Below are 54546 nucleotides of genomic sequence, written 5' to 3'. Positions count from 1 at the left end.
CTGAATTTATGCGGTCTTTCAAACGGTCCCATATCACCTCGTTTGCGGCGTAACCGTCGGCGCACTGATTTTCTGGGGTTCCGTCGTTGTCGCAGACCAGCCGCAGGACGTTCAGTTGCATTGCCAGCGGACAGTTGACGATGGCATCCAACTGGGCAAGTTGCTCTGGCGTTAAGGCGGAGATGTCTGTGGCCTTCATGATGTTGGATTGATCCAGCACCCGCATCCATTTCGGGCGCACAGCATTTGCCATTTGCTGATTGCCGTAGACGGAATAGTGGATCGCATTGTGAAAATACGGCTCGGCGCGGGCGATGCCATCAAACTCGCCGGACCCAAGCGTGATTTGCGCAAGATCGTTCCAGAGTTTGTAAGCCGTTGGCACGGCTTTGAGCGTTGCGTGCAGGCGCTGGATCAGATCGGCTTTTTCGGTCGTGGTGATCGGACGCGCCGCATAAGCCTCGGCTTCATCAAGGGTATAGACATAGCGGTGCAGCAGATCGGGATTCAGCGGGTCTTTCACCAAAGCATCTTGCAAGAGAGGAACCTCGCGCAGAAGTGCGGTGGAAAACTCGGGGTAGGTCGCCTGCATGGCATCGACCCGCGCAAGACTCATGCGGATGTCATCCAGTTTGCGCGCTTCTTCCGGGTTCAGGTCGCGCTGGGCTTTCAGGGCTTCCAGTCCTGAAACCACCTCTTCCGGGGTGGACGGACCATACATCATGTCATTGTAGCGGGCGTAGTCGAGGATAGGGTTCGGCATGAACAACAAGAGCTGATGTGCCGCTGCGCGCTGATCGCCATACCAGAAATTCGCGTAGTAGACGGCGTCGATGCGGCAAACTTCGGGGGTGTAATCGGGCACATCGGTGATTTTGGGCGCATAGCGGTCGCACAACAGATTGACCTGCTCGGGGCGACCGCCCCATTGCGGGGCCAGCGACAGCATAGCGCGCATCAGGCTGCCGCGATTGGGCTGGCTTGTCATGATCCGCTCTAACTCAATCGGAATCACCGCCTTGTTGCCGAGCGTGGTCGTCAGGCGGAGCATTCCGTCAGACGCCGGGATAAGATCGGGTGCAAGCTGGGCGGCGCGCTGGAACAGCTTGAAGGCCTGCATGTGGCGGCTCGACATGCCTTTCAAGGCTTCGGTCGTGGTCCGGTTGACGGTATTTTCGCCGCGCCATGCCCAACCCCAGACATAGAGGTTCCAACCCAAGGCATTGAGCGCGCGCGGATTGTCGGGATCGGCTGCGACCCAATCTTCGGCAAAGCGCTGGATTGCGGGATCGTAGAGTGCGAACACGTTGTAAAGCTCACGCTCGTCGTCTGGCGTGTGGGCGGCGGTGTATTCGGTGTGGGCGGCGATCAGGGCGGCGTCGGTCGCGGTGAAATCGCGGGCCAGCACAAGGCCGCGCAGATCATCAAAGCTGATCGCAGCGTCGGCGGGGCTGGCCAGCAGGCCAAGCAAGAGCAGAAGCTTACGCATCGGGCGCCGGGGCGTGAGATAGTTGCGGGGCGGGGGCGCAATGCGGCAGAACCGGATGCAGCAGGTCTGGGACCACAGGTTTGCCATCTGCGCAGAGGATTGGCTCGGATGAAGCCGTGCTTTGCGGCAGCGCCAAGGCGGGCAGTGGCACTAGCAAAAGAAGAACACGCAGCATCGGCGCCTCACAGGGTAAATACCCCCGCAAGTTGCGCAGTTAATGTGGCGCGGATTTGGCAGCTTCGCGGCGTTTGTGGGCGCGGTAGAGCAGCGGGGCCATGACGTGATCGTAAATCGCGCAGGCAATGGGGTGGATCAGCGGCAGTGCTGTCATTTTGCCGAACCAACGCCAGCGTGGCAGTTTGGCCCAGATCACCTGAAACGCCGGAATACCGGACAGGATTTTGCTGTCGTGCAAGACATGCAGGCGTTTGGCAGCGGCGTCGGGGGCGATGCCCCAAGCGGCTGCCTGCGTCAGATCATCAAAGCGCAGGGGGATGTCCTGCGCGAGTGCCGTCTTGCGGTAGCTGTTGATCTCGAACCGGCAGACCGGACAGGTTTCGTTGTAAAGGATGCGGGTCTCATCACTCATGCCGGGACAATAGCGCGCGGATGCTGGCTTGGCGATGTGGCGTGGCGTCTCAGGCGTGCAGCGGCGACAGCCCGTCTTCGCACAGGATGTAATCCATCGGGATATCATGCGGTTGCGGGAAGATCGTCGGTAGATGGGCAGCGGCAAGACCGATGCCGATGGCGATGGGCGATGGGGTAACGGCAGCAAGGGTGCGGTCAAAATAGCCGCCGCCATAACCCAGACGAAAGCCCGCACTATCCCAGCCGACGAGTGGTGACAGGGTGATATGTGGCGTAATCTCGGGGCCAGTGGCGGGCACCGGAATGTTCCAGAAACCGCGCTCCATCGCGGCCTCGGGTGTCCAGGGCCGGAACGCGAGCGGGGCTTTGGGCTGTAATATCACCGGCAGGGCAGCGGTGGCTCCGCGCGGCGCAAGGCTGGCAAGCCAGAAGCGCAGATCAAGTTCGGCCTTGATCGGCCACCAAGCCGAGATGATCAGGCCATTCAGGTTGGGAAAACGGCGGGCAAGCAGGGTATCGAGATGGCCGGCGATGGCCTGCGCTGCGGATTGCCGAGTGGCCACAGGCAAGGCGGCACGTTCGGCCAGCAGGCGGAGACGTTCGGCCTTGCGCCAGCGGGCAACATCGGTGGCTTGCTGCGGATCAAGCGGTTCGGCAGCGTTTTCATGCGCGAAACACACGGGCGAGGCGAAGGGTCTGTCGGTCATGGCTGTGCCCCGGTCAGGCGGGCGAGGGCGATCTGCGCCTCTGCCAGAATTTCGGCGATACGGGTGGCGGCGCTGGGCAGGGTGGTGATCAGGGAGGCACTTTCTCCGGCATAGTTTGGCATGGCTTCCAGATTTCCGGTGGTGATGCGCAGCGGGCTGTCGGTGCTGAAGCGCGGCAGCGGGCGGTCGCCTTCGTGGGCGATGATCTCGCGTGGCAGGTGGTCGGGGTGGTGGCCCAGCAGCCTGTGACCAAGGCTGTCGGTGACAGAATTGCGGATGACCCGGACCGGAGCATGTGGCGGCCAGTTCAGCGCAAACACATCGGTGTAGACGGTGTCTTCGGCGCAGGCGGTCAGCACGCGGGCCTTATGGTCGGCATGGGCAAAGGATTCCTCGGTGGCCAGAAAAGCGGTGCCGCAGTGTATTGCTTGTGCCCCCAAGGCGCGGGCGGCGATCAGGCTGGCCCCTGTCGCAAAGCCGCCCGAGGCAGCGATGGGCAGGTTGCAAGCGCGGGCGACCTGCTCGACCAGAATCAGGGCGGCGGCGGTGCCGTGAACATGCCCCCCGGCCTCGACGCCTTGGACGATCAATACATCGGCTCCGGCGGCCTCGGCCTCAAGCGCTGCGGCTAGCGATCCGACCTGATGCAGCACAAGGCAACCGGCGGTCTTCGCGCGCTTTATGGCTGCGGCGACGGGGTGCCAGAAGAAACATAGCGCGGGCACTTGCTTGGCAAAGCACATCGCGAGTTCGGCATCGAGCAAGGTGGGATCGGTGGCGGCGGGGATCAGATTGACGGCGAAGGCGCGGCTGGTTTGGGCGCGCACCGCGTCAATCTCTTGTGCGATCAACTCTGGCGGTTCGCGGACCATGCCAAGGATGCCGTAGCCGCCCGCATTTGCGATGGCGGCGACAAGCTCGGATCGTGCGACGCCGCCCATACCAGCCAGCAGGATCGGGTGATCACATCCCAACAGATCGCAGAGAGGTGTGCGCAGATTCTGGTGCAGATTTAATGGGTTATCCATGCATCACCTTCCGTCTCGCCGGATTTTGGTCGCACCCGGACGGGCGAGCCGACGTCAAGGCGGCATCGCAGTCACTCTGTGGTTGAGAGAAGGCTGATCCTGTGCCGCGGGAATGTAAATGTCACGTTATCGACGCGCAGAATGGTTTCCGACATTGAAAGCACTGACGGGGGCGGGAACCTGCGCTGCGCTGCGGCGGAAGCGGTGTCTTGTGGCGGTGATCTTGCGCTTGTAGGACTTGGGATATGATCAAAAGAATGTCCTACATCTCACATGCCCGCGCGACACTGGCTTTGGGCCTGCCGCTGGTGGGCAGCCACCTGGCGCAGATGGCGCTGCATGTCACCGATACCGTGCTGCTGGGCTGGTATGGGGTGAATGAACTTGCCGCGGTGGTGCTGGCGACCTCGATGTTTTTCGTGGTGTTCATTCTGGGCGCGGGCTTTGCGCAGGCTGTGCTGCCGATGGTGGCCACAGCGGTGGGGCGTGGGGATGAGGCGCAGGTGCGGCGCGATACCCGCATGGGGATGTGGCTGTCGATTGGCTTCGGGCTGCTGAGCTATCCGATTTTCTGGTGGTCCGAGGCGTTGCTGCTGGCCTTGGGGCAGCGGCCCGAGGTTTCGGCACTGGGGCAGGATTTCTTGCGCATTGCGGGCTGGGGGATGATCCCGGCGCTGTTGGTGATGGTGCTGAAGAATTATCTGGCGGCGCTAGAGCGGACTCAGGTGGTGCTGTGGGTGACGCTGGCGGCGGTTGGGGTCAACCTTGTGTTGGCCTATGCGCTGATCTTTGGCCACTGGGGCGCGCCGGAACTGGGCGTGCGCGGTGCGGCGATTGCTTCGGTTGCGGTGCAGACGCTGACCTTTGTGCTGCTGGCGATCTATGCGGGCTGGTTGCCTGCCTTGCGGCATTTCCATCTGTTTCAGCGGTTCTGGCGGCCGGATTGGCCAGCCCTGCATCAGGTGTTTCGCCTTGGCTGGCCGATTGGCGTGACCTCGCTTGCGGAAAGCGGATTGTTTCAGGCCACCGCGCTGATGATGGGATGGATCGGCACGATTGAACTCGCGGCGCATGGTATCACCATGGAGGTGGCGGCGCTGTCGTTCATGGTGCATCTGGGCCTGTCGAATGCGGCCACAGTGCGCGCGGGGCGGGCGGATGGCGCGGGGGACCGCCAAGGCGTGCGCGATGCGGCGGTGACGGCGATTGCGCTGTCGGTCGGGTTTGGCGCGGTGATGGTGGTGCTGTTCCTCAGCTTGCCGGTGCCGATCATCTCGCTGTTTCTGGATGAGAGCAAACCGCAAAGCGCCGAGATCATCGCCTTTGGTGTCACCCTGCTTGCGATGGCGGCGCTGTTCCAGATGGCCGATGCGATGCAGGTGATGGCGCTGGGCTTGCTGCGCGCGATCAAGGATACGCGCGTGCCAATGATCGCGGCGGCGATCAGTTATTGGGGCATTGGCATTCCATCGGGGTATTTCCTGGCGTTTCATGCCGGTTTGGGCGGGATCGGTCTGTGGCTGGGGCTGGTGATTGGGCTGGTGTTTGCCGCCGTGACGATGATGTGGCGGTTCTGGCATCGGGTGCGCTGAACGGGCTTCACATTGGCACAAATACTCCCGCCGGAGGCATCCGGCATTGGCCAAAGGAGCCTCCGGCGGGGAAATTTAGAAACAGGTGAAATACGGCGCTAGGCCCGCATCGGCGCGGTTATTCCGCCGCCTCGCCTTTCATCAACCGCTCGGCTTTTTTGCGCACCAACACGCTGCGCAGATCATGCATCGCCAGCAGCAAAAGGTCGGTCACTTCCTCAAGTTGCGCGTCGGTGGCCTTGGATTGCGCCCACTGCGTCGTCAGGTTCATGTGGTCTACCGCGCGTAGAATGTCATCGACATCGCGGGCGGCCAAAGTGGCTTGCCGCTTCGCAACCCATTGGCCGATCACCTTGATTTCTTCCTGCGTCAGCTTGTGATCACCATGCGGCTTGATATTGCCATTCTTGACGTTCACCAGTGCGATTTCGTCCATATCAATCCGGCGCTGGCGGTTTTCGGTATCGACGCGGAACACGGCGGCACCGTTGTCGCGGATACGGAAATAAAATTCAGGCAGATCGGCTGACATTCAGGCGGCCCCGCCTGAATCAATTTCGCCTGCGTCAATGTTGTCGATCACCCGCAAAAGCGAGCCATCCTCATCGACCAACGCAAACATCCGTGGGGCCTGTCCTGGCTTGAAAATGCCGGTCAGGCGGGGGATGGATTTCTCATCCTGCGGCAGCCCGACCTGTTGCCACTGGGCCAGAAGCCCGGCCATATCATCGACGCGCGCGCAGGCAGAGAACCAGCTTGTGCGCTTGTCAATTTCGGGGTGCGGGAAGAACTCCAGCACGAGATCTCCACGCCGCAGGATCATCCAGCCGTCACCGCGAAACGCGCGCGCAAAGCCGAGGCGGGCATAAAACGCCTCGGTTGCTGCGAAATCACGGCTGGGCAGATTGGCGGTGATCCGGTCGGCCATGGTGTCCTTTAGCTTAGCGACGCACAGAAGTTCTGGATGCGGGTGCAGGCCTCAACCAGAGTCTCGTCGGCGGTAGCGTAGCTGACGCGGAAGTTTGGCGAAAGCCCGAAGGCCGCGCCAAACACCACGGCGACGCCGGTTTCTTCCAGCAAAGCGGTGGCGAACACCTCGTCATCGGTGATTTTCGTGCCTGCGGCGCTGGTTTTGCCGATGCAGCCGGAAATGTCGGGATAGACGTAGAAGGCACCTTCTGGTTTCGGGCAGGTGATACCTTGGGCGGCGTTCAGCATCGAGACCACAAGATCGCGGCGGCGTTGGAAGATCTTGCGGTTGGGCGCAAGGAAGTCTTGCGGGCCGGTCAAAGCTTCAAGTGCGGCATACTGGCTGACCGAGCAGGGGTTCGAGGTGCTTTGGCTTTGGATCGTGCCCATCGCCTTAATCAGCGCCACCGGGCCTGCGGCATAGCCAATGCGCCAGCCCGTCATGGCGTAGGATTTTGACACGCCGTTGCAGGTCAGGGTGCGGTCGTAGAGCTTCGGTTCGATCTGCGCAGGGCTGGTGAACTCGAAATCGTCGAACACCAGATGTTCATACATATCATCCGACATGATCCAGACATGCGGATGTTTCAGCAGCACATCGCATAGCGCGCGCAACTCGGCGCGGGTATAGCCAGCGCCGGTTGGGTTCGAGGGCGAGTTGAAGATGAACCACTTGGTTTTAGGAGTGATTGCGGCATCAAGCTGCGCCGGGGTCAGTTTGAAATCGGTTTCGATGGTGGCCACGACAGGCACCGGCGTGCCGCCTGCCAGCAGGACCATATCCGGGTAGCTGACCCAATAGGGCGCCGGGATGATCACTTCATCGCCGGGATTACAGGTCGCCATCAGCGCATTATACAGCGTCTGCTTGCCGCCGGTGCCGACGGTGATCTGGTTTGGGGCATAGGTCAGGCCGTTTTCGCGCGCGAATTTCTCGCAGATGGCTTTCTTCAGCTCGGGGATGCCATCGACCGCGGTGTAGCGGGTTTTGCCTGCGTCAATCGCGCGCTTTGCGGCGTTGCGGATGTTCTCCGGCGTGTCAAAATCCGGCTCTCCAGCGCCAAGGCCGATGACATCGCGGCCAGCCGCTTTCAGTTCCTGCGCCTTGGTGGTGACGGCGATGGTGGGCGAAGGTTTGACGCGGGCGAGGGTATCGGACAGGAAGGCCATTCGGCGGGCTCCGGCTATGGGTTGGGCGGTTGGTTTGTAATTTGCGGTTGTTTGGCATAGGTTTGCCGCGCAAGCAATCAAGCGATATCAGAATAAGGAGAGGCAAGATGGCAGAAATCACCAGCGAAACATGGTTAGAGGACGATGTGGCAACCTTTGGCGACCGGCTGGAAGCGGCGCGGCTGGCAGCGGGTTTTGGTGTCGAGGATCTGGCGCAGCGGCTGGGTGTGCGTGACAGCACGATTGTCGCATGGGAGGCTGACGCCTGGGAGCCGCGTGGCAACCGTTTGCAGATGCTGGCGGGGATGTTGAACGTGTCGTTGACGTGGTTGATGACAGGTAAGGGGCCGGGATTGGGTGCGCCCGGGGATGCGTCGGCGTTGCCCTATGGCGCGCGGATGGCGCTGGCCGAAATCGCGCAATTGCGCGAACAGATGCAGGTTCTGGGGCGCGATCTGCAGCGCGCCGAGCAAAACCTGGCATCGCAATTGCGTGAGATGGCAGCATGATCGAGACACAAGAAGCCCGACTGAAACGGATGGCGATGCGCAGTTGGCGGCGCGGCATGAAAGAGATGGACCTGATCCTTGGACCCTATGCCGATGCGCATCTGGCGAAAATGTCGGAAGAACGGCTGGTGGTTTTCGACAAGCTGCTGCATGAAAACGATCAGGATCTGCTGCCATGGGTGCTGGGGCAATCGCCTGCACCGGATTATCTGGCTGATTTGATTGGTGAAATCGGATCACATGCACGCGGGCGGATGGCGGCGGGGTAATTTGCGCCAAAATCGTGGCGAGTTTACGATATGTTTTTGTTTTGTGTCGATTCTAGCCGCAGTTGCCATCGCTCGCGGAGTTAAGAGATGACATTGCATGACCCCCTGCTTGACGGCTCGCAAAAGCTGTTGATGGCGGGATATCTGGATAATCTGGCTTTACTGGAACGGCTGCATCGATTGCTGCTGGATGTGATCAAGGATGAGTTTGAACGCGTGGCGATCCTTGAGATCAACTCGGTGCAGGCGCTGCTGCTGTTCAACATCGGCGAGAACGAGGTAACGGCGGGCGAGTTGAAATCGCGCGGCTACTATCAGGGCTCGAACGTGTCGTATAACCTGAAAAAGCTGGTGGAATTGGGCTATATGCACCATCAGCGATCGGAAATTGACCGCCGCTCGGTGCGGGTGCGGTTGACCGAAAAGGGCCGCAAGGTGCGCGGGATGCTGACCGATCTGTTCCAGCGCCACGCTGAAGGTTTGGCCAAACGCGGCATGGTGGATGCCAGCAACATGGAAAACATGAACCAGTCGCTGAAGCGGATGGAGCGGTATTGGACCGAACAGATTCGCTATATCTACTGACGTTCGTGGTTAATACGTTGCTGGTTCGCGCCTTAGCGCCAGAACCGCGCATAGGTGGCAAATCGGCCCTGCAGCTTGGCCAGAAGGCGCAAGGGCAGCCCGGTTGCGGCTTCGGTGCCCGTGGCGAGACGGTGTAGCACGGTTTCGGGTGGGCAGGGTTTGCGGCTGACAGGATCGTAGTAGCGCGGATAGGCGATCAGGACGGCGTGCGCCAAAGCCAGCAGCGACGGGCGCGGCAGGGGATGGCCGTCAGGGGCCTGTTTGCGGCGCAAAGGGACGGGGCCGAGGTCTTGCGTCAAGCCCCACCCGGCATAGAACGGCGCGCCGAGGCAGATGACCCGCTTGCCACGCAGCAAAGCCTCAAATCCCAACAGCGATGTCATGGTAACGACGGTGTCACAAACCTCGATCAGTTGGATCGGATCGGCGTGATGCGCGACAACATCGGCCAATCCCTGCAGCACATGATCGGGGATTGCACCGGGGCGCAGGCCTGCTTCGACATCGGGATGCGGCTTGTAGATCAGCGTGGCGTCGGGATAGGCCGAGCGTGCGGCTTGCAGCAGCGCCATATTGGTGCAGATCGCTCCCGCGCCGAGGCGTATGGAGGCATCATCTTCGACCTGGCCGGGAACCAACACGCGGGGGCCGTCGGGCAATTCCGGCAGTCGGCCCGAGAGGTTGTATTTTGACAGACGGGCGGCGATCAGGCTCGCCACCAGCTTTTCAGCGCGCCGTTGGGCGTCGGGCGGCAGTGGCGTTTGGATCAATCGCTCAAGACGGCTTTCGCGGGTAGGATCGTAGTAAATCCCCAGATCATCCGTGACCAAAGACAGCGGCGGCACCAGTTCTGCCCCAAGCCCGCGCGAGCGCAGAAAGCCATCTTCAACCCGGCGAATAGTCAGATCTTCGGGCATATGTTCGGGTGTCTTGCCGGCCCACATCAGCAAACCGCGTCGCTTTGTGCAGGCGGTGCTGACGGCCTGCGGCAGATTATCCCGAAAGATCAAAGGCTTTTCGCGGCCAAACACCGCCTGCAGTCGCCCGCGCTTCCACACCCGCATCCCCATGGCCACGTGCCCGAACCGATCTTCGCGAAAGGCGCGTGTCTCGGCCTCAAGCTGATCAACGGCCTCTTCAAAGCTGCACAGGCGATTGCGGCAGGGATCGACCCACGTCGGCGCGAGGATCATGGCGGCGGCGAAAAGCTGTGCTTTGGTTAAAGTGCGCCGCCTGCGGTCGACCGGAAACGCATCCAAGGTCAGACCCCAACCGGCATAGAACGGCTGGCCAAAGATGCGGGGGCGGTGGCCAGCCAGAATGGCCTCGAAACCCATTTGCGATGAGACGGTGTAGACCGCAATCGCGCCTTGCAGCAGGGCCCAGGGCGAGACTGGGGCGCTCAGCATACTGACGCGATCCGATTGGTCGTTCGGGGTAAAGTGGCCACGCCGCAAGCCCAGCTGAGTCTCGGGGTGGGTCTTGATGACGATGCGCGCGGTGGGATGTTCGGCCTGTGCCGTGGCCAGCATTTCGGCAAAACGTGCGGCGCTGGCCCCGGAATGGCGGATAGAGGCATCTCCTGCCGTCTGATCTAGCACCAGCACATATCCGGGGGCAGGCATAGGAGCGGTGTTCAGGTGAAGGTTGTATTTTGACAAGTCGAGCGACTGAATCCGAGAAATTCCGTCGCGCGCGCGCATCAAAAGGTTCGAATCGTCCAAGGGATGAGTTGCAAGAATCCTTTCGAGTGAGGAAGGTGCGGCGCTGTCGAAATGCATGCCAAGCCCGTCAATCAGTAACCCCAAGGCCGCATCGCCCATACGACCGGGGCGCACCGAACGCAGAAAGGCATCCTCGATCCGCACCAGTGGCACGTTGTAGCGCGCGGCAATCGCCTCGCCGCGCCGCGCGTAGGGCGAGCGGCCCCAGACCACCACGCCATCTTCCGGTCCGGGCAGGCCAAGGCGCAATTCGTGTCCGGCAAGGGCCAGCATTCGGCGCAGATGCGGTTGGCGCAGAAACCCGGCGTTGTAGTAAAAAAGCCGCCGGGGAATCGTCCCGGCGGCTTGGTTATCAGGTTTGGGGCCGGTCAAATCCGCCTCATTGCCCCGTGGTGGCAATGTTGTTGGCCGCATTGGTCGAACCCGAGATCGCCGACAAGGTTTTCTGCCACTGCACGAACGGCGCTTCGGTGACATAGACGGTGTCGCCATCGCGGATCAGGAAGTCACGCGCCTCAAACATCCCCGTCGGCTGTGTCAAATCAAGCACATAGACCATGCGCTGATCGCCCTTCAGGTCGCGGCGGCCCAACACGGCATTGGCAACCTCGGCAGGTTCATTGCGGAACACGAACACGCCGGTTGGGTCGGCGGTGCCGGTGTTCAGGCCGCCAACCGTGGCCAAAGCCTCAATCGCCGACAGGGTTTGCGTTTCGAACGGAACCTTGGTTTGCGACCCGGTGGCCCCCATGGCGACGAAGGAACGGGTGTCTTTTTCCACCGTGATCTTGTCACCCGGCCGCAGGGCGATGTCCAACGCCGGGTTGGAATACAGGTCTTCCAACCAGATCGAGCCGGTTTTACCGCCGCGCGTGACACGCACGATAGCCACAGCCGGTTCGATCGTGACGCCGCCCGCTTTCGACAGCATGGCCGACAGGGTGCGAGTGGGGCGTTCAATCGGGAACACGCCGTTGGCCCCGGCAAAACCGGAGACCGACACGGTCGAACCATCGCCCGCCAGACGCTGAACCGAGATTTGCGGATCGGGCGTTTGGGTGTCGAGTTTCTTGGTGATGATGTTGCGCAGGCCATCGGGCGATTGGCCCGCCGCCTTGATCTTGCCAGCATAGGGCACAAAGATATAGCCCGCGCCATCGACCTGAATTTCGGTCAATGCCGACACGCGCTGACCGGTGTTGCCGAGCAGCGGATCATCCTTGACGTTTTCATAGATCGTCAGCCCCAACACATCGCCGGGCGAGATCACATCAGATCCGACCACCCCCGCGTTGCGGAATGCCGAGCTGAACCCAAGTGCCGGCGTCACCGCGGTGGCGCGCGTGACCCGAGAGTTCACCGTGACGATAAAGGCGTCGCCCTGCTTCAGGACCGAGCCCTTGAAGATTTCTGCCTTGTTGGGCCCCGAGCGCGGCAGGCCACAGGCCCCAACCGCACTGACAAGTGCCACAAGGGCAAGGGCCTTCGCCCCCCTTGATCCGGTAATTTTCACTGCCCGGGCTCCTTTAACTGGATTTGCCTCAAGTTTTGCCTGTAAACCTACAGAAAGACGAAACAAAATGCCAGTCTTGGTTTTATTGTTCACTTTACGACGTGCAACTGTTGCCGTGGTGCCGCTTTGCCAGAGGTGAGCGCATCGTAAGGATCTTCTGCTTGCAGCATCATATCTACCACCTGTCGTAGCAATTCACGCCGCCCACGCGAACTGTAGAAGCCGCCGGGCACTTGGCTGGTTTCCAGCAGATAATGGCGATAATCGCGATAAGCGCGGCTGTCGGGGCGTGTGGGCAGAGTGAAGAAGTCTTTCAGGCTTTGGGTCGAGACGAATTCCGGCTTGGCATAGACCGCAGCGCCAAAGGTTTTCAGCGGCAGACCGCGCCAAAGCACCTGCTGTGCTGCGGTGGAGTTGACCGTCACGGCAGAGCGGGCGTGGTTCAACAGCGCTGCCAATTTGCCGCCCCTCACGAAATGCACCCGCGACGAAACGCCGTGCTGTGCTGCCAGACGTTTGATTTCACGCGCTACCGGCACACGACCGTCTTCAAGCGGGTGCGCTTTAAAAACGATGTGATGATGCGGGGCTGCCCCCTTGGCAAAGCCTTCCAGCACGACGGCCAGAAACTCTGTCATGGTCTTGAAGGGTGAGTGCATTTGGAAACTCGCGTCATGTTCCAGTTGCAGCAGCACCAGATGATAGGGAAATCCGCCATGCTTGATGCGCAGGGTGGCGGCAATACGCTCCCACCGATGCACGGGCAGCAGGACAAGGCGTTTGACATAAAGCCAGAATTCCTGCCCCACACTTAGGGCGCGATGCGGTCTAAAATTGCGATAATCCCAGAATCCGCTCATTACGAACCAATGATAAAGCGCGCCCCAAAACATGTGTTGGCGCATGTCGCCCCAGCGCGCCGGTGCATCGGGAAGCTGCATGTCCAGCGCTTGCAGCGCCTTTTGCATCTGGGGCACCGACATCTGCATCAGGCGCGAATTGCCGTTTGAGCCGCCACGTTCGTAACTGATCCAATAGGGCCGCAGATAGCCTTCCTCGAACACATGCACAGTGATGCCCGCCGCACGGGCGGCAGCAACGGCGGTGGCGTGGATCGGGCGAGTGTCGCCATACAGCACGATATCGGTGATTTGCTTTTGCTCGATCACCGTCCGAAACGCCAAGGGCCAGTCTTGCAAGGTGCCTTTGAACGGAATGTAGCTGGCCTCGGTCGGCCAGAACGCCCGATCGCCGCGATTGAAGCCGACACGCCAGACTTCTGCGCCCGCCGCAGACAACATTTTGCCCAAGCGATGAAAAAACGGGCCATGCGGGCCCTGCAAAAACAAAAAGCGGCGATCTTGACCTGAACCTGACATTATACTCGCATGTTTTCTCGTCTGAATGCGCCAGAAACACCCTGCAAGAAAAGGGGAAACATCGGCTTGGCGCAGCTTAACACCAGAACAGCGGCGAATTTGAGGCGATTGCACTAGCCCCGTGCAGCAAGTAGCTTTGCCGCGAAACACAGGGGGTGAGCCATGTTTACCGGAATTGTTACCGACATGGGCGAAGTGCTGGAACTGGAGCAGCGCGGCGATCTGCGGGCGCGGATTGGCACGGTTTACGATGTTGCCCATGTCGATATTGGCGCCTCGATTGCCTGCGAAGGCGTTTGCCTGACCGTGATCGCGCTGGGCACCAGCCCGCGCAACTGGTTTGATGTGCAGATTTCGGCGGAATCGGTATCAAAAACCAATCTCGCGGGCTGGAAGGTTGGCAAGCGGCTGAACCTTGAGCGAGCGCTAAAGGTGGGCGACGAATTGGGTGGGCATATCGTCTCGGGCCATGTTGACGGTGTGGCCGAGGTGGTGCGGATTGTGCCCGAGGGTGAATCCGTGCGGGTGACGTTTCGTGCGCCAGAGGCTTTGGCGAAATTCATCGCCTCGAAAGGCTCGGTTGCGCTGAACGGCACGTCTTTGACGGTGAATGAGGTTGATGGTTGCGACTTTGGCATCAATTTCATCCCGCATACGCAGGCGGTGACGACTTGGGGAGAGGTCAAGCTGGGCGACAAAGTGAACCTCGAAGTTGATACCATGGCCCGCTATGTCGCCCGGCTGCGCGAGTGGGAATGAGCCAGATCGGCCATAACGGCGGGCCTTCGGTGCAGCCGGGGGTGGCTTGGCGGGCGCATTGCTGGCGTGCGGCACGCGCGCGGCTTTTGCCCACGCTGCCGATTGAGGTGGTGCGGCTGCGGGTGAAGCGGGCGCGCGATTTGGGGCTGGATTACAGGACCTATGCCTCGGTGCGGGCGGCGACGGGGCATGATCTGATCGCGTTTCTGTTTTCCTCCAACGCTTTGCGGCTGACGCGCGGACAGACAGTGCTGCCGCAGGATCGGATCGAAAAGCTGGACGCGATGAATTGCACGCGGATCGCGCTGGCGGTGGCTCCGCTGTCGCCGCAAGCCATCATCGTGAACCCGCAAATCGATGCGGCCCATCCAGCGCCATTTGCCTTGGCGAAATTTGCCGAAGCGCGCGCGGTGATCCGCGTGGCTTTGGGCAAGGTGCCGGGGGACCGGGTGCTGTTGGTGGGCGATATGGCGTTGGAACGCGATTGGTGTGCTGCTGGCCGTTTGGCGGGCTATCTGCCTGCCGAGCGATTTTTTCCGAACCCCTGAGATCCCCAAGCCCCAAGGTTTCGCACAGGTTCTGTTCGGCAAACCGCCGCTGCGCGGCTCTGGCTTTTGCAGCCCTTTGGCGGTATGCGGAACCAGAGAGTTGCAGGAACCCAGATCATGACCACACGCACCGAATATTCAGACGCGATTTCTTCGGTTGAGGAGATTATCGAAGACGCCCGCAATGGCCGGATGTTCATTCTGGTCGATCACGAAGACCGCGAGAATGAAGGCGATCTGGTGATCCCGGCGGAAATGGCCACGCCCGAGGCGGTGAATTTCATGGCGACGCATGGCCGCGGGCTGATCTGTCTGACTATGACCGGCGCGCGGATTGATGCGCTGGGCCTGCCGTTGATGGCCTCGCGCAATTCCAGTCGGCATGAGACAGCGTTCACGGTCTCGATTGAGGCGCGTGAAGGTGTGGAAACCGGGATTTCAGCCAAGGATCGCGCGATCACCATTGCGGTGGCGATTGATCCGAAAACTGTGCCGACCGATCTTGCGACGCCCGGGCATGTTTTCCCGCTGCGCGCCCGTGATGGCGGCGTGCTGGTGCGCGCTGGGCATACCGAGGCTGCGACGGATATCTCGCGACTTGCCGGGCTGAATCCTTCGGGTGTGATCTGTGAGATCATGAAGGATGACGGCACCATGGCGCGTTTGCCCGATCTGGTGGCCTTTGCGCAGAAGCACAGTCTGAAAATCGGCACGATTTCTGATTTGATCGCCTATCGGCGGCGGCATGACAATCTGATCAAGGAACGCTCGGTCAAGCGGGTGCATTCGCTGCACGGCGGCGATTGGTTGATGCGGATTTTCGCGGATGAAACCCATGGGGACGAGCATATTGTGCTGACCAAGGGTGATCTGTCCGGCGATGCGCCGGTTCTGACGCGGGTGCATACGCTGAACGCCTTGGAGGATGTGCTGGGCATCGGCGACGATCACGTTGGCGATTTGCAAGGCGCGATGCGGGTGATTGCCGCCGAAGGTCGCGGCGCGATTGTGCTGCTGCGCGACACCTCGATGAAGGTAGAGCCGGGTGAAGCCTCGCCGCAGACCCTGCGGCAGTATGGTTTGGGCGCGCAGATTCTTTCGGCGCTGGGGCTTAGCGCGATTACCCTGGTGACGAACTCCAAGGCTCCGAAAGTGGTGGGTCTGGATGCCTATGGGTTGTCGATTGTCGGCACCCGCGCGATTACGGAGTAGATCATGGCTGCCAATGAAACCCATTACACGCTTCCGCTGCCGACGTTTAAGGCTCCGGTCAAACTGCTGATCGTGGTGGCACCTTATTATAAGGACATCACCGATCAGTTGGTGGCAGGCGCGCAGGGCGTGGCTGCGGCGTGCGGGGCAACCGCCGAGATCATCGAAGTGCCGGGGGCTTTGGAAGTGCCAACGGCGATTGCCTTGGCGGAACGCATGGCAAAATTTGATGGCTATGTCGCGTTGGGCTGTGTGATCCGGGGCGAAACCACGCATTACGATACGGTCTGCAATGACAGTAGCCGTGCGATCACCATGCTGGGCCTGCAAGGCGCTGCGATTGGCAACGGCATCCTGACGGTGGAAAACCGCGCCCAGGCCGAGGTGCGTGCCGAGGTCTCGGGGCAAAACAAAGGCGGCGGGGCAGCGGCTGCGGCCTTGCACCTGATCGCCTTATCGCGCAAATGGGCGACCGACACCAAGGGGATCGGTTTTCGACCATGACTAAGCCTGACAAGAAGCAGATGAAATCAGCCGCCCGGCTTTATGCCGTGCAGGCGTTGTTTCAGATGGAGGCCTCGGGGCAGACTGTTGAGTCGATCCGACGCGAGTTTGAAACCCATCGCTTCGGGGCGATTTATGACGGCGATGAAATGGCCGAGGGCGATGTGGATCATTTCCGCGCCGTCGTCGACCATGCGGTGAACTATCAGGCGATGATCGACCAGATGACCGACCGGGCTTTGGTGGCGAAATGGCCGATTGATCGGATTGATCCAGTGATCCGCGCCTTGTTCCGCGCGGCTGGAGCCGAGTTGACCCAGATGGTGACGCCGCCGAAGGTGGCGATCAACGAATATGTCGATGTGGCGAAGGCGTTTTTCCCCGAGGGCAAGGAATCCAAATTCGTCAACGCGGTGCTGGACCATATGGCGCGCGAGGCCAAGCCCGAGGCGTTCTGATCGGGCTGCCCAAGGTTTTTGATCATCGGCCTCCAAGGATACCGCTGCGCGATACGTCAAAGCATTGTGGTTTGTGAAAGGATGGTCGGATGAAACATATCTGGATGGCGGCGCTGATGTTGGCGGCTTGCGTGGAAACCGGCAAGGCAAACACCGAATGGGTGCTTGCATCCATCGACGGCGCGGCGGTGGATTATACCGCGACGCTGAGCTTGGCCGAACAGGGCCGCGTCACCGGGCAAGCCCCTTGCAACCGCTATTTTGCCGATGTGACGCGCCAAGGCGATACGTTCAGACTTGGCATGATTGGTGCCACGCGCATGGCCTGTTTGCAGATCAAGGGCGAGGCCGCGTATTTTCAGGCCCTGCAAGGCATCGACCGGGCGTCCGAAACCCCAGAGCAGTTGACACTGTCCGGCGCGGGGCGCGAGATGGTGTTTGTGCCTGCCGCGCAATAGGCCGTGAAGGCGCATCGTGGCCGCAAAACCTGTGGTTGGCTTTAATCTCGGCGGTCACGATCAACACCGCGGGCAAATCCGCTTGCACAGCGCATTTCGCCGCTGATCACGGCCTGTGGCTGGCAATATTGCGGCAAATACGCAACAGTGGCTTGGTTCCGCCGAAATGTCGTCGACCAGAAAGTCCCGGATATTCGGCGCTTGGCCCAGTTCACCCCGCCGCTGTTGCTGGTTCCTTCACAATTTTGACATATCGGGATTGTTACAGGATTTGCGCAGAAATTTGCCTGATTTTTGAGGGTTTCGGCGGAAATATGATGTGATTTCATTTGGTTGGTATCCACCCTTGATTGGAACCGCTTGATGCAACATCTGCCTCCCAGACGCCGGAAACATTCGGCGCAGGGATAGATGTTGAAAGGACCGATCATGAAGAACGTAACTCGTATCGCGGCAGTATCCGCATTCGCTCTGGCTGTAGGGTCGCTGCCTGCTGTGGCACAGACCACGCTGCTGGGGTCGTCTGCGGTGGACGATCAAATTGATGACCTGACCATTAAGGCCAATCGCGACATGGCGCGCGGCAATGATGAGCTGCGGTTTGGCAACCCCGACGCACGTCAGGGCATGTCAGGCTCGGCATCGTTGGGTTACAGCGGCAAAACCGGCAACAACGAATCGCAAGATTTCTCGGCCGGTGCACGTCTGCGCTATGCGCAGGGCCCCATGGTCCAAACCCTCAGCTTCCTTCTGGACTATTCGGAACAGGACAACGTGAAGGAAAAAGAGGATATCTCGGCGGTCTATGACGCCAACTACTACTTCAACGACCGTTTTTACGGCTTTGTTCTGGGCCGTGTGAACACCAACGGCTTGGCCAATGTGGCAACCGTGGATAACGACCCCGCAACGTCGATTGCAAAGGATGCGTTCCTTGGTTTCGGTCCGGGTTATCGCATCGTGAACACCGATACGGTCGCTTGGCGGATGCAGGCGGGTGTGGGTATCAGCTACCTTGAGTTCGGTGACGACAACAGCACCACCGAAACCGCAGGCATCGTGTCGTCGCGCTTCTTCTACAAGATCAGCGACACCGTGTTCGCCAGCATGGACACCGATATCGTGAAATCGGACACCGCGCTGCGCATCGGCAACGATCTCGGCGTGAACTTCAAGGTCACGGACGCGTTCTCGACCCGCGTCAGCTATCTGACCGAGTACAACGACAGCCGCGCGATCCGTTCGGATAACAAACTGGGCGTTTCGCTGGTTTACGGCTTCTGATCAAAGCCTAAAATGCGGAAAAGGGGACAGCACGCTGTCCCCTTTTTCATGCGCTGGAGTAGGTGGCGGGCCCGCAGCGGCCGTGACGGCGTGAATTTCCCGAGAGCCTGAGTGTTCAGGTTGGTCGCCAGGTAGCAAGACCAGGATCTTGCCAGAGCCAGCTCCCTCGGAGATGCTTATCGGCCACTGGAAAAGGGCCATTCACGAGAAGAGCAGAACCCGCCAAGGCTGAATGTAGGCGCGGCGAGTGTTGATAGCAAGGGGCGCAGGATGGCGCGGCAAGGGGCTTGCCGAGTGTTCACCTTTAGTTCATATTTTTGGTATGGAAACGGAAGCCCTCTTACCCCCAATGCCGGGACAACGCCTCGCCCGCGGTGTCTGCCGCGCCCTGCGGCAGCTTGATTTCGTCACGGTTGAGGAATTGGTGCCCACCCCCGGTTTGCGCGTCGATGTGATGGCCTTGGGGCCTAAGGGCGAAATCTGGATCATCGAATGCAAATCCAGCCGCGCCGACTATATGACCGATCAGAAATGGCGCGGTTATCTGGAATGGTGTGATCGGTTTTTCTGGGCCGTTGATGGCGATTTTCCAATTCCGCTGCTGCCCGAGGCTTCGGGTGTGATCATCGCCGATGCCTATGACGCGGCGATTTTGCGGATGGGGCCGGACACGCCTTTGGCGCCTTCGCGGCGCAAGGTCATGCTGCAGAAGTTCGCGCGTCACGCCGCCTTGCGGCTGCAAGGCCTGCGTGATCCAAATTTCAACGCTTTTTCTTTGGTTTAGCGCCACCCGCAATCGCCCGCGCAGCCTCGGCGGCAGACAGCAATTCCTCGGCGATTTCCTCGGCTTCATCAGCGTCGAAATCGAGTGGAAGCTCGATGCCGCCATCGGCTTCGATATAGATTCGCACCATGCCCAATTCGGTCGGACCGATCTGGATATTGGCAGCGATGTCGCTTTGCTTGTCGATCCCCATGGTAGGCTCCTTTTTCTTTGCCATGGCGTAACAACAGGCGTAATCTTTGGCAATCCTGCCCTTGCAATCCCGCGAACTGGGCGTTAAATCCCCGCTTGCGTGCCGCCTTAGCTCAGTTGGTTAGAGCACTAGATTGTGGATCTAGGGGTCCCCCGTTCGAGCCGGGGAGGTGGTACCACCCTTCACCTTTCGTTGATTTGGCGACCCGAACACAGCGTGCAGTGGGCCTTGGCCTTGCCAGCCCGGGGTTGTATGGTCGGCCTTCCCAGTGAAGGACCAAGCCATGACCGCAGACGCAAATCGCCGTATCCCCCTTGTAATCGCAGCAGAAATTGGCGCGACTGCGGCGCAGGTGGCCTCGGCGATCATGCTGCTGGACGAAGGCGCGACGGTGCCCTTCATCGCGCGTTACCGCAAAGAGGTGACGGGGGGCTTGGACGACACCCAGTTACGCAATCTGGCCGAACGTCTGGTCTATCTGCGCGAGTTTGAAGCGCGTCGGCTGGCGATTCTGGGATCAATTTCCGATCAGGGTGAGCTGACCGATGCGCTGTCGGCAGCCTTGGCCAAGGCCACCACCAAGGCCGAACTGGAAGACATTTATCTGCCCTACAAACCCAAACGCCGCACACGCGCGATGATTGCGCGGGAAAATGGCTTGGGGCCCTTGGCCGAGGCGATTCTGTCGGATCGTGCGGCCGACCCGGCGCTGCTTGCGAAGGGTTACGTCAGCGAGGCCGTGCTCGATGCAAAATCTGCCCTCGAAGGCGCGCGCGACATTATCGCCGAAGGCTTGTCCGAGGATGCAACCCTACTGGGCCGCCTGCGCGGGCACATGAAGCAGGTTGGGCGGCTGTCTGCCAAGGCTGTGCCGGGGAAAGAGGCAGAGGGCGCCAAATTCTCCGACTATTTCGCGCATGACGAGCCTTGGCATAGCGCGCCTAGCCACCGGGTGCTGGCGATGCTGCGCGGCCAGAACGAGGGATTTCTGACTGTTGACCTCGCGATTGATGCCGATGCGCCCAAGGGTGACAGCCCTGCCGAACGCGCCTGTGCGGCGTCGCTGAACGTCTCGGGCCGTGGCTTGGGCGATGCCTGGTTGCGCGAAGCGGCCGCCTGGGCGTGGCGCGTCAAGCTGAAAACCTCGCTGACGCTTGATCTGATGACAGAGCTGCGCGAGAGGGCAGAGGCGGAGGCGATTGCGGTTTTTGCGCGCAATCTCAAAGATTTGCTGCTGGCAGCCCCGGCGGGCGGCAAAGCCACAATGGGCCTTGATCCGGGTATTCGGACAGGTGTGAAAGTCGCGGTCGTCGATGCCACAGGCAAGGTTCTGGCCACTGACACCGTTTACCCGTTCCAGCCAAAGAACGACCTGCGCGGCGCGCAGGTGGCGCTGGCACAACTGATCGCCAAGCACGGCGTCAAGCTGATCTCGATTGGCAACGGCACCGCCAGCCGCGAGACTGAAAAGATGGTGGCCGATTTGCTGGCGGTTTTGCCGGGAGCGGAAAAGCCGGTGAAGGTCATCGTGTCCGAGGCCGGGGCCTCGGTTTATTCGGCCAGCGAACTGGCGGCGAAAGAGTTTCCTGGGCTGGATGTCTCGCTGCGTGGCGCTGTTTCGATCGCGCGGCGGCTGCAAGACCCCCTGGCTGAACTGGTCAAGATCGAGCCGAAGGCGATTGGCGTCGGCCAATATCAGCACGACGTCGACCAGCACCGCTTGGGCCGCAGCCTCGAGGCTGTGGTGGAAGACGCGGTGAACGCGGTTGGGGTTGATCTGAACACCGCCTCGGCCCCGCTGCTGGCGCGCGTTTCAGGTGTCGGCCCCGGTTTGGCCGAAGCGATTGTAAGCCACCGTGATGCCAATGGCCCGTTCGCGACCCGGCGCGAGTTGCTGAAAGTCGCCCGTCTGGGGCCGAAAGCCTTTGAACAGGCGGCAGGCTTCTTGCGGATCTCCGGTGGCAAAGAGCCGCTGGACGCAAGCTCGGTGCACCCGGAAGCCTATGATGTGGCACGCAAAATCATCGCCGCCTGCGGGCGTGATATTCGCGCGCTGATGGCCGACCCGGCGGCGCTGAAAGGGTTGGACCCCCGCAGCTTTGTCGATGCCAAATTCGGTTTGCCAACGGTGAAAGATATTCTGGCCGAGTTGGAAAAGCCCGGTCGTGATCCACGCCCCAGCTTCAAGACGGCAACGTTTGCCGATGGGGTCGAGGATATCAAAGACCTCAAACCCGGCATGATGCTGGAAGGCACCGTCACCAACGTGGCGGCCTTTGGCGCGTTTGTGGATATTGGCGTGCATCAGGATGGTCTGGTGCATGTCAGCCAACTGGCCGACAAATTCGTCAAAGACCCGCATGAGGTGGTCAAGGCCGGCGATGTTGTAAAGGTGCGGGTAGTCGAGGTTGATGTTGCCCGCAAGCGCATCGGCCTGACGATGAAATCTGACAGCAGCGAAGCGCGTGCGCAGGTGCGTGAGCGTCAGAATGATCGCCCCTCTCAACCGCCGCGCGGCAAGCCTTTGCCCGCATCCGCCGGATCGGCAACCAGTTCCAGCGCCTTTGCCGATGCATTGAAGGGGAAGTTCAACAGCCGTTAGCGCAGGCCAAGACCGGCTTTCATCAGCGTTTTGCGCACAGGGGCCACTGAATAGAACGCGTTTAGTGCCCCTGCGCGCAGATCGCGCAAGAGTTGCCCCTCAACCATCGAGGCACGGTTCAGCGCATCAATGCCTGTCACCCTTGTCTGGACCTCGAAATGTCGGCGCCGGTTGTAGGTGGCCAGCATCGCCGCGTTGCCAATATTGGCCGGGTCAGCCTGCGCCACTTCCAGCAGCACGGCAAGATCGGCCAGACTCATATTCAAACCCTGCGCCCCAATCGGCGGCACCACATGCGCCGCCTCGGCAATCAGCGCCACACGTTCGGCTGACATTCGCGCGGCAATCTGGCTGATGATCGGCCAAACCGTGCGGCGCGACACCAGTGTAAGCGGCCCCAGAATCTGACACGAGCGTGCGTTGATCGCGGCCTCAAAATCCTCGGCTGGCATGGCGGCCAGTCGCTGCGCCTCGAGCCCAGCCTCCATCCACACCACCGCCGAGCAGGGCAGGCCATCGCGGTCGGGCAGCGGGACCAACGTAAACGGACCGCCACTGCGGTGAATTTCCGTAGAGACGTTTTCGTGCGGAATTGGATGCGTGACCATGAACGCCAGCGCCTTTTGGCCGTAGCGCGTGGTTTTGACATCAATTCCAACGGCTTGCCGGATGATAGAGCCGCGCCCGTCCGCAGCGATCACCAGTTTCGCCGTCACTTTGCGCCCATCCGACAGTGTCACCAAAGCCTCTGACTCGCGGGTGAACACAGCGCGTGTCGCCACGCCGGGCAAGAAGGTGACATTCGGCAGTTCGGTCAGACGCGCCAACATTTCGCGCCGCAGCAGCCAGTTTGGCAGGTTCCAACCAAACGGCGAGTCTGACAGATCGGCGGCGTTGAAGTCTTTGATAATGCGCGGTTTCGCCACTTCGCCACCCGCGTCGATGATCCGCATGATCTGCAAGGGAGCCGCAAAAGTCTGCAGGCGTTGCCACAAACCAGCGGCGGCCAGCACCGGGACTGAGGGCTGCAAGAAGGCCGTCGTGCGCAGATCGGCGTTGTCGTCGTCTGCCTTGGTGACAGGGGGTGTCGGGTCTGCGCAGATCACCGAAAAGCCGGCACTGCCGAAAGCGGCAGCCGCGGTCAGCCCCGCCACGCCACCGCCAGAGATGAAAACATCGGTCGAAATTCGTGTCATGCCGCCCCCGGGGTGTCACTCAGCTTACCGCGTGAAAGAGTGCAAAGCGAAGCGGCAAAGCGTCTCAATTTACGGAATGGTGATCCATACCAGCAAAGCAAACATCACCGGCACGAAGGCGACACAGGTAAGAACCAGTGCAGCAACACCCCATGTCTTGATTGCCAGAACCATCAGCGTGACAAGTATGGTCAGAACATAGAAGACGAGATTTATGTCGCGGCCAATGTCACGCGCGATGTGTCCTAGAACGGGGATGCGGATGCTTGCGGCCATCTGAACCTCTTGCTTTGTGAGTCACAGATATGCCTTTGCGCGTATCCCTGCGACGCGGTGCAATGTCGCAGCATTTGCCGGGCCGATTGACGCGAGAAACCCTTAAGACAATTGCGCCAGAAATGCAGCCAGATCATCCGTGTGGTGCTGAATATGGCGGGCCTTCAAAGTCTTGGGGGCCACATGCACCGTTTTCATCCCCATGGCGTGCGGTGCCATCAGGTTGCGCGGATCGTCTTCGAACATCGCCGCGGTTTTCGGGTTGATGTTGTCTTGCGCAAAAATCGATTCAAACGCGGCCTGTTCGGGTTTGGGGCGGAAGCCCGCATGTTCAACCCCATAAACCGCGTCAAACAACCCGATCAGGCCGCGGGCCTCAAGCACGCGATGTGCGTAAGGCGCGCAGGCATTGGTGTAGACGATGCGGCGGCCGGGTAGGGCGCGGATGCGGGCCGCCAGTTCGGCATCGGTGGGAAGCACAGTGAAATCAATGTCATGCACATCCTCCAGATACGGAGCCGGGTCTATGTCATGCTCGCGCATCAACCCGGCCAAAGTGGTGCCATAACGGTCCCAATAGTGTTGGCGCAGACGGTCGGCCTCGGTTTTGCCGACGCCCAATTTGTTCATCACCCAGGCGGTCATCCGCACTTCGATTTGATCGAAAAGCCGGAATTGCGGCGGATAAAGCGTGTTATCCAGATCAAAGACCCAGGATGTGACGTGTTCGAACTGTTGTTTTACCATATCGCAGAGATAACCTGTCACATCGCCCACAGCAATCGCTTGATCCTGCCGCGCCGACGTTTAGTGTCGCACGACATCAAGGAGCTTGGGCCGTGCAGAAGGACGCTTATACATTAATTCTGGAATCGATTGAGGCCGGTAATCACAAACCGGGTGATCGCTTGGTCGAATCCGAACTGGCCGAGCGTCTTGGCGTTTCTCGCACCCCCGTGCGCGAAGCGCTGCAACGGCTTGAAACCCAAGGCATGTTGACGCGGGACGGCCGCAGTCTGATCGTCGCCTCGTTGGATCACAATCAATTGGCCGAGCTTTATACCGTCCGAACCGAGTTGGAGGGTCTGGCGGCACGTCTGGCGGCGCGGCATGCGTCGGATGAGGAAATTCGCGTATTGCGCGGGATGGTCGAGGATGATCGCGCGCTGTTGGGCGGCGATCCCCGCGCGCTGAGCCGCGCCAACAAGCGGTTTCATCGCCTGATTCACTTGGCCAGCCACAATCGCTTTCTGGTCCAGCAGCTTGATCTGGTGCATCGCTCTATGGCGTTGATGGCGACGACGACATTTGCCGCTGCAGGGCGCGATGAAGTGGCGCTGGCCGAGCATGATCAGATCGTGCGCGCGATTGAGGCACATGATGGCGAGGCTGCCTATCTGGCGCTGAAGTCGCATATCTCGAAGGCGTTCGAGACCCGGTTGCGCGTCGATGCGGGCGAGTTGAAGACGCGCTAAGTCCCAGACATCAAAGGTCGAAATGACCGTGGCTTGTCTTGTCCCAATAGAAGGGCTTCGTCATCAATTCCCATAGCGCCTTGTAAGCCGCGAGGGTGGCCAGCGGGTGATACAATGTCAGCGTCAATGCCCAAAGCGGGTTGAGCCGATGTTTGGTGCGGCGCATCCCGGCAATGTCGAAAATGATCGACAATACCGCCGTTGCTGTCATCAAAACATACAGCAGGTTGAACGCAGCATCCCCAATTGCTTCAGGCAAAGGGTGCCAGAAGCCAAACGGAATCAGCCACAACGACCAGATCAAGGGTGCCAGCAGCGATTGCAGTATCGAGCCCAGAAACTGCACCTGAAAGCCGATGAAGCAGCGCGCGCCAAGCTGGCGCCACAACAGGCGCGGCTGTCGCATATGGGTGATCCAGGTCATCATATAGCCCTTGATCCAGCGCGACCGTTGCTTGACCCAAGGGAACGAGCGGCAGTTTGCCTCTTCAAACGTGGTGGTGTCGATCAACTCTGTTCGATACCCGTGACGGAACAAGCGCAAGCCTAGATCGGCATCTTCGGTGACATTCTGCGCGTCCCAGCCGCCAAGTTCTTCCAAAGCCTTGCGACGAAAGAACAACGTGGTGCCACCCAGCGGAATTGCCATCCCCATACGTTCAATCCCCGGCAGGAACATGCGGAACCACGAGGCGTATTCTATGGTAAAGCAACGCGCCAACCAGTTGCTGCGCGGGTTATAATAATCCAACTGGCCCTGCAGGCATACCACCTCAGGGCCGCGCTGATGAAAGCGGGCGACGATTTTGCGAATCTGATCGGGCTCGGGCGCGTCCTCGGCATCATAGATGCCCACAATCGAGCCGCGGCAGTGATCGAGCGCATAATTCAGGGCGCGCGGCTTGGTCTTGACGGTGCCGTCCGGCACGACGACCACGCGCATCCACCCCGGCAAATTGGCGGTTGTCAGCGCGCTGCGGGTCATCTGATCTTCTTCTTCGACCACCAGCAGGATGTCTAGCAGTGCACGGGGGTAGTCCAACTGATCCAACCGTGCAGTGAGTTTGGCGGCGATGTTGCTTTCACGGTAAAGCGCCACCATCACCGACACCACCGGAAGTTGGGCGATTACGGGCGGTATCTGCGGCTCTGGCCCGGATCGGGCCATCAGGATCAGCGCAATCAACTTCATGATGTTGTGGGAAAACATTGCCAGCAGGGCGATACCGAACACCGCCGTCAATGTCAGCATCGGCTGCAGTATGGCCAGAACCAGCAAAATGGCAGCCAGCATCAGTGCGGGGCGCTGCAGCGTTGTGCTATGATAGGCGCGGCAGCTTTCCGAGGCAGGCACACGGGTTTCAGAGGCATGGGCGAGGCTGGCCCCATGCGTGGCGAGCAGCGCTTTTTCGATATGGGCAAGCGGGGCCACAGCCATTGCGACGGGGCCAAACTGATCTTGCAATCTGCTTCTATGGCGTTGGAACAGATCGGGGTAGGCGGTGACAATCACCGTGGCCTGCCCAACTTTGCGCCAGGGCAGCAAACCGTCTTGCAAGGCTGAAGCGGGATTAACCGCAGCTGTCAGCCGCGGATCGGGTGGCGCCGCTGACAGGTCCACATGCCCAACCCCCCAATGTCGGCCAATCGCATCATACAGCATTTCTGCCGAGGATGCGCCGCGCGCCAGCAGCAGATCCACCAGATGCCGACGCCGATCCGTCTGCTGCGCGATCGCTTGCAGCATCGCGTGCGGTTTAACCACGCCGTCTTGCATCAGCTTTGCTGACAGCGTTTGCAGCGTGGGTTTCGACGCAACGAGACGCGGCGCAACCACACCGGGCAAAAAGCGTTCAATCGGGCGCAGCGGGCTGACAGACATCATCTCTCCGGGCAACCCGCAAAGATTGCGCCGAAGGAGTTAAGGCCTGATTAACAAAAACCTGAATGGGTCGATTTCAGGCGGCGCGGCGGGCGCGGATGGCTTCGGCAAAACGCTCGAACAGATAGTAGCTGTCTTGCGGGCCGGGCGAAGCCTCGGGGTGATACTGCACCGAGAAGATCGGCTTGCCATCCACCGCGATCCCGCAGTTCGAGCCATCAAACAGCGACACATGGGTTTCCGAAACACCCTTCGGCAGCGTCTGGCTGTCTACCGTAAAGCCGTGGTTCATCGAGGTGATCTCGACCTTGCCAGTGGTCACGTCTTTCACCGGATGGTTGGCACCATGGTGGCCGTGGTTCATTTTGACGGTGGTTGCGCCCAAGGCCAATGCAAGCATCTGATGGCCGAGGCAGATCCCGAACAGCGGCAGGTCTTTGGCCAGCACGCCCTGAATCATCGGCACGGCATATTTGCCCGTCGCCGCCGGGTCGCCGGGGCCGTTCGACAGGAACACGCCCTCGGGGTTCAGCGCCAGCACATCCTCGGCCGTGGCGGTTGCGGGCAGAACGGTCACATCACAACCCGCCGAGGCGAGGCAGCGCAGGATGTTGCGCTTGGCGCCATAGTCAATGGCCACAACCCGCAGGCCAGCGCCTTCGCGCTTGGTGTAGCCTTCCGGCCAGGCCCAAAGCTGTTCGTCCCAACGGTAGGATTGCGCACAAGACACGTCTTTCGCCAGATCAAGGCCGACAAGCCCCTTCCAGCCGCGGGCTTTCGCGACCAGTGCGCCAACGTCGAACTTACCCTCGGGATCATGGGCCAAAGCGACATGCGGCGCGCCTTGCTGGCGGATGGCGCGGGTCAGGCGGCGGGTGTCGATGCCACCAATGCCGATGCGGCCCTTTTGTGCCAGCCATGCCTGAAGATCGGAGGTTGCCCGCCAGTTGGAAGGCTCGGTCGGGTCCCATTTTACCACCATGCCTGCTGCAACCGGGGTCGCCGTCTCGTCATCTTCCACGTTCACGCCGGTATTGCCGATATGCGGGAAGGTGAAGGTCACGACCTGGCCTGCATAGGACGGATCGGTCATGATTTCCTGATAGCCGGTCATCGCGGTGTTGAACACCAGTTCCGCCACCGTCTCACCCACCGCGCCAAAGCCGTGGCCGTAGAATACCGAGCCATCAGAAAGCGCGATACAGGCGGTGGGACGAGATTCGGAGGAGGTGGACATGGCGGCGGCTCCCAGCGGCAAAATCTGGCGGACACTAGTTGCAGGGGCGGTCAGGGTCAAGGGTTTGGCGCAAAAGGAATTCGGCGGGAAATCAACGGTTTGCGCATTCAGGGCAGAGTTGCGCCAAATGCGGTGGGCGTGTATGGTCGCGCAGAGTTCAAAGGAGTGCGGAAGATGGAGTTGCGCGAGCGGGTGCAGGCGGCGGTGAAAGAGGCGATGAAGGCCAAGCAGGCTGATCGGCTGTCGACGCTGCGGATGATCTCTTCTGCCATCAAGGATCGTGAGATCGCAGCCCGCGGTGAGGGTGGCGAGGTCGGCGAGAACGACATTCTGGCGCTGCTGGGCAAGATGGTAAAGCAACGTCAGGAATCCGCCAAAGCCTATGCCGCGGGCGCGCGCCCCGAGCTGGAGGCCAAGGAATTGGCCGAAATCGCGGTGATCAACGAATTCCTGCCGCAGCAGGTGACGGGGGCCGAGCTGGACGCAGCCATTGCCGCGGCGGTGGCCGAAGCGGGGGCCACCAGCATCAAGGATATGGGCCGCGTCATGGCTGTCTTGAAAGCCAAATACACCGGCATGATGGATTTCGGGGCTGTTGGCGCGCTGATCAAGCAGAAGCTGGGCTAACGCGGCATCCTGTCCATCGCGATCCGCAGGCGGGTGCGTTGGCCGAGGTTGCTGAGCCGCACGGGGTCGATGCGGGCGCGGATATTTCGGGCCTCAATCGGGTTGCTTACACCGCCCATCAAGCCCTCCATCGCGCGCAGATCGTCGTCGCTGACCCAGCCGTTCATCAGGATTTCCAGCCCGCGCAGGCGGACGGCATCGTTCAGGGCCTGTATCTGCAACGCGTTGTGGTTGCTGACCCAAGCGCGCACCTCGTCATCGTCGTCCATGCCCCATTCGGACGGCTGGGTTTCGTTGGCAAGATCGAGCGCGTTTTGCAGGCTGAGCGTGCCGCCAACTGCGCCCATCAGGTTGGTTTCATAGCCCGGATGCGCCGGGGTCGAGCGCTGGCCGCCGTTCTGGCCAGCGGCGCGACTTTCGGCGGTTTCGGCGTAGCGGTCGTTCAGGCCAAGCACATGGCCGAATTCATGGGCGGCGGTCCAAGTGTAGGCACCGGCCTCGCGGTTGTTCAACTGCATCGGGCGGGCGGAATCACCCATCTTCACGTTCGACGGTGCTGGCATGTTCAAAATCTCGATCTGCAACACCCGACCGGGATCGCCCGAGGCGCGGTGGGTGACGACGATGTTGCAGGAGAAATCCACCGCACCAATGCGCAGGGTCCAGGCGTTGTTGATGGTGTTCTGAATTTGCGTGGCGCGTTGCACGTTGGCTTCGGGCCCCCAAACCTCGGCACGGCCGACGATGCTGAGGGTGGAGCCTGCCAGATCAACGGTGATGCCGGGGGCGGGTTGGAAACGACGGGGAGGCTGTGCCATGGGAAATCCTTGCTGGTGCTAAAAACGCGGTTGAATTTGAGGACGAGAAATGTGGCTTCGGGTGCGGTGATGACGGAATGTCGGGGCGTGCGTGAGGTCTGAAAATTCTTTCCCAGCTGGGATGGACTTGTGTTGAAAGGGCGTTTCTACGCCGTTTTGCACAATATGTTGTGGTTTCAGCGCATTAACCCTGTTTCGCTGCATTCTGAAAACAAGATTGGGTCGGTTTGCGTATCAGAAAACTCCGTTCTTATGGGATGCGGTGCGCCTTGGGTTTGGCACGACAATCAGCCTGTGAAAAATCAAATCGGGTAAGGTCAGTCGTAATAACGTCTTATGCTAGCCGCTCGGTTTGACCGCGCAATGATTCTTGCGCGGCCTTTGATGCGGTGCTGGGGGCGGGCAGGGGATCAGCCGACGGGGGTGCAAATCTCGATCAGCGTGCCTTCCGGCGCGCGCACATAGGCGAGCGTCTGCCCCCACGGCATTTCGGTGATCGGCTTGACCGGTTCTGCCCCGGCCGCAACGGCGCGGGCAAGGGCGGCGGCGACATCATCGGTCTCGAACGCCAGTTCATAGGATGGTTTGGCGGGGGGCGTGGTGGCGACCTCTTTGCCAATGGTGGCCATCAGGGCATGCGAGGAAAACGCAAGCTTGGTGCTGCCGGTCAGCAATTCGCCATAGTCGCCGCCTTCGTGCAGAAAGCCGATCTCAAAGCCGAAGGCGGCTTGGTAGAAGTTCAGCGTATCGGGCACCGAGGCGACATAGAGAATGGTGTAGCGGTAGATCATGGCTGGCCCCTTGGTTGGCAAGGCCCAAGATTGCGGCGCTTAGCGCAGGGCTGCAAGGCGCTTTCGCAGATCAATGTCGAGTGCGACGCGGTCTTCGGGCGGCAGGAAGGCGCCCAGCTCTACCTCGCGGCTGTTGCCGGTCAGGGTCAGATAGTCGGGCACCGGGCCTTTGGTCTTGTGCAGGTTGACGCGGACCCAATGCGGGTTGGCTTTCCAGGTTTGCACCTTGCCGCGGGGGCCGTGGCGGGTGAGGGTGATCTGGGTTTCCGTTAGGGCCAGGTCTTCCAGGATTTCGCCATCCTTGTAGCTGCGGTTCAGCGCCCACCAGATACCCGCGATGGCGGCGATCAGAAATGGCAGCAGGCCCCACAACACCGGCGAGCCGATCAACACCAGCAAGGGCAGGGCGATCAGCGCAGCGGTGCCGCCGATGAACCACACCATGCCGCGCCGGGGGAGTGAGCGGTAGGGCCAAAGGTGCAGGCGTTGGGTGTCATCGCCAGAGGGGGGGAGCCATTCGTAGGGCATGGGAACAACCAGAACAGGGTAGGAAAGCATGGGCGAATGTAGGGTGTTGCCCTGCCAAATCCAGTGAGAAATCGTCACCGCAAAAACAAAAAGCCCCGCATCGCTGCGGGGCTTCTTTCATTTCCATCCGTGGCTTAGTGGCCGCGGTTGTGGTCCCAATCGCTCTGCTTGGGCAGCTGCTCGAACGTGTGCTCAGGCGGCGGGCAGGGCAGGGTCCATTCCAGCGTGTCGGCGTATTCGTTCCAGTAGTTGTTCTCGGTCACGCGTTTGCCCCACAGCAGGCTGTAGAACACCACACCGATGAAGAACACGAACGAGGCGAAGGACAGGAAAGCCCCCATCGACGAGACGTAGTTCCAGTAGGCATAAGCCTCGGGGTAGTCGATGTAGCGGCGCGGCATCCCCTGACGGCCCAGGAAGTGCTGCGGGAAGAAGGTGACGTTCGCACCGATGAACATCATCCAGAAGTGCAGCTTGCCTGCCCATTCCGGGTACTGACGGCCCGACATCTTGCCGAACCAGAAGTAGATGCCGGCGAAGATCCCGAACACAGCGCCCAGCGACATCACGTAGTGGAAGTGCGCGATGACGTAGTAGGTGTCGTGATAGGCGCGGTCCACTGGGGCTTGGCTGAGAACGATCCCGGTCACGCCACCGACGGTGAACAGGAACAGGAAGCCGAACGCCCAGAGCATCGGGGTTTTCATCTCGATCGAGCCGCCCCACATGGTGGCGATCCAACTGAAGATCTTGATGCCGGTCGGCACCGCGATGACCATGGTGGCCAGCATGAAGTAGCTTTGCTGGCTCAGCGACATACCGACGGTGTACATGTGGTGCGCCCACACGACAAAGCCCAGCACGCCGATGGCGACCATTGCGTAAACCATCGGCAGGTAACCGAAGATCGGTTTGCGCGAGAAGGTCGAGATCACCTGGCTGATGATACCGAAGGCCGGGATCACGATGATATACACTTCCGGGTGGCCGAAGAACCACAGGATGTGTTGATACAGGATCGGGTCGCCTCCGCCCGAGGGATCAAAGAACGTGGTCCCGAAGTTGCGGTCGGTCAGCAGCATGGTGATCGCACCGGCCAGAACCGGCAAGCTCAGCAGGATCAGCCAGGCGGTGACGAAGATCGACCAGCCGAACAGCGGCACTTTGTGCAGGGTCATGCCCGGCGTGCGCATGTTCAGGAAGGTGGTGATCATGTTGATCGCACCGAGGATGGACGAGGCACCCGACAAGTGGACTGCGAAAATCGCGAGGTCCATCGAATAGCCGCTCTCACGCGTCGACAGCGGCGGGTAAAGCACCCAGCCCACGCCTGCGCCCAACTGGTCTTCACCACCCGGCGCGAACAGCGATGCCACGGCCAGCGAGGTGCCCGCCACATACATCCAGTAAGACAGGTTGTTCATCCGCGGGAACGCCATATCCGGCGCGCCGATCTGCAGCGGCATGAAGTAGTTGCCGAAACCGCCGAACAGCGCCGGAATCACCACGAAGAACATCATCAGGATGCCGTGCGCGGTGACGGTCGCGTTCCAGACGTGGCCGTTGGGGGTACATTCACGGGCGGCGTCTGCGACAAAGCGCATCCCCTCCATGCACATGTACTGCACACCCGGCTCCATCAGCTCAAGCCGCATGTAAACCGTGAAAATCACCGAAATCAGGCCAACGAGGCCCGAGGTGAACAGATAGAGGATCCCGATATCCTTATGGTTCGTTGACATGAACCAGCGGGTGAAGAACCCGCGCGTCTCATGGTCGTGGCCATGGATGGCTGCGTCGGCCATTGGCGTCTCCCGTTGTCGTTGCATTCTTGCCCGCGCATGGGATGACCATGCCGGATTACAAGACGTATCTAGATTGAGCCTTGGGGCAGGGCAATGTCAGAGTTTGATCTGTATCAAGAAAATCTTGCAGCTGCGTGTATTTCGACGCGGCGGGGATCAGCCTTCTGCCCAATAGTGGCTTTGGTGGGCGGCGTGCTTTGCCAGATCACATTCTGGCAGGCCAGAGGTGCGGCACAGACCTTGGTCCTATCCTGTGCGCCGAGATGGCCAGACTTCGGGCCCTGTGTTGTCAATGCTTTACGCGGCTAGCTGTGGCTATGGAAGCTGACGTTTTGTGGCTTCGCAAACCTTTGAAAGGATATTGCGTGAAACTGTTGTCTCTGGCGGCCGCCGCCATCCTGCTGAGCCTGTCTGTCACACCGCTGACAGGTGTCGCGCAGGCCAAAGCCATCGCCGCCCCAGTCGATATGTCGCAGCCCGACTTTGGGCGTAAAAGCGGGCGTTGTCCGGGCGGTGAGATTCGCTTCTTTGTGCCGGGATGCAGTGGCGTCTGAACATTGCGATAGGGCGCGGCGCGGGGGGCGGCGGGGGGCTGTGCCCCCCGGCTTTTTGCAGGGCGCTGTCAGTCGAAGGCGCGCGGAAAGCAGCGGATCAACGCCGCGTCGAGATCGGCCATTGTGACCGGCAGCCCCAGATCGACCAGGCTTGTCACGCCATGATCGGTGATGCCGCAGGGCACAATGCCGGAAAAATGCGACAGGTCCGGCTCGACATTGATCGAGATGCCGTGAAATGACACCCAGCGGCGCAGCTTGACCCCGATCGCGGCGATCTTGTCTTCGCGCGGGGTGCCATCGGCGTTGGCGGGCAGATCGGGCCGCACGACCCATACCCCGACCCGGCCTGCGCGCCGTTCGCCCTTGACGTTGAACTCGGCCAGCGTGGCGATCACCCAGTTTTCCAAGGCGCAGACAAATTTGCGCACATCGCGGCCACGCTGGTTCAGATCAAGCATGGCATAGGCCACGCGCTGGCCGGGGCCGTGATAGGTATATTGGCCACCGCGCCCTGCGTCGAACACGGGGAATCGATGCGGGTCGGTCAGATCGTCGATCTTGGCCGAGGTGCCGGCGGTATAAAGCGGGGGATGCTCAAGCAGCCAGATCGCCTCGGGCGCTTGGCCGGCTGCAATCGCGGCGGCGCGGGCTTCCATCGCGGCCAAGGTTTCGGCATAGGGCGCAAGGCCCGCAATATGCTGCCAGTCAACCTTGGTCATCGCCGCGCTCCTGTCTCGTTCCGCCGTTCCTTGCGCAGAAATGGCCCGCGCGCCCTGCGATTGCAACGGTGAACGGGCGAATGGCGCGCCAAGCGCGGCATCCATGCAGAATCCCCCTTTTCATCCCTGCGCCTTGCCGCTAAACAGCCGCCATCCCGAGGCCCTGTCGTGCGGATGTGGCGGAATTGGTAGACGCGCAGCGTTGAGGTCGCTGTTCTTTAATCGGAGTGAAAGTTCGAGTCTTTTCATCCGCACCACTGGACCTCGGGTTGGTTAGAGCAGCGCTCGCCAACCCGTTTTCATTTTCAACTTAGCCTAAATAATCGGCAGCGTGTCGCATTTGTCCGCAGAGGGGCGATTCCGCGCAAGCATGGCAGAATCAGTTAGCGCCCAACATTGGATAGATTCCTGTGCTGAAAATCTGTTTCCTCGCACCAGTGCCAGCCGATCCGACTGCCACAAGCTTCATCAACTGCCGTTCTAAGCAGCAAACAGGGCGCAAAATGCCCGATTGAACCGGTTTGCCCGTGCAACCTTCCGGCATCGCAATCGGGAATTGCCTTCTGCTAGGCCCTTGCCGTAAGCGTATAGCACAAGCGCAGGAAAACTGCCGGACACATGGGGAGATTGGCGTGGTTGCAACCAGCCCGAACGACGCTTTCGTCGCTTTTGAGCACGTTCAGAAAAGCTATGACGGCGTGTCATTGGTCGTTAAAGACCTGAACCTGTCGATTGGTAAAGGTGAGTTTCTGACCATGCTGGGGCCGTCGGGCTCGGGCAAGACCACCTGCCTGATGATGCTGGCAGGGTTTGAAACTGCGACGCATGGCCGGATCATGCTGGACGGCACCAACATCAACGAAGTGCCGCCGCACAAGCGTGGCATCGGCATGGTGTTTCAGAATTACGCGCTGTTCCCGCATATGACGGTGGGCGAAAACCTGTCGTTCCCGCTGGAAGTGCGCGGCATGGCCAAGTCTGAGCGTGAGGCCAAGGTCAAGCGCGCGCTGGACATGGTGCAGATGTATAGCTTCATCAATCGCCGCCCCGCGCAGCTTTCGGGCGGTCAGCAGCAGCGGATCGCTTTGGCGCGGGCGTTGGTGTTTGATCCGTCACTGGTGTTGATGGATGAGCCGTTGGGTGCGCTGGACAAGCAGTTGCGCGAGCATATGCAGTTTGAAATCAAGCATTTGCACGAAAGCCTTGGCATCACCGTGGTCTATGTGACGCATGATCAGGGCGAAGCCTTGACGATGAGCGACCGCGTGGCGGTGTTCAACGATGGCCGCATCCAGCAGCTTGCCAGCCCGTCTGATCTGTATGAGCGCCCTGACAACAGTTTCGTGGCGCAGTTCATCGGCGAGAACAACAAGCTGCCCGGCACGATTGAAGAATTGAACGGCGACAAGGCTTTGGTGCGTCTGGCGACGGGCGAGCTGATTGACGCGACCGCCGTCAACATCAAGGAAAAGGGCCAGAAAACCTTGGTCTCGATCCGGCCCGAGCGGGTGGAATTCAAGCCCGAGATGATGCCCGCGGGTGCCCATACCATCGACGCCGAGGTGATCGAGGTGATTTACATGGGCGATATCCTGCGCGCAGTATTGCGGGTTGCGGGATCGGATGATTTCGTGATGAAAATGCGCAATACCCTGTCGCAGACTCGTCTGACAGCAGGGCAAAAGATCAAGGTTGGCTGGCATCCGCAGGATGCCCGTGCGCTTGATCCAATGTGATCCCCCGCAAAGGGGCCGGCTGCAGGGACGCAGCCACTTAACAAACGTCCTTATCCAACCTGGGAGACCTCGATGAAGAAACTTCTCGTTCTGTCCACCGCGCTGACCAGCCTTGCATTTGCCGCGCAGGCCGATGTGACGGTGATGTCGTGGGGTGGCGCTTACGGTGCTGCGCAAACCGAAGCACACGTCAAGCCGTTCACCGCGAAAACCGGCATCGCAGCCACGATGACCGACAGCGACAACCCCGCCACCCCGATCAAAGCCATGGTCGAGGCTGGCAACGTCACCGTTGACGTGGCTTCCGTGGAATATGCCGACGCCATCCGTCTGTGCGACGAAGGCGTGCTGGAGCCGATCGACCCGGCAGCTTTGCCTGCTGGCGCTGATGGCACCCCGGTTGCAGACGATTTCCTGCCCGGCGCTTTGACCGATTGCGGCGTGTCCACCGATATCTGGGCAACCGTTTTCGCCTATGACACCACCAAGTTCCCCGAAGGCCCGAAAACCGCGGCTGACTTCTTCGATCTGACCAAGTTCCCCGGCAAGCGCGGCCTGCACAAGGGCGCCAAAGCCGTTCTGGAATTTGCGCTGATGGCGGATGGCGTGGCACCTGCTGACGTTTATACCACCTTGGGCACCCCTGAAGGTGTGGACCGTGCGTTTGCCAAGCTCGACACCATCAAAAAAGACGTGGTGTGGTGGGAAGCTGGCGCGCAGCCGCCGCAACTGTTGGCTGACGGCGAAGTCGCGATGACGAGCGCCTACAATGGCCGGATTTTCAACGCCGCTATCGGCGAGGGCAAGCCGTTCCAGATCGTCTGGGATGCGCAAATCTTCGAAAACGAAATGTATGTGATCCCGAAGGGCGCACCGAACAAGGACGAGGCGTTGCAGTTCATCGCCTATGCCACCTCGACCGAAGGTATGCAGGCGCAAGCCACGCAGATCTCGTATGGCCCGGCCCGTCACTCGGCCAACGCCACGCCGATCATGTATAAGGATGGCAAGACCCTGATGGGTCCGAACGTGCCGACCGCACCGGAAAACATGGCGAACGCGCTGCCGTCGTCGTTTGAATTCTGGGTCGACCATGACGCAGAGCTGAACGACCGCTTCAACGCATGGCTTGCGGCAAACTGATCTGATCTCCGGGCGCGGTGTTGCGCCGCGCCCGGTTTTCCCCGCTTTTTCCCTTCCCGCTTGGTCCTGACAGCCCGACGGCTGCGCGACTGCAAGGATGACTCATGGTTGATCTGACCTCTGCCCCTGACCTGCTGCGCACCGCAGACGGACGGCCCTTGAAATCCGCGCTGGCGGCAGCGCAACGCAAAGCCAAATGGCGCGCGTTCTTTCTGGTGTTGCCGCTGCTGGCGTTCGTGGTGCTGACCTTCATCGTGCCGATCCTGAAAATGTTGGAACGCTCGGTCAATCATGATGGCTTTTCCGCCAATGCGCCGGCGATGGTGGCATGGTTCAACGCGAACCCGGCGAGTGGCGATATTCCAGAGGAGGCTTATGCCGCTTTGGTCACAGACCTGAAGCAGATGCAAAAGGACAAGACCGCAGGGGCTGCGGGCACGCGGATCAACTACACCGTTCCCGGCACGATTTCGGTGTTCAAATCTGCTGCACGCGCTGCCGAAAAGATGACACCGCCCTACAAGGATGCGTTGATCGCCAGCAACAAGATGTGGGCCGATCCGCTGGTCTGGGTGGCGATGCGCAATGCGTCATCCGCCTACACCTCTGATTTCTATATGGTTTCGGCGGATATGCAGCGCGACGCCAATGGCGATATGGTGCGGGTTGAGGAAAACCAGCGCATCTATGTCTATCTGTTCCTGAAAACCTTCGCGCTGTCGATCGTGATCACCGTGGCCTGTCTGCTGCTGGCCTTTCCGATCGCGCATCTGCTGGCGGTGCTGCCGATGGCGAAGTCGAACCTGCTGATGATCCTGGTGCTGTTGCCGTTCTGGACATCGCTGCTGGTGCGGACAAGTTCGTGGATCGCCATTCTGCAAGAGCAGGGCATCATCAACGATCTGATGGTCTGGATCGGGGCGTTCAGCGAGGATGGCCGCATCCGCATGATCTATAACCAGACCGGCACGATCATCGTGATGACGCATATTCTGCTGCCGTTCATGGTGCTGCCACTCTATTCGGTGATGCGGGTGATCCCGCCCAGCTATGCCCGTGCCGCCCGTTCGCTGGGCGCGACAAGCTGGACCACGTTCCGCCGCATCTATCTGCCGCAAACCCTGCCGGGCATCGCTGCTGGGTCACTGTTGGTGTTCATTCTGGCGGTTGGCTACTACATCACCCCGGCCTTGGTCGGTGGCGCTGATGGGCAACTGATCTCGAACCTGATCAGCTTTCACATGAACAAGGCCAACTGGTCGATGGCGGCTGCCTTGGCGGCGATCCTGCTGGCCGCCGTGCTGATCCTGTATTGGCTTTATGATCGCCTAATTGGCATCGACCGTCTGAAACTCGGCTGAGGAGACACACATGGCCCTTCCCGTCTATGCCTCACCGCTGGAGCGCGTCTGGTATTACACCTTCCGCGTGTTGTGCGCGCTGATCTTCCTGTTTCTGGTCGCCCCGATCCTGATCGTCATTCCGCTGTCGTTCAACGTCGAGCCGTATTTCTCGTTCACCCACAAGATGTTGGCGCTGGACCCGTCGGGCTATTCCTTGCGCTGGTATGACACGCTGCTGACCCTGGGCGTAAACGCCCCGGACGACGCCGTGCGCGACAGCACTTGGTGGGGCCAGGTGTGGGAGCAAGCGACGTGGGTCAAGGCCGCGAAGAACTCGCTGTGGATCGGCATGTGGGCGACGATTTTGGCCACCGTGCTGGGCACCACCGCAGCGCTTGGGCTGTCGCGGCCCGAGATGCCCTATCGCCGCCTGATCATGGCGCTGCTGATCTCGCCGATGATCGTGCCGATCATCATCATCGGCACCGGGTTGTTCTTCTTCTACTCCAGCGCCTGCGTGTCGCCGGAGAGCTGGTTGGGCTGGGCCTTGTCGCCGGTGCTGTCGTCGAAAGGCTGCCTTGCCAACTCGCATCTTGGCATCATTCTGGCGCATGCCACCTTGGGCATCCCGTTTGTGATCATCACCGTTACCGCCACCCTGTCTGGCTTTGACCAATCGCTGATCCGTGCCAGTGCCAGCCTTGGTGCCAATCCGCGCACGACGTTTTTCAAGGTGATCATGCCGCTGATCCTGCCGGGCGTGATTTCGGGTGCGCTGTTTGCGTTCGTCACCTCGTTTGACGAAGTGGTTGCCGTGCTGTTCATCGCAGGCCCGGAACAGCAAACGATCCCGCGCCAGATGTGGAACGGTATCCGCGAAGCGATCAGCCCGGCGATCCTTGCCGTCGCGACCATCCTCGTGATCGTCTCGATTGCCATGCTGGCCACGGTTGAACTTCTGCGCCGCCGTTCGGAACGGCTGCGTGGCGTGACACCGCACTAGGAAGAGATCATGGCCAACAGCTACGACACCGGACGCCTTAATCTGCCCTTCGTCGGGATTTCGACCTTCGGCAAACGACCTTACGTTGAGGATTGGAGCAAGATCGACGCCGATGTGGCCGTGATGGGTGCGCCGTTTGACTTTGGCACCCAGTTTCGGGCGGGGGCGCGGTTTGGCCCGCGCTCGGTGCGCGAGGCGTCGACGCTGTTCAGCTTTGGCCATGCCGGGGCCTATGATCACGAGGATGACTGCACCTATCTGCCATCCTCGGTGCGGATCGTGGATATTGGCGATGCCGATATCATCCACACCGACACCGCGCGCAGCCATGCCAATATCAAGACCGGCGTGCAGGCGATGCTGGCAGCGGGGGCCTTGCCGGTGGTGATCGGCGGTGATCACTCGGTGAATATCCCGTGTATTGAGGCGTTTGAGGGGCAGGGAGATATCCATATCCTACAAATCGACGCTCACTTGGATTTCGTCGATGAGCGCCACGGCGTGCGGGTGGGGCATGGATCACCGATGCGGCGGGCGGCAGAGAAGCCTTGGGTCAAGGGGCTGACGCAAGTGGGAATCCGCAACGTGTCTTCTACCGCGCGCGAGGGGTATGAGGCTGCGCGTGCGATGGGGTCTGATATTCTGTCGGTGCGGCAGATGCGTGAACTTGGCGCGCAGGGCGTGATTGCGCGTATTCCAAAGGGCGCGCGGGTTTATGTGACGCTGGATATTGACGGCTTTTGCCCCTCGATTGCGCCGGGCACTGGCACGCCCAGCCATGGCGGGTTTCTCTATTACGAAGTGCTGGAGATGTTGCAGGAAGTGGCGAAGAACCACGAGGTTGTCGGCATGGATCTGGTCGAGGTCGCGCCGGATTACGACCCGACGCAATCCACCAGCATTCTGGCGGCGCAGATCTTGCTGAACTTCCTCGGCTTTATCTTCCATGCCCGCGCGGGCCAGTAGGCTGCGCTATGGCAGGATGTGCAGCCAGCCCCACGAGGTGAAGATCGACAGCCCGGTCGCCACCAGCACTGCCGTGGCGCTGATGCGTTTGCCGACGCCATACATGTTGGCGAACATATAGGCATTGACCCCCGGCGCCATCGCCGAGGTGACCGTGACCGAGCGTAAGCCGTTGGCATCCAAGCCAAAACCCCATCGCCCAAGGCTGTAGGCAATGCCGGGATGCAGCAGCAGCGAGGCAAAGCAGACCACGGCGATCAGCGCCTTGTCACCCGCCGGATGATAGCGCAGCAGCACACCGCCCAAGCCGAACAGGGCGGCGGGCAGGCCGGATTTCGCCATCATCTCGACCGCCGCCATCAGGAAGCCCGGCTGCGGCACGCCGCTGAGGTTCACGGCGAAGCCGATCATCAGGCCCACCACCAAGGGCTGGGTGAACACGCCGCGCAGCACCTGCCGGGCCAGATCGGCGTGGCTGCGGCTTTCCGCCTCGCGCGAGCGTGCCCATTCCATGAACACGATGCCAAAGGTATAGATCAGCGGCGCATGGATCGAGATGATCGCGAAATTCCCCGCCAGCGCCGCCGTGCCATAGGCGCGCTCGGTGATCGGCACGCCCAAGAGCAGAGAGTTGGAAAACGTGCAGGCAAAGCCGATCGCCACCGCATCGGTCAAGGGCCGCCCAAAGCCAAACCGCGCCACGCAAAAGCCAAAGGCGTAGCAGACCGCTGCCCCGGTGTAGAACGAGATCAGCAGGCCGGGCGCAAAGGCGGTGGCCAGATCAAGGTTGGCAACGTTCTTGAACAGCAGCACCGGCAGCGCGAAACTTTGGGCATAGCGCATCACGCCATCCACCGCCGTATCGCTGAACAGTTTTGCCCTTGCGGCCGCGTAGCCAAAGCCGATCAGCAGGAACACCGGCAGAATAACGTCGAGCAAGGCGCTCAAGCGACGTTCTCCAGCGTCAGCACCATGCCGTCAAAAGCAGGCACCACGTCTTTGGGCAACTCGCGCAGCAGCGTGTCGTAATCCATATCCAGATGCATATTGGTGATCACCGCTTGTGCAGGCCGCGCGCGGTTGATCCAATCGAGCGTCAGCGCCAGATGGGCGTGGGTTGGATGCGGCTTGCGGCGCAAGGCGTCGATGATCCAGCAATCGAGGCCATCAAGCTGCGGCCAGACCGCCTCGGGGATTGCGACCACATCGGGGATATAGGCGAGATTGCCGATGCGGAACCCCAAAGCCTCCATCGAGCCGTGATCGACCAGCATCGGGGTAAAGCGGAGCGGGCCTGCCGGGCCATCCACCTCGAACGGCACGTGTGCGATGCTGCGCAGATCCAGGATCGGCGGATAGGGCGAGCCTTCGGGTTGCACAAAGGCATAGGCAAAACGGGCCAGCAGCGCCTCTTGTGTCGGATGGTCGGCCCAGACGGTCAGGCGGCGGCGCATGTTGAACACGATCTGGCGCAGATCGTCGATGCCGTGGGTGTGATCGGCGTGCGAATGGGTGAACACCACACCGTCAAGTTCGCCGACGCCCGCATCCAGCAGTTGCTCGCGCATATCGGGCGAGGTGTCGATCAGCACGCGCGTCACCGCATCCCCCGCCAGCCGTTCAACCATCAGCGAGCAGCGGCGGCGGCGGTTCTTGCGGTTTGTCGGGTCGCAATCGCCCCAATCGCCACCCAGACGCGGCACGCCGCCTGACGAGCCGCAGCCCAGAATGGTAAAGCGCAACGTTGCCATTATGCGGCCACCTTGCGGGCGGCGCGGGTGAACAGGCGGTCAAAATTGGCAGTGGTGGCGGCGGCAAATTCGGCCTCGGTCACGCCAAAGATGCCCGCGCCGATCTTGGCAGTGAAGGCGGTATAGGCAGGCTCATTCCGCCTGCCGCGATGCGGTGGCGGGGCCAGATAGGGGCTGTCGGTCTCCAGCAAGATCCGGTCCAGCGGCGCGCGCGAAAAGATGTCGCGCAATTCCTGCGATTTCGGGAAGGTGGCGACGCCGGACATCGAGAGATAAAACCCCATCTCGAGTGCCGCGCGGCCCAAAGCCTCACCCGAGGAAAAGCAGTGCATGACGCAAGAATAGCTTTTGCGGGCCATGCCTTCGGCCAGGATGCGCGCCATATCATCATCCGCTGCGCGGGCGTGGATGATCAGCGGCAAGCCGGTTTCCTGTGCGGCCTCGATATGGATGCGCAGGGATTTCTTTTGAATTTCAGCGGACTCAGCCGTGTAGTGATAGTCCAGCCCGGTCTCGCCAATGCCGACAAACTTCGGGTCGGCTGCCAGCGCCACCAGATCGGCGACCGAAACCGGAGGATGTTCGGCGGCACTCATCGGATGGATGCCTGCTGCGTAGAACACTGATGGATAGGCTGCCACAATGGCGCGGACCTGGGGCAGGTTGTGCAGCTTGGTGCAGATTGTCACCATGCGGCTGACGCCTGCGGCATGGGCGCGGGCGATGACCTCGGGCAGATCGGTGAAATCGGGGAAGTCCAGATGGCAATGGCTGTCAACAATCTCAAAAGCCATCGCGCACCTCTAGGCCAGCTCTGCCGCCGTCTCGTTTATATGCAGAACCATATCCATCAGAAGGGCGGCAGGGTCAAGGTTCACCGCCTTGCCACGCCGTGCCCGCAGGCCCAGGTGTTGCGCGGCATCGGCCCAGACCCGCGCATGTGCGGGCGTGGGGGACAGACGCGCGATCAGATCGCCTTCGCCGCGTGCGGCTTCGGGCGGCAGATATTGCAGCGTGCCCGCGCGGGCGAGGCGGGCGAGGAATAGGTCGAGCAGGGTGACGATCAGTTCAAACTGCGCCTCGGCGCCTTTGCCAGCCCCCGCCTCGGCCAGCGCTTGCGCGCGGGGGCGATCCAGCCGGGGCAGGGTGCCGAACAGCCGGATCAAGCTTTCATACAGTTTCAGCCCGTCGAGGTTGGTCATCCGAAATGCCTCACCCACCGAACCGCCTGCCAGTTCGGCCAGTGCGATGCGATCTTCGGGGGCGACTTCGCCGCCTGCCTGTGTCAGCGCATCCGACAGATCCTCGGGGTTCAGCGGGGCAAGGCGCAATTCGCGACAACGCGAGCGTATGGTGGGCAAAAGTTTCGCGGGTTGGTGCGAGATCATCAGGATCGTGACCCGCGGCGGGGGTTCTTCCAGCAGTTTCAGCAGCGCATTGGCGGCGGCGACGTTCATGTCATCAATGGAATCGATGATCGCCACCCGGCGACCGCCGTCGGCTGCGGATAGGGCGAAGAAGCTTTTCATCTTGCGCACTTCTTCCACCGAAATCACCGTCTGCAACTTGTCGCGCTTTTCATTGGGCGCGCGGCGCAACAGGAACATCCGCCCCTCGGTCAGCGCGGCCAGCCGGTGTGACACTGGATGGCTGTCGGGAATGTCGAGACTGTCGGGCGGGGGGGCTGCAAACATGCCGCCGTCATCCTCGGGCGTCGCCAGCAGAAACCGCGCGATGCGCCAAGCCAGCGTGGCCTTGCCCACGCCGCGCGGGCCGGTGATCAGCCAGCCGTGGTGCAGCCTTGTGCCGTTGAACGCTTGCAGGAAGGTGGCCTCGGCCTGCGCTTGCCCGATCAGCCGCGCGGTGTGGCGCGGGTGCGGGGCACCTTCGATTGCGTCGGGTTCTGGCAGATCGTCTGTCATAGCCGTGCCAGCACGGCGGCCAGAACATCTGCCGCTACGGCATCGGGCGTGCGCGCGCCGTCGATCACGCGAAACCGCGCCGGATGCGCGGCGGACAGCGCCAGAAAGCCATCGCGGGCCTTTTCCTGCACGCCCAGCCCCATGCCCTCGAACCGCATTTCTTTTCCCGCCCGCGCGACGGCGCGTGCAAGTCCTTCGGCGGGATCAATGTCGATCAGCACGGTCAGATCGGGTTCCACGCCGATCATCAGCGCGTGGAGCCGGTCCACCGTGTCGCGCAGATCGCCGCGTGTCAGGCCTTGGTAGATGCGGGTACTATCGGCAAAACGATCCGAAATCACCACTTCTCCGCGCGCCAGTGCCGGGCGGATGGTCTTTTCCAGATGGTCGCGCCGCGCGGCGGTGAACAGCAGAAGCTCGGTCTCGGTGGACCAGCGGTCTGCGTCGCCTTCCAGCACCAGACGGCGAATTTCCTCGGCCCCGGCGCTGCCGCCCGGCTCGCGGGTGTGGCAGACCGTGAGGCCACGCGCGCGCAGGGACTCGGCCAGCAGGCGCGCCTGCGTAGATTTGCCCGACCCGTCGATGCCTTCAAACGAGATGAAAATGCCCGGCATTCAGCTAGCGGGCGTGCCGATGTATTCCGCGCGCAGCTTCAGCGCCGCCGTGGTCAGGCGCTTCATGAAGCCGCCTTTCGCCACATCGGCTTCGGCCAGCAGGGCCACGCGATGCTCGGGCAGGCCCGGCACGGTGATTACCAGTTGCGCCACTTCGGCACCCTTGGCAATCGGGGCTTCCAGCGGGCCGGTGTAGACCACTTGCGCCTGCAAACCATCCTGCGCCAGTGCCGGGATCAGCAGCTTCACATCCTGTGCAGGCACCAGCCCCACCGTATCGGCATCGCCCATGAACACCGCCGCCTGCGCCACTTGTGCCCCGGCTTTCACCACGGTTTTCAGCGCAAACTGCCGGAACGCCCAAGTCGCAATCCGCTCGGCTTCCTCGGCGCGCTCGGTGTCCGAGGTCATGCCCGAGATCGCGAACACAATGCGGCGCTCGCCCTGCTTGACCGAGCCGACCATGCCATAGCCCGCCTCTTGGGTGTGGCCGGTTTTCAAACCATCCGCGCCAATGTTCAACGCAAGCAAGGGGTTGCGGTTGTGGGCATTGGCAGGCGCGCGGTTTTTGTAGTTGAATTCGGTCTGGCCGAACACCGGATACAGATCGGGGAATTCTTCGATCAGCCGCACCGACAGCAGGCCCAGATCCTTCATGCTCATGCGTTGACCCGGATCAGGCCAGCCGCTTGCATTGGCAAAGGTCGATTCCGTCAGCCCCAAGGCACGGGCGCGTTCCGTCATCTGTTCGGCGAAGGCGGCTTCGGTGCCTGCCAAGCCTTCGGCCACCACCACGCAGGCATCATTGCCCGAGTTGATGATCATGCCGTGGATCAGCTCTTGCACCGTGGGCCGGTCGCCTTGTTGCAGATACATGGTCGAGCCACCGGCTTCGGTGAAGCTGACCGCATGGGCCGACACCGCAAAAGTGGTGTCCATGGTCACGCGGCCATCCTTCAGCGCCTCAAACAGCATGTTGACCGTCATCAGCTTGGACATCGACGCAGGCGGCAGCGAGGCTTCGCCGTTCTTGTCCATGAGCACGGTATGGGTGGTGACGTCATAGACCCATGCCGCCGTCGCACGGGTTTCGAATGCATGGCCCGGAAGGCAGGCGATCAGAAACAGGGCGGCTGCGGAAAAGAAACGCAAGATCATTCGGTTAGCCTTTCAGGAAATAGGCGTCCTTGAATCCCGCCTGCTTGATTTTACCCATCAGGGCCTTGTCGCCGCGCGCGGTCACACTCCAGAAGCTTTTGCCTTGGGCGGATTCGCTGCGGATATCGGCGGTGATGCCTGCGGCTTTCAACTGATCCGCCGCGCGCTTGGCGTTGGCCTCGACCGAGAAGATGCCGACCTGGATCAGACCGCCCTTGCCACTGGCCGCCGGAGCCTTTGGTGCAGCCGGGGCGGGGGCGGGCGCTGCGGTTGCGGGCTTGCCGCTGGCGGGCACGGTTGCAATCGGCGGGGCCGTAGGTTTGCCGCCTTTCGCAGGCTTGGTCGGGGCTGCTGCGCCGGGGATCGGGTCCAGCGTTTCGGTGGCAACGGTTTCGGGCGCATCCAGAATGGGTTTGGTGGCATCTGGCGCGGATTTGGCGGCTTCTTCGCGCCGCAGTGCCGTGACCGAGACTTTGCCGGGTTCACCCGCGAGCAGGCCCAAAGCCGCTGCCGCATCGGATGAGATTTGAAGTTTCGGCCCCGGATTGTCCAACTCGCGCCGGAACAGCGCGCCGATCACGAATTTGCCGTTGGCGGTGTTGCGCAAAATCACCCGCTCGGGGTCTTTGGCATCCGGCGAAGCCACCCAAACGCCACCCAGCGAGGGGCGGCCATCCCAAAGCGCCTGATCGGTGGTCTGGAAAATCGAGGGGTCTTCGACATCGCGGTCAACCAGCTTGACGGATTTCGACGTCGCAGGCGCCGCACCCTGCGCCGCCCCACCTGCAGGCGTTTTCGCGGCCAGAGGGCCGTTGCCCTCTTGGCAGCCGGTCAAAAATGCCGCCACCGCAACCGCCACCATCCATCGCTGCATTGCCAACCCCGTCATGCTCTGCTCCTCTGCGCTTATGATCCTGCGCGATTTCCCACCTTGTGGTGGCGTTTCCACTGCCCTTTGGGCGGTTATGGCGGCATGATACAGTCTGGCGCAAGCGCAGGGAAGGGTGTGCTTTGCCTTGGGCGGAAAACCTTCGTGATCAGCCGAAAACGCGCGATCAGCCGAAAACCTTGGCCGCCTGCACCGCGAGCCTTGCGCGCTGAAACGTGACCATATCGGCGGGGGGCTGTTGCAGATCAGACATTTCCAGCAGCGGGTCGATCACCGGGCTGCGGATGCCCAGCAGTTCCTCGACCACAGCCAAGCCGCAGAACGGCACATAGATGTCCGAATAGCCGCCCTCATGCGCCACCACGATTTTGCCTTCGCACAACTCATCCGCAAGCCCGCGCAGCTGCCGCGCCATCAGCCGGTAGGTTTCCGAGGTTGCCATCATCCGCGCCAACGGATCGACGCAAGACGCATCATAGCCCGAGGCCACCACGATCAGATCGGGGTCAAACGCACGCAGCGCGGGCATCACCAGCAGTTCGAACGCATCGAGATAGGTCTGATGGCCGCAGCCCGCCAGCAGCGGAATGTTCAGATTGGCACCAAGCCCCGCGCCTGCACCGCGATCCTCTGCGCCGCCATAGCCGGGGGGAAAACAGTTTTCCTGATGCAGCGAGATCGTCAGCGTATCGGCGCGGTCATAAAAGATCGTCTGGGTGCCGTTGCCGTGATGCACATCCCAATCCACCACCGCCACCCGCAGCGGCCCGTGCTTGGCCCGCACCGCCTCCAGCGCCACCGGGATATTCGCCAGCAGACAAAACCCCATCGGCGCATCGGGCAGACAATGGTGGCCCGGCGGACGTGACAGCGCATAGGCCCGGTCGGCAGCCCCCGTCACCACATCCTCGACCGCCTGTTTGACGAGACCCGATGACAGTTGCGCAATCTCGAAACTGCCCTGACCGAAGGGGGCGAAATGCGGCGGGATATTGCCGCCGCCTGCATCCGACATCGCCTGCAACTGGGTCAGATAGCCGGGCGTATGCACGCGCAACAGATCTTCGCGGCTGGAAGGTGCGGCCGATCGCACATGTAGCTGCGGCCAGATCCCCGCTACCTCGAGCAGGTTCTTGAACCGCCGCTTGGTTTCCGGGTTTTCCGCAAACCCCGTCGCCGAGGGCGGCTGCACATAGCCCCCGACCGGCATGAACAGCGCCTGTTCCCCGCCCGTGTGCCACAGGCAGCGCTCGTCATGGTAGAATGTTGTTGCCATCACACATCCCTTCGCGGCGAAAATTCTTTCGCATTAAGATTATGTTTTCCATCTTCTTGCCATAGTGCAAATGCAACACCAGCAGAGACGTCGCGCAGGTGCGGCAGATTAAACGATAAAAAAGCGTGGTTTGTGGCAGAATAATGCCGGATGCCGCCGTGTTGGGGACTGTTATGTTGAGCTATGTCAAAAACCTTGTGACCTCTGCTGCCGTGATCGCAGCGACTTTGGCCGCAACACAGTCGGCGCAGGCTGAAGACCGGGTGACGCTGGGTTGGGGCCGGATGTTCACCAACGATGCCTTGGGCGATCAGAAAGACCGTTGGCGCACTGGCGGCTATCAGGTCAGCCGTATCCGCGGTTATTCCTGGAACGGCGCCTTGCCCACCACACCGGGCGAGATTCTGGAATTCCGCGCCTCGGCGCAAATTATTGCTCCTGAAGATCTGGTGTCTCCGCCGCCCACAGACCGCCGCTATGCCGCGCAACTGTCGTTTGGCTTACACACCCAGTTCGATTGGCATGGCAATGATGTCAGCATCGGCAGCGACCTTGTCTTGCTTGGCCCGCAAACCGGGATCAGCAATTTCCAGAAATGGGTTCACAATATGGTCGGGCTGGAAGAACCGACCGTGATTGATGATCAGATCGGCAACGGCATCTATCCGACGCTGGATGCGGAAGTTGGGCGCAAATTCGCGCTTGGCGACCGCGCCGAAATCCGCCCCTTTGTGCAGGCGCAGGCCGGGGTGGAAACTTTTTTGCGTGTTGGGGGTGATCTGGTGATCGGCACCTTGGGGCGTGACGATCTGATGGTGCGCGATAGCATCACGGGCCAACGCTACCGCGCCGTCGAAGGCACGCGCGATCAAGGCGTCAGCATTATTCTGGGTGGCGATATCGCGCGGGTGTTTGACTCGGCCTTGTTGCCCAGCGATGGCGTCGCCACGCTGACGGAAGACCGCTCGCGTCTGCGCGCCGGGATGCACTGGCAGGGTGAGAAAGCCTCGGTATTCTACGGCGTCACCTATCTGAGCAAAGAATTCGATCAGCAACCCGAAGGCCAGTTGGTGGGCGGGCTGAATCTGAACCTGAAGTTCTGATCTCGCGAATCGCCTGACAACAAGGTTTCAACGCAAGGTTGTATTCGGCAACATTCACTTACTTTGTTGCCTTTTTGCCATAGGAATTCCGCTAACCCTCTGTTAACGTTTCCACATAAGAAACAAAAAAACGAGCAGGCAAACAGGCATGAAAACGGGCTCTCTGGGCACGTTCGTCATCTCCTGGTCACAGACAGAAGTAGACGGCCTCAAGGCCGCATCCTTGGACTTACTCAGCGTGGGCGCCGCATGGCGCTGGACGGGTGCAGCCGTGCGCGTGGATGGTCCTCAGGGGTTGCTACTTTTGGAACAGGCTGAAGGGGCGGCGGATTTACGCAAAAGGGCGGCGCGCATGGTGCGCCGACTGGTGGGTGTAGCGGTGGGCGGCGAGGTTAAGCCGGAATTTGAGGCAGACCCCTATCCCGATCTTCCCGATCAGGGCTTTATCGTCACCGACGGGCATCAGTCTTTCACCGTGACGATCATCCCGGTGCCGGATACAGGCGCGCATCTGCTCATGCTGGTCGGCGATCTGCCGCCCTGCGATCAGGATTTGTGGGTGGTGCGCACCTCGATTGACCGCACGCATTCCGGGGCAGGGGCGCGTGTGGCGGGGGGCGTGATCTGTTTCACCCCTGACACGCGGATTGCGACGCCCGACGGGGTGCAGCAAATCCGAAATCTGCGCAGCGGCGATATGATCCTGACCCGCGACAATGGCCCGCAAGAGGTTCTGTGGACAGGCCATCGACGTATGTCCGGCGCGCGGCTTTATGCGATGCCGCATCTGCGCCCGATCCGGTTCAAGGCCAATTCGATGGGGCTTTACCGCCCGGACGAAGACTTGCTGGTCTCGCCGCAGCACCGGATGCTGGTGAAGGGCGCGGCCTCGCAGGCGCTGTTCAACACCTCCGAAGTGTTGGTGGCCGCCGAAGATTTGGTCAACGATGCGACCATCGCCGTGGATCATGTGCTGCGCGAAGTCACTTACGTGCATATCCTGCTGGAGCGGCACAATATCGTCTGGGCCAACGGGTTGGAGACCGAAAGCTTCCATCCGTCGAACACCGCGCTTGATACCGTCGATCCGGTGCAGCGCGAAGGCTTGCTGAATATCCTGCCCGAAATCGCAGATAATCCGCACGCTTACGGCGATTATGCGCGGCGCAATATCTCGGGGTCCGAGGCTGCGATCCTGCGGCACGAATTGGCGGCATAAACTGCGCCACAGCGGTTGACTCTGCTTTGGCCGACTGTATAAGCCCCCCAAGTCCCGGATGAAAGTCCGGGGCTTTTCATTGGTGTTGGTGGACTTCGCGAGAAGAACCCTGTCGGCCGAAGCGTAAAGCGGGTGCAAAGGACAACGCCCTTCATATCGAACGAAGGAGATCAGCCGTGACCAAACGCACGTCTGCCAAGTACAAAATTGACCGCCGCATGGGCGAAAACATCTGGGGCCGTCCGAAATCCCCGGTGAACAAGCGTGAATACGGCCCCGGCCAGCACGGCCAGCGCCGCAAGAACAAACTGTCGGATTTCGGCACCCAGCTGCGCGCCAAGCAAAAGCTGAAGGGCTACTACGGCGATCTGACCGAGAAGCAATTCCGCAAGATCTACACCGAAGCTGAACGCGTCAAAGGCGACACCGGCGAGATGCTGGTGGGTCTGCTGGAGCGTCGTCTCGATGCCGTCGTCTACCGCGCCAAGCTGGTGCCGACCGTGTTCGCCGCCCGTCAGTTCGTGAACCACGGCCACGTCACCGTGAACGGCCAGCGCGTGAACATCGCGTCTTACCGTGTCAAAGAGGGCGACATCATCGCTGTGCGCGAAAAGTCGCGTCAACTGGCGATCATCGCAGAAGCCCTGGCTTTGACCGAGCGTGACACCCCGGACTATCTGGAAATCGACACCAACAAACTGACCGTGAAGTTCATCCGCACGCCGGGTCTGGGCGACATTCCGTATCCGGTCGTGATGGAACCGAACCTGGTCGTCGAATATTACGCGAAAAACTGATCTCTGCCCCACGGCAGATTGGGGCCCGCCTTCATGGCGGGCCTTTTTGTTTTCAACTGGAGGCTTTCATGTCAGACAAACCCACGCTTGAATCAAAGTTCGAACAGGGCCTGTTCGCCAGCCGCTGGCTGATGGCCCCGATGTATCTGGGGCTGGTGGTCAGCCTTGGTATGCTGGTGGTGATCTTCGTGCGCGAGTTGTTCTATTACGCGCCGCAGGTGCTGACGATGACCGCCGATCAAAGCATCCTGACGGTGTTGACCCTGATTGACCTGAGCCTTGCCGCCAACCTTTTGCTGATCGTGCTGTTTTCCGGCTATGAGAACTTTGTGTCCAAGCTGGACATCACCAGCAACGACCGCCCCGACTGGATGGGCAAGGTCGATTTCTCGGGCCTGAAAATGAAGTTGATCGCCTCGATCGTGGCGATTTCGGGTATTCATTTGCTGAAGGTTTTCATGGGTTTGGGAAAGCCGGATTCCGCCTATCCCGTGACCACAGACACCCTGCGCTGGATGGTGATCATCCATTTGACCTTTGTGATTTCGGGCGTTTTGCTGGCGCTGATGGATTGGCTTGCCGCCAAGACCGACAAGCATTGAGAGCATCATGACCTACAAGACCCACGCCCGCATCGACGGCCCCTTGGTGATGATCGGCTTTGGCTCGATTGGCCGTGGCACCTTGCCGCTGATCCTGCGCCATATTGATTTTGACCGTGACCAGTTCACCGTGATCGAGCCTTCTAGCGAATATGCGGGCCTGCTGGCCGAGCATGGCATCAAGCACCTGCAACTGGCACTGACAGAAGCGAATTTCGCCGAGACCCTGCGCAGCCTGTTTCCGAACGGGCAGGGCTTTGTCGTCAATCTGTCGGTGGATGTGGACAGTATCGAGTTGATGAAGCTGTGCCAGACCCTTGGCGTGCAATATATCGACACGGTGGTGGAGCCTTGGCCGGGGTTCTACTTCAACTCGCCGCTGCCGAACGCCGAGCGTACCAACTATCCCTTGCGCGAAAAGGTCCGGGCTTTGGGCAAGTCCTATCCCGGTGGCCCGACGGCGGTGTCGTGCTGTGGTGCCAATCCCGGCATGGTGTCTTGGCTGCTGAAAGAGGCGCTGTTGCGTCTGGCTGCCGATACGGGCGTGAAGGCCGATCCGAAAACCCAAGCAGATTGGGCGCTGCTGGCGATGACCTTGGGCGTCAACGGCGTACATATTGCCGAGCGTGACACGCAAGTGTCGGCCCGCCCGAAACCGCAGGGCACGTTCGTCAATTCGTGGTCGGTCGATGGCCTGCTCTCGGAAGGCTATCAGCCCGCCGAACTCGGCTGGGGCACGCATGAGAAAAAGCTGCCGCCGAACGGGCACAAGTTCAAATCCGGCCCCGGCTATGCGATCTGGATCGACCGCCCCGGTGCGGATACCCGCGTGCGCTCGTGGTGCCCGGATGTTGGCCCGCAGTTTGGTTTGGTTGTCACCCACAACGAATCCCTGTCGATCCCGGATTATTACACCGTCTGGGACGGCCCCCGCGCGCTGTATCGCCCGACCTGCCACTACGCCTATCACCCGTGCCCCGATGCGATCCTGTCGTTGCACGAGACCAACGGCGCGGGAAAACTGCCTGAAAACAAGCACATCCTGACCGCGGATGAGATCACCGAGGGCGGCGATGATCTGGGCGTGTTCATCTATGGCCATGCCAAGGGCGCGATGTGGTATGGCTCGCGCCTGACCATTGCCGAAGCCCGCGCGCTGGCCCCCTACCAGAATGCCACGGGGATGCAGGTGACGTCCGCCGTGCTGGCCGCGATGGTCTGGGTGGCTGAAAACCCCCGCATGGGCTTTGTCGAAGCCGATGAGATGGATCACGCCCGCTGCCTAGAGGTTCAACGCCCCTACCTTGGCCGGATCGAGTGCCACTACACCGACTGGACCCCGCTGCAAAACCGCATCAACCGCTTTGCCGAGGATCGCGATGACAGCGACCCGTGGCAGTTCACCAACTTCCTCGCGGTTTGAATCTCTGCAAGTCTGAGGCATTTGCGCAAGGGTTAAGGGGGCATTCCCCTTGGTCAATCTGGCGAAGGCCATCGCCTTCGCCAAGCGGTGCAGGTGCCGCTGAAACTGCCGGGCCTCAAAGGCCCGGCCAGCGCCCGACCAGCCCATGGCGGGCGCTTCTCGCCCGCCGGGTCGGGCACTGGTCTCTTGGGCGGATTGCTGAACCGACTACAGGGTGAAACCGCCCACGCAGGCGGGGGAAACGCAATGCGTTTCCTGTTTCCGCCCGGACCTCGGGTATGCAAGCGCATGATTGTCGATCTCCATTCGCCCCTTGCGCAACCTTATCGGCTAAATCCTGCTGGCATTGCGCCGCCCCCCTCGCTAAAACCCCGGCCAACAGGTGAGGTATCCGATGAACGACGCAATCCGCCCGCAGCCCGGCATCATGGACATCGCCCTGTATGAGGGCGGCAAGGCCGCCATCGCAGGCGTGACCAATGTGCTGAAGCTTTCGTCGAACGAAAACCCGTTCGGCCCGTCTGACAAGGCCAAGGATGCTTTCGCGCGCTCGGTTCACAACCTGCACCGCTATCCGTCCACCGACCACGCCAATCTGCGCCAAGCCATTGCCGAGGTGCATGGCCTCGACGCCGCTCGGGTGATTTGCGGCGTCGGCTCGGATGAAATCATCACCTTCCTGTGCCAAGCCTATGCCGGTGCCAAGGACGAGGTGGTGTTCACCGAACACGGCTTTCTGATGTATCGCATCTCGGCGCTCGCCGCCGGGGCGACTCCGGTCGAGGTGGCCGAGCGTGAACGCACCACCGATGTCGATGCGATCCTGAAGGCCTGCAACCGGCGCACCAAGCTGGTGTTCATCGCCAATCCCAACAATCCCACTGGTACGATGATTTCGGCGGCCGAGATCGAACGCCTTGCCGATGGCCTGCCGCCGCAAGCTATCCTTGTGCTGGACGGCGCCTATGCCGAATTTGTCGAGGGCTTTGACGCGGGCCTTGCCCTGATCGAAAGCCGTACAAACGTGGTCATGACCCGGACCTTCTCGAAAATCTACGGGTTGGGCGGCTTGCGCATCGGCTGGGGTTACGGCCCCAAGCAGATCATCGACGTGCTGAACCGCATCCGTGGCCCGTTCAACCTGTCGAACACGCAGTTGGACACCGCAGAAGCCGCCGTGCGCGATCAGGATTACGTCAACCGTTGCCGCAACGACAATGCCCGGATGCGCAGTTGGCTTGCGCAGGCTTTGGCCGAACTGGGTATCCCGTCTGACACCTCGCTTGCCAATTTCATCCTTGCCCGCTTTGCTAGCCCGGAAGAGGCCGAGGCCTGTGATTTGTTCCTGCAAAAGCAGGGCCTG

General features: G+C 60.9%; 56 protein-coding genes and 2 tRNA genes (2 of these 58 only partly in view). 29 read left to right on the top strand and 29 right to left on the bottom strand.

Annotated features, from left to right (window positions below):
- The 4 genes from ACFOGH_RS08415 to ACFOGH_RS08400 form a co-directional block, all read right to left on the bottom strand.
- On the bottom strand, positions 1-1489 hold the 5' portion of the coding sequence (locus tag ACFOGH_RS08415) for a hypothetical protein (protein ID WP_380072624.1). 71 nt of this gene lie to the left of the window's left edge; the window shows 1489 of its 1560 coding nt (coding positions 1-1489); the start codon lies at positions 1487-1489; the stop codon falls past the left edge of the window.
- Positions 1490-1703: 214 nt separating this feature from the next.
- Positions 1704-2078 (bottom strand): thiol-disulfide oxidoreductase DCC family protein, encoded by a 375-nt coding sequence (locus tag ACFOGH_RS08410; protein ID WP_380072623.1) that lies wholly within the window; start codon positions 2076-2078, stop codon positions 1704-1706.
- Between the two features lie 49 nt (positions 2079-2127).
- The gene (locus ACFOGH_RS08405) at positions 2128-2787 is read right to left on the bottom strand and encodes a 5-formyltetrahydrofolate cyclo-ligase (protein WP_380072622.1); all 660 of its coding nucleotides are present in this window, start codon (positions 2785-2787) and stop codon (positions 2128-2130) included.
- The gene (locus ACFOGH_RS08400; RefSeq protein WP_380072621.1) at positions 2784-3815 is read right to left on the bottom strand and encodes an NAD(P)H-dependent flavin oxidoreductase; all 1032 of its coding nucleotides are present in this window, start codon (positions 3813-3815) and stop codon (positions 2784-2786) included. The genes ACFOGH_RS08405 and ACFOGH_RS08400 overlap by 4 nt, the downstream gene beginning before the upstream one ends.
- Before the next feature lie 257 nt (positions 3816-4072).
- Between ACFOGH_RS08400 and ACFOGH_RS08395 the strand changes: the two genes are divergently transcribed.
- Positions 4073-5407: an MATE family efflux transporter gene (locus tag ACFOGH_RS08395; protein WP_380072620.1), complete on the top strand. Its 1335-nt coding sequence runs from the start codon at positions 4073-4075 to the stop codon at positions 5405-5407.
- Between the two features lie 118 nt (positions 5408-5525).
- Here ACFOGH_RS08395 and ACFOGH_RS08390 read toward each other — a convergent pair whose 3' ends face one another.
- The 3 genes from ACFOGH_RS08390 to ACFOGH_RS08380 are packed head-to-tail and all read right to left on the bottom strand — an operon-like array spanning position 5526 to position 7546.
- Positions 5526-5939: a hypothetical protein gene (locus tag ACFOGH_RS08390; RefSeq protein ID WP_380072619.1), complete on the bottom strand. Its 414-nt coding sequence runs from the start codon at positions 5937-5939 to the stop codon at positions 5526-5528.
- On the bottom strand, positions 5940-6335 hold the full coding sequence (locus ACFOGH_RS08385) for a bleomycin resistance protein (RefSeq protein ID WP_380072618.1): 396 nt from the start codon (positions 6333-6335) through the stop codon (positions 5940-5942). It lies immediately after the preceding gene.
- 8 nt (positions 6336-6343) lie between these two features.
- Positions 6344-7546 carry a pyridoxal phosphate-dependent aminotransferase gene (locus ACFOGH_RS08380; RefSeq protein WP_380072617.1) on the bottom strand — a complete coding sequence of 401 codons (1203 nt, stop codon included), beginning with the start codon at positions 7544-7546 and terminating at the stop codon, positions 6344-6346.
- 107 nt (positions 7547-7653) lie between these two features.
- On the opposite strand from ACFOGH_RS08380, the gene ACFOGH_RS08375 reads away from it, so the two are divergent.
- The 3 genes from ACFOGH_RS08375 (at position 7654) to ACFOGH_RS08365 (ending at position 8909) form a co-directional block, all read left to right on the top strand.
- Positions 7654-8055 carry a helix-turn-helix domain-containing protein gene (locus ACFOGH_RS08375; RefSeq protein ID WP_380072616.1) on the top strand — a complete coding sequence of 134 codons (402 nt, stop codon included), beginning with the start codon at positions 7654-7656 and terminating at the stop codon, positions 8053-8055.
- On the top strand, positions 8052-8324 hold the full coding sequence (locus tag ACFOGH_RS08370; RefSeq protein WP_380072615.1) for an FAD assembly factor SdhE: 273 nt from the start codon (positions 8052-8054) through the stop codon (positions 8322-8324). Before ACFOGH_RS08375 ends, ACFOGH_RS08370 begins: the two co-directional genes overlap by 4 nt.
- Positions 8325-8411: 87 nt before the next feature.
- Entirely contained in the window at positions 8412-8909 is a 498-nt protein-coding gene (locus ACFOGH_RS08365) for a MarR family winged helix-turn-helix transcriptional regulator (RefSeq protein WP_380072614.1), read from the top strand.
- 32 nt (positions 8910-8941) lie between these two features.
- Here the strand turns inward: ACFOGH_RS08365 and ACFOGH_RS08360 are convergent, their stop codons facing one another.
- From ACFOGH_RS08360 to ACFOGH_RS08350, 3 genes are all read right to left on the bottom strand, one after another.
- Entirely contained in the window at positions 8942-11005 is a 2064-nt protein-coding gene (locus tag ACFOGH_RS08360; RefSeq protein WP_380072613.1) for a capsular polysaccharide biosynthesis protein, read from the bottom strand.
- A gap of 7 nt (positions 11006-11012) precedes the next feature.
- Positions 11013-12146, bottom strand: coding sequence for a polysaccharide biosynthesis/export family protein (locus ACFOGH_RS08355; RefSeq protein WP_380072612.1), 1134 nt, complete (start codon positions 12144-12146; stop codon positions 11013-11015).
- Positions 12147-12235: 89 nt separating this feature from the next.
- Positions 12236-13525 (bottom strand): capsule biosynthesis protein, encoded by a 1290-nt coding sequence (locus tag ACFOGH_RS08350; RefSeq protein WP_380072611.1) that lies wholly within the window; start codon positions 13523-13525, stop codon positions 12236-12238.
- A gap of 162 nt (positions 13526-13687) precedes the next feature.
- Here ACFOGH_RS08350 and ACFOGH_RS08345 point away from each other — a divergent pair, with 162 nt between their 5' ends.
- From ACFOGH_RS08345 to ACFOGH_RS08310, 8 genes are all read left to right on the top strand, one after another.
- Complete coding sequence (locus ACFOGH_RS08345) at positions 13688-14284, top strand: riboflavin synthase (RefSeq protein ID WP_380072610.1); 597 nt, start codon at positions 13688-13690, stop codon at positions 14282-14284.
- The gene (locus tag ACFOGH_RS08340; protein WP_380072609.1) at positions 14281-14832 is read left to right on the top strand and encodes a hypothetical protein; all 552 of its coding nucleotides are present in this window, start codon (positions 14281-14283) and stop codon (positions 14830-14832) included. Before ACFOGH_RS08345 ends, ACFOGH_RS08340 begins: the two co-directional genes overlap by 4 nt.
- Positions 14833-14949: 117 nt before the next feature.
- A complete protein-coding gene (gene ribB / locus ACFOGH_RS08335) occupies positions 14950-16044 on the top strand; it encodes a 3,4-dihydroxy-2-butanone-4-phosphate synthase (protein WP_380072608.1) in 1095 nt (364 codons plus the stop codon).
- 3 nt (positions 16045-16047) lie between these two features.
- Positions 16048-16548, top strand: coding sequence for a 6,7-dimethyl-8-ribityllumazine synthase (locus ACFOGH_RS08330; protein ID WP_380072607.1), 501 nt, complete (start codon positions 16048-16050; stop codon positions 16546-16548).
- 20 nt (positions 16549-16568) lie between these two features.
- Complete coding sequence (gene nusB / locus ACFOGH_RS08325) at positions 16569-17006, top strand: transcription antitermination factor NusB (protein ID WP_380072606.1); 438 nt, start codon at positions 16569-16571, stop codon at positions 17004-17006.
- An 89-nt stretch (positions 17007-17095) separates the two neighbouring features.
- Positions 17096-17464: an META domain-containing protein gene (locus ACFOGH_RS08320; protein WP_380072605.1), complete on the top strand. Its 369-nt coding sequence runs from the start codon at positions 17096-17098 to the stop codon at positions 17462-17464.
- 429 nt (positions 17465-17893) lie between these two features.
- Positions 17894-18748 (top strand): DUF481 domain-containing protein, encoded by an 855-nt coding sequence (locus tag ACFOGH_RS08315; protein ID WP_380072604.1) that lies wholly within the window; start codon positions 17894-17896, stop codon positions 18746-18748.
- Between the two features lie 322 nt (positions 18749-19070).
- Positions 19071-19532 carry an MmcB family DNA repair protein gene (locus ACFOGH_RS08310; RefSeq protein ID WP_380072603.1) on the top strand — a complete coding sequence of 154 codons (462 nt, stop codon included), beginning with the start codon at positions 19071-19073 and terminating at the stop codon, positions 19530-19532.
- Here ACFOGH_RS08310 and ACFOGH_RS08305 read toward each other — a convergent pair.
- On the bottom strand, positions 19510-19725 hold the full coding sequence (locus ACFOGH_RS08305; RefSeq protein WP_380073981.1) for a DUF6324 family protein: 216 nt from the start codon (positions 19723-19725) through the stop codon (positions 19510-19512). The genes ACFOGH_RS08310 and ACFOGH_RS08305 overlap by 23 nt on opposite strands.
- 101 nt (positions 19726-19826) lie before the next feature.
- On the opposite strand from ACFOGH_RS08305, the gene ACFOGH_RS08300 reads away from it, so the two are divergent.
- Both ACFOGH_RS08300 and ACFOGH_RS08295 read left to right on the top strand, forming a co-directional pair.
- A tRNA-His gene (locus ACFOGH_RS08300) sits at positions 19827-19903 on the top strand.
- 105 nt (positions 19904-20008) lie between these two features.
- Positions 20009-22327: a Tex family protein gene (locus ACFOGH_RS08295; RefSeq protein ID WP_380072602.1), complete on the top strand. Its 2319-nt coding sequence runs from the start codon at positions 20009-20011 to the stop codon at positions 22325-22327.
- On the opposite strand, the gene ACFOGH_RS08290 is transcribed toward ACFOGH_RS08295, so the two are convergent.
- The 3 genes from ACFOGH_RS08290 to ACFOGH_RS08280 form a co-directional block, all read right to left on the bottom strand.
- Complete coding sequence (locus ACFOGH_RS08290; RefSeq protein ID WP_380072601.1) at positions 22324-23523, bottom strand: UbiH/UbiF family hydroxylase; 1200 nt, start codon at positions 23521-23523, stop codon at positions 22324-22326. The genes ACFOGH_RS08295 and ACFOGH_RS08290 overlap by 4 nt on opposite strands.
- A 69-nt stretch (positions 23524-23592) precedes the next feature.
- The gene (locus ACFOGH_RS08285) at positions 23593-23799 is read right to left on the bottom strand and encodes a hypothetical protein (protein ID WP_380072600.1); all 207 of its coding nucleotides are present in this window, start codon (positions 23797-23799) and stop codon (positions 23593-23595) included.
- A 102-nt stretch (positions 23800-23901) separates the two neighbouring features.
- Entirely contained in the window at positions 23902-24546 is a 645-nt protein-coding gene (locus tag ACFOGH_RS08280; protein ID WP_380072599.1) for a pyrimidine 5'-nucleotidase, read from the bottom strand.
- Positions 24547-24638: 92 nt separating this feature from the next.
- Here ACFOGH_RS08280 and ACFOGH_RS08275 point away from each other — a divergent pair, with 92 nt between their 5' ends.
- A complete protein-coding gene (locus ACFOGH_RS08275; protein ID WP_380072598.1) occupies positions 24639-25274 on the top strand; it encodes a GntR family transcriptional regulator in 636 nt (211 codons plus the stop codon).
- 10 nt (positions 25275-25284) lie between these two features.
- Here the strand turns inward: ACFOGH_RS08275 and ACFOGH_RS08270 are convergent, their stop codons facing one another.
- Positions 25285-27156, bottom strand: a complete 1872-nt coding sequence (locus ACFOGH_RS08270; RefSeq protein WP_380072597.1) for a glycosyltransferase family 2 protein — start codon at positions 27154-27156, stop codon at positions 25285-25287.
- 76 nt (positions 27157-27232) lie between these two features.
- A complete protein-coding gene (gene carA, locus ACFOGH_RS08265) occupies positions 27233-28393 on the bottom strand; it encodes a glutamine-hydrolyzing carbamoyl-phosphate synthase small subunit (protein WP_380072596.1) in 1161 nt (386 codons plus the stop codon).
- A gap of 174 nt (positions 28394-28567) precedes the next feature.
- On the opposite strand from carA, the gene ACFOGH_RS08260 reads away from it, so the two are divergent.
- The gene (locus tag ACFOGH_RS08260) at positions 28568-29020 is read left to right on the top strand and encodes a GatB/YqeY domain-containing protein (RefSeq protein WP_380072595.1); all 453 of its coding nucleotides are present in this window, start codon (positions 28568-28570) and stop codon (positions 29018-29020) included.
- Here ACFOGH_RS08260 and ACFOGH_RS08255 read toward each other — a convergent pair.
- The 4 genes from ACFOGH_RS08255 to ctaD form a co-directional block, all read right to left on the bottom strand.
- Positions 29017-29838, bottom strand: a complete 822-nt coding sequence (locus ACFOGH_RS08255; RefSeq protein ID WP_380072594.1) for a hypothetical protein — start codon at positions 29836-29838, stop codon at positions 29017-29019. The two genes, ACFOGH_RS08260 and ACFOGH_RS08255, sit on opposite strands and share 4 nt — an antisense overlap.
- Positions 29839-30248: 410 nt before the next feature.
- Positions 30249-30629 (bottom strand): VOC family protein, encoded by a 381-nt coding sequence (locus tag ACFOGH_RS08250; protein WP_380072593.1) that lies wholly within the window; start codon positions 30627-30629, stop codon positions 30249-30251.
- Positions 30630-30668: 39 nt separating this feature from the next.
- On the bottom strand, positions 30669-31157 hold the full coding sequence (locus ACFOGH_RS08245) for a DUF2244 domain-containing protein (protein ID WP_380072592.1): 489 nt from the start codon (positions 31155-31157) through the stop codon (positions 30669-30671).
- Between the two features lie 134 nt (positions 31158-31291).
- A complete protein-coding gene (gene ctaD, locus ACFOGH_RS08240) occupies positions 31292-32962 on the bottom strand; it encodes a cytochrome c oxidase subunit I (protein ID WP_380072591.1) in 1671 nt (556 codons plus the stop codon).
- A 365-nt stretch (positions 32963-33327) separates the two neighbouring features.
- On the opposite strand from ctaD, the gene ACFOGH_RS08235 reads away from it, so the two are divergent.
- On the top strand, positions 33328-33516 hold the full coding sequence (locus ACFOGH_RS08235; RefSeq protein WP_380072590.1) for a hypothetical protein: 189 nt from the start codon (positions 33328-33330) through the stop codon (positions 33514-33516).
- Between the two features lie 68 nt (positions 33517-33584).
- Here the strand turns inward: ACFOGH_RS08235 and lipB are convergent, their stop codons facing one another.
- On the bottom strand, positions 33585-34343 hold the full coding sequence (gene lipB / locus ACFOGH_RS08230) for a lipoyl(octanoyl) transferase LipB (protein ID WP_380072589.1): 759 nt from the start codon (positions 34341-34343) through the stop codon (positions 33585-33587).
- A gap of 65 nt (positions 34344-34408) precedes the next feature.
- On the opposite strand from lipB, the gene ACFOGH_RS08225 reads away from it, so the two are divergent.
- From ACFOGH_RS08225 to speB, 6 genes are all read left to right on the top strand, one after another.
- Positions 34409-34495 (top strand) — tRNA-Leu (locus ACFOGH_RS08225).
- Between the two features lie 375 nt (positions 34496-34870).
- Positions 34871-35974, top strand: a complete 1104-nt coding sequence (locus tag ACFOGH_RS08220) for an ABC transporter ATP-binding protein (RefSeq protein ID WP_380072588.1) — start codon at positions 34871-34873, stop codon at positions 35972-35974.
- 72 nt (positions 35975-36046) lie between these two features.
- Entirely contained in the window at positions 36047-37117 is a 1071-nt protein-coding gene (locus ACFOGH_RS08215) for an ABC transporter substrate-binding protein (RefSeq protein ID WP_380072587.1), read from the top strand.
- Between the two features lie 104 nt (positions 37118-37221).
- Entirely contained in the window at positions 37222-38478 is a 1257-nt protein-coding gene (locus ACFOGH_RS08210; RefSeq protein ID WP_380072586.1) for an ABC transporter permease, read from the top strand.
- Between the two features lie 10 nt (positions 38479-38488).
- A complete protein-coding gene (locus ACFOGH_RS08205) occupies positions 38489-39463 on the top strand; it encodes an ABC transporter permease (protein ID WP_380072585.1) in 975 nt (324 codons plus the stop codon).
- A gap of 9 nt (positions 39464-39472) precedes the next feature.
- A complete protein-coding gene (speB, locus tag ACFOGH_RS08200) occupies positions 39473-40429 on the top strand; it encodes an agmatinase (protein WP_380072584.1) in 957 nt (318 codons plus the stop codon).
- A gap of 6 nt (positions 40430-40435) precedes the next feature.
- Here speB and ACFOGH_RS08195 read toward each other — a convergent pair whose 3' ends face one another.
- From ACFOGH_RS08195 to ACFOGH_RS08160, 8 genes are all read right to left on the bottom strand, one after another.
- Positions 40436-41377 carry an AEC family transporter gene (locus ACFOGH_RS08195; RefSeq protein WP_380072583.1) on the bottom strand — a complete coding sequence of 314 codons (942 nt, stop codon included), beginning with the start codon at positions 41375-41377 and terminating at the stop codon, positions 40436-40438.
- Complete coding sequence (locus ACFOGH_RS08190; RefSeq protein WP_380072582.1) at positions 41374-42180, bottom strand: MBL fold metallo-hydrolase; 807 nt, start codon at positions 42178-42180, stop codon at positions 41374-41376. Before ACFOGH_RS08190 ends, ACFOGH_RS08195 begins: the two co-directional genes overlap by 4 nt.
- On the bottom strand, positions 42180-42974 hold the full coding sequence (locus ACFOGH_RS08185) for a TatD family hydrolase (protein ID WP_380072581.1): 795 nt from the start codon (positions 42972-42974) through the stop codon (positions 42180-42182). The genes ACFOGH_RS08190 and ACFOGH_RS08185 overlap by 1 nt, the downstream gene beginning before the upstream one ends.
- A 9-nt stretch (positions 42975-42983) precedes the next feature.
- Positions 42984-44102 (bottom strand): DNA polymerase III subunit delta', encoded by a 1119-nt coding sequence (locus ACFOGH_RS08180; RefSeq protein ID WP_380072580.1) that lies wholly within the window; start codon positions 44100-44102, stop codon positions 42984-42986.
- Positions 44099-44716 carry a dTMP kinase gene (gene tmk, locus ACFOGH_RS08175; protein ID WP_380072579.1) on the bottom strand — a complete coding sequence of 206 codons (618 nt, stop codon included), beginning with the start codon at positions 44714-44716 and terminating at the stop codon, positions 44099-44101. Before tmk ends, ACFOGH_RS08180 begins: the two co-directional genes overlap by 4 nt.
- Entirely contained in the window at positions 44717-45874 is a 1158-nt protein-coding gene (locus tag ACFOGH_RS08170; protein WP_380072578.1) for a D-alanyl-D-alanine carboxypeptidase family protein, read from the bottom strand. It lies immediately after the preceding gene.
- Positions 45875-45878: 4 nt separating this feature from the next.
- Complete coding sequence (locus tag ACFOGH_RS08165) at positions 45879-46763, bottom strand: SPOR domain-containing protein (protein ID WP_380072577.1); 885 nt, start codon at positions 46761-46763, stop codon at positions 45879-45881.
- Positions 46764-46929: 166 nt separating this feature from the next.
- Positions 46930-48039, bottom strand: coding sequence for a class II histone deacetylase (locus ACFOGH_RS08160; protein WP_380072576.1), 1110 nt, complete (start codon positions 48037-48039; stop codon positions 46930-46932).
- A 173-nt stretch (positions 48040-48212) separates the two neighbouring features.
- Between ACFOGH_RS08160 and ACFOGH_RS08155 the strand changes: the two genes are divergently transcribed.
- From ACFOGH_RS08155 to hisC, 6 genes are all read left to right on the top strand, one after another.
- A complete protein-coding gene (locus tag ACFOGH_RS08155) occupies positions 48213-49142 on the top strand; it encodes a lipid A-modifier LpxR family protein (RefSeq protein ID WP_380072575.1) in 930 nt (309 codons plus the stop codon).
- Between the two features lie 352 nt (positions 49143-49494).
- Entirely contained in the window at positions 49495-50361 is an 867-nt protein-coding gene (locus ACFOGH_RS08150; RefSeq protein WP_380072574.1) for a Hint domain-containing protein, read from the top strand.
- Positions 50362-50537: 176 nt separating this feature from the next.
- Positions 50538-51158 (top strand): 30S ribosomal protein S4, encoded by a 621-nt coding sequence (gene rpsD, locus ACFOGH_RS08145; RefSeq protein WP_380072573.1) that lies wholly within the window; start codon positions 50538-50540, stop codon positions 51156-51158.
- A 68-nt stretch (positions 51159-51226) separates the two neighbouring features.
- Positions 51227-51760: a TIGR00645 family protein gene (locus ACFOGH_RS08140; protein ID WP_380072572.1), complete on the top strand. Its 534-nt coding sequence runs from the start codon at positions 51227-51229 to the stop codon at positions 51758-51760.
- Between the two features lie 7 nt (positions 51761-51767).
- Complete coding sequence (locus ACFOGH_RS08135) at positions 51768-53183, top strand: homospermidine synthase (RefSeq protein WP_380072571.1); 1416 nt, start codon at positions 51768-51770, stop codon at positions 53181-53183.
- Between the two features lie 394 nt (positions 53184-53577).
- On the top strand, positions 53578-54546 hold the 5' portion of the coding sequence (gene hisC / locus ACFOGH_RS08130) for a histidinol-phosphate transaminase (RefSeq protein ID WP_380072570.1). The gene runs 117 nt beyond the window's last position; 969 of the gene's 1086 nt are visible here — the first part of the coding sequence; its start codon is at positions 53578-53580; its stop codon lies off the right edge, out of view.

The organism is Cypionkella sinensis, from assembly GCF_042646385.1.
Classification (GTDB): domain Bacteria; phylum Pseudomonadota; class Alphaproteobacteria; order Rhodobacterales; family Rhodobacteraceae; genus Cypionkella; species Cypionkella sinensis.
The sequence above is the reverse complement of the archived record's forward strand: the minus strand, read 5'-3'. Positions and strand labels throughout refer to the sequence as shown.

What these genes read in the sequence shown, in the direction of transcription:
- ACFOGH_RS08320 (WP_380072605.1), top strand. Translation starts at nt 17,096, where the DNA reads ATGAAACATATCTGGATGGCGGCGCTGATGTTGGCGGCTTGCGTGGAA.
- ACFOGH_RS08385 (WP_380072618.1), bottom strand. Translation starts at nt 6,335, where the DNA reads ATGGCCGACCGGATCACCGCCAATCTGCCCAGCCGTGATTTCGCAGCA.
- ACFOGH_RS08390 (WP_380072619.1), bottom strand. Translation starts at nt 5,939, where the DNA reads ATGTCAGCCGATCTGCCTGAATTTTATTTCCGTATCCGCGACAACGGT.
- ACFOGH_RS08170 (WP_380072578.1), bottom strand. Translation starts at nt 45,874, where the DNA reads ATGATCTTGCGTTTCTTTTCCGCAGCCGCCCTGTTTCTGATCGCCTGC.
- ACFOGH_RS08370 (WP_380072615.1), top strand. Translation starts at nt 8,052, where the DNA reads ATGATCGAGACACAAGAAGCCCGACTGAAACGGATGGCGATGCGCAGT.
- ACFOGH_RS08190 (WP_380072582.1), bottom strand. Translation starts at nt 42,180, where the DNA reads ATGGCAACGTTGCGCTTTACCATTCTGGGCTGCGGCTCGTCAGGCGGC.
- ACFOGH_RS08140 (WP_380072572.1), top strand. Translation starts at nt 51,227, where the DNA reads ATGTCAGACAAACCCACGCTTGAATCAAAGTTCGAACAGGGCCTGTTC.
- tmk (WP_380072579.1), bottom strand. Translation starts at nt 44,716, where the DNA reads ATGCCGGGCATTTTCATCTCGTTTGAAGGCATCGACGGGTCGGGCAAA.
- ACFOGH_RS08280 (WP_380072599.1), bottom strand. Translation starts at nt 24,546, where the DNA reads ATGGTAAAACAACAGTTCGAACACGTCACATCCTGGGTCTTTGATCTG.
- ACFOGH_RS08205 (WP_380072585.1), top strand. Translation starts at nt 38,489, where the DNA reads ATGGCCCTTCCCGTCTATGCCTCACCGCTGGAGCGCGTCTGGTATTAC.
- ACFOGH_RS08255 (WP_380072594.1), bottom strand. Translation starts at nt 29,838, where the DNA reads ATGGCACAGCCTCCCCGTCGTTTCCAACCCGCCCCCGGCATCACCGTT.
- ribB (WP_380072608.1), top strand. Translation starts at nt 14,950, where the DNA reads ATGACCACACGCACCGAATATTCAGACGCGATTTCTTCGGTTGAGGAG.
- ACFOGH_RS08165 (WP_380072577.1), bottom strand. Translation starts at nt 46,763, where the DNA reads ATGACGGGGTTGGCAATGCAGCGATGGATGGTGGCGGTTGCGGTGGCG.
- ACFOGH_RS08150 (WP_380072574.1), top strand. Translation starts at nt 49,495, where the DNA reads ATGGTGCGCCGACTGGTGGGTGTAGCGGTGGGCGGCGAGGTTAAGCCG.
- ACFOGH_RS08290 (WP_380072601.1), bottom strand. Translation starts at nt 23,523, where the DNA reads ATGACACGAATTTCGACCGATGTTTTCATCTCTGGCGGTGGCGTGGCG.
- ACFOGH_RS08135 (WP_380072571.1), top strand. Translation starts at nt 51,768, where the DNA reads ATGACCTACAAGACCCACGCCCGCATCGACGGCCCCTTGGTGATGATC.
- ACFOGH_RS08340 (WP_380072609.1), top strand. Translation starts at nt 14,281, where the DNA reads ATGAGCCAGATCGGCCATAACGGCGGGCCTTCGGTGCAGCCGGGGGTG.
- ACFOGH_RS08295 (WP_380072602.1), top strand. Translation starts at nt 20,009, where the DNA reads ATGACCGCAGACGCAAATCGCCGTATCCCCCTTGTAATCGCAGCAGAA.
- ACFOGH_RS08285 (WP_380072600.1), bottom strand. Translation starts at nt 23,799, where the DNA reads ATGGCCGCAAGCATCCGCATCCCCGTTCTAGGACACATCGCGCGTGAC.
- ACFOGH_RS08270 (WP_380072597.1), bottom strand. Translation starts at nt 27,156, where the DNA reads ATGTCTGTCAGCCCGCTGCGCCCGATTGAACGCTTTTTGCCCGGTGTG.
- ACFOGH_RS08245 (WP_380072592.1), bottom strand. Translation starts at nt 31,157, where the DNA reads ATGCCCTACGAATGGCTCCCCCCCTCTGGCGATGACACCCAACGCCTG.
- ACFOGH_RS08160 (WP_380072576.1), bottom strand. Translation starts at nt 48,039, where the DNA reads ATGGCAACAACATTCTACCATGACGAGCGCTGCCTGTGGCACACGGGC.
- ACFOGH_RS08215 (WP_380072587.1), top strand. Translation starts at nt 36,047, where the DNA reads ATGAAGAAACTTCTCGTTCTGTCCACCGCGCTGACCAGCCTTGCATTT.
- ACFOGH_RS08395 (WP_380072620.1), top strand. Translation starts at nt 4,073, where the DNA reads ATGTCCTACATCTCACATGCCCGCGCGACACTGGCTTTGGGCCTGCCG.
- ACFOGH_RS08350 (WP_380072611.1), bottom strand. Translation starts at nt 13,525, where the DNA reads ATGTCAGGTTCAGGTCAAGATCGCCGCTTTTTGTTTTTGCAGGGCCCG.
- ACFOGH_RS08330 (WP_380072607.1), top strand. Translation starts at nt 16,048, where the DNA reads ATGGCTGCCAATGAAACCCATTACACGCTTCCGCTGCCGACGTTTAAG.
- nusB (WP_380072606.1), top strand. Translation starts at nt 16,569, where the DNA reads ATGAAATCAGCCGCCCGGCTTTATGCCGTGCAGGCGTTGTTTCAGATG.
- carA (WP_380072596.1), bottom strand. Translation starts at nt 28,393, where the DNA reads ATGTCCACCTCCTCCGAATCTCGTCCCACCGCCTGTATCGCGCTTTCT.
- ACFOGH_RS08405 (WP_380072622.1), bottom strand. Translation starts at nt 2,787, where the DNA reads ATGACCGACAGACCCTTCGCCTCGCCCGTGTGTTTCGCGCATGAAAAC.
- ACFOGH_RS08400 (WP_380072621.1), bottom strand. Translation starts at nt 3,815, where the DNA reads ATGGATAACCCATTAAATCTGCACCAGAATCTGCGCACACCTCTCTGC.
- ctaD (WP_380072591.1), bottom strand. Translation starts at nt 32,962, where the DNA reads ATGGCCGACGCAGCCATCCATGGCCACGACCATGAGACGCGCGGGTTC.
- ACFOGH_RS08210 (WP_380072586.1), top strand. Translation starts at nt 37,222, where the DNA reads ATGGTTGATCTGACCTCTGCCCCTGACCTGCTGCGCACCGCAGACGGA.
- ACFOGH_RS08155 (WP_380072575.1), top strand. Translation starts at nt 48,213, where the DNA reads ATGTTGAGCTATGTCAAAAACCTTGTGACCTCTGCTGCCGTGATCGCA.
- ACFOGH_RS08410 (WP_380072623.1), bottom strand. Translation starts at nt 2,078, where the DNA reads ATGAGTGATGAGACCCGCATCCTTTACAACGAAACCTGTCCGGTCTGC.
- ACFOGH_RS08380 (WP_380072617.1), bottom strand. Translation starts at nt 7,546, where the DNA reads ATGGCCTTCCTGTCCGATACCCTCGCCCGCGTCAAACCTTCGCCCACC.
- lipB (WP_380072589.1), bottom strand. Translation starts at nt 34,343, where the DNA reads ATGGATGCCGCGCTTGGCGCGCCATTCGCCCGTTCACCGTTGCAATCG.
- ACFOGH_RS08250 (WP_380072593.1), bottom strand. Translation starts at nt 30,629, where the DNA reads ATGATCTACCGCTACACCATTCTCTATGTCGCCTCGGTGCCCGATACG.
- ACFOGH_RS08315 (WP_380072604.1), top strand. Translation starts at nt 17,894, where the DNA reads ATGAAGAACGTAACTCGTATCGCGGCAGTATCCGCATTCGCTCTGGCT.
- ACFOGH_RS08305 (WP_380073981.1), bottom strand. Translation starts at nt 19,725, where the DNA reads ATGGGGATCGACAAGCAAAGCGACATCGCTGCCAATATCCAGATCGGT.
- ACFOGH_RS08180 (WP_380072580.1), bottom strand. Translation starts at nt 44,102, where the DNA reads ATGACAGACGATCTGCCAGAACCCGACGCAATCGAAGGTGCCCCGCAC.
- ACFOGH_RS08185 (WP_380072581.1), bottom strand. Translation starts at nt 42,974, where the DNA reads ATGGCTTTTGAGATTGTTGACAGCCATTGCCATCTGGACTTCCCCGAT.
- ACFOGH_RS08365 (WP_380072614.1), top strand. Translation starts at nt 8,412, where the DNA reads ATGACATTGCATGACCCCCTGCTTGACGGCTCGCAAAAGCTGTTGATG.
- ACFOGH_RS08345 (WP_380072610.1), top strand. Translation starts at nt 13,688, where the DNA reads ATGTTTACCGGAATTGTTACCGACATGGGCGAAGTGCTGGAACTGGAG.
- ACFOGH_RS08310 (WP_380072603.1), top strand. Translation starts at nt 19,071, where the DNA reads ATGGAAACGGAAGCCCTCTTACCCCCAATGCCGGGACAACGCCTCGCC.
- ACFOGH_RS08375 (WP_380072616.1), top strand. Translation starts at nt 7,654, where the DNA reads ATGGCAGAAATCACCAGCGAAACATGGTTAGAGGACGATGTGGCAACC.
- speB (WP_380072584.1), top strand. Translation starts at nt 39,473, where the DNA reads ATGGCCAACAGCTACGACACCGGACGCCTTAATCTGCCCTTCGTCGGG.
- ACFOGH_RS08260 (WP_380072595.1), top strand. Translation starts at nt 28,568, where the DNA reads ATGGAGTTGCGCGAGCGGGTGCAGGCGGCGGTGAAAGAGGCGATGAAG.